Source organism: Gluconacetobacter aggeris, from assembly GCF_014174395.1.
GTDB classification, from domain to species: Bacteria; Pseudomonadota; Alphaproteobacteria; order Acetobacterales; family Acetobacteraceae; genus Gluconacetobacter; species Gluconacetobacter aggeris.
Window position 1 is genome coordinate 227,380 of the sequence record NZ_JABEQD010000002.1, and the last position, 57,671, is coordinate 285,050.

The 57,671-nt window shown below is 68.2% G+C and carries 46 protein-coding genes (2 of these 46 only partly in view); 23 read left to right on the forward strand and 23 right to left on the reverse strand.

The annotated features are described in order from the left end of the window. A protein-coding gene (locus HLH36_RS03755; protein ID WP_338030384.1) for an HlyD family secretion protein crosses the window boundary here: on the reverse strand, positions 1-47 show its beginning. Its footprint begins 961 nt before the window's first position; only the first 47 of its 1,008 coding nucleotides appear in the window; it begins with the start codon at positions 45-47; its stop codon lies off the left edge, out of view. Positions 48-293: 246 nt separating this feature from the next. Between HLH36_RS03755 and HLH36_RS03760 the strand changes: the two genes are divergently transcribed. Continuing rightward, a complete protein-coding gene (locus tag HLH36_RS03760) occupies positions 294-863 on the forward strand; it encodes an HPF/RaiA family ribosome-associated protein (protein WP_182985127.1) in 570 nt (189 codons plus the stop codon). A gap of 81 nt (positions 864-944) precedes the next feature. Here the strand turns inward: HLH36_RS03760 and HLH36_RS03765 are convergent, their stop codons facing one another. Beyond that, positions 945-2,426, reverse strand: coding sequence for a mannitol dehydrogenase family protein (locus HLH36_RS03765; RefSeq protein WP_246376403.1), 1,482 nt, complete (start codon positions 2,424-2,426; stop codon positions 945-947). Positions 2,427-2,673: 247 nt separating this feature from the next. Between HLH36_RS03765 and HLH36_RS03770 the strand changes: the two genes are divergently transcribed. The 4 genes from HLH36_RS03770 (at position 2,674) to HLH36_RS03785 (ending at position 11,798) form a co-directional block, all read left to right on the forward strand. Beyond that, positions 2,674-4,746 (forward strand): glycogen debranching protein, encoded by a 2,073-nt coding sequence (locus tag HLH36_RS03770; RefSeq protein ID WP_182985129.1) that lies wholly within the window; start codon positions 2,674-2,676, stop codon positions 4,744-4,746. A 27-nt stretch (positions 4,747-4,773) separates the two neighbouring features. Beyond that, positions 4,774-7,290 (forward strand): alpha-glucan family phosphorylase, encoded by a 2,517-nt coding sequence (gene glgP / locus HLH36_RS03775; protein ID WP_182985130.1) that lies wholly within the window; start codon positions 4,774-4,776, stop codon positions 7,288-7,290. Positions 7,291-7,677: 387 nt separating this feature from the next. Beyond that, complete coding sequence (locus tag HLH36_RS03780) at positions 7,678-10,164, forward strand: putative bifunctional diguanylate cyclase/phosphodiesterase (protein WP_182985131.1); 2,487 nt, start codon at positions 7,678-7,680, stop codon at positions 10,162-10,164. A 161-nt stretch (positions 10,165-10,325) separates the two neighbouring features. Next, positions 10,326-11,798: an MFS transporter gene (locus HLH36_RS03785; RefSeq protein ID WP_182985132.1), complete on the forward strand. Its 1,473-nt coding sequence runs from the start codon at positions 10,326-10,328 to the stop codon at positions 11,796-11,798. Between the two features lie 250 nt (positions 11,799-12,048). On the opposite strand, the gene HLH36_RS03790 is transcribed toward HLH36_RS03785, so the two are convergent. The 4 genes from HLH36_RS03790 to metX form a co-directional block, all read right to left on the reverse strand. Then, positions 12,049-13,323, reverse strand: coding sequence for a DEAD/DEAH box helicase (locus HLH36_RS03790; RefSeq protein WP_182968515.1), 1,275 nt, complete (start codon positions 13,321-13,323; stop codon positions 12,049-12,051). A gap of 279 nt (positions 13,324-13,602) precedes the next feature. Next, complete coding sequence (locus tag HLH36_RS03795; protein ID WP_182985133.1) at positions 13,603-14,520, reverse strand: BadF/BadG/BcrA/BcrD ATPase family protein; 918 nt, start codon at positions 14,518-14,520, stop codon at positions 13,603-13,605. A 30-nt stretch (positions 14,521-14,550) separates the two neighbouring features. After that, positions 14,551-15,156 (reverse strand): methionine biosynthesis protein MetW, encoded by a 606-nt coding sequence (metW, locus tag HLH36_RS03800; RefSeq protein ID WP_182985134.1) that lies wholly within the window; start codon positions 15,154-15,156, stop codon positions 14,551-14,553. Then, positions 15,146-16,315: a homoserine O-acetyltransferase MetX gene (gene metX / locus HLH36_RS03805; protein WP_182985135.1), complete on the reverse strand. Its 1,170-nt coding sequence runs from the start codon at positions 16,313-16,315 to the stop codon at positions 15,146-15,148. The genes metW and metX overlap by 11 nt, the downstream gene beginning before the upstream one ends. Before the next feature lie 388 nt (positions 16,316-16,703). Between metX and HLH36_RS03810 the strand changes: the two genes are divergently transcribed. Further along, positions 16,704-17,135 (forward strand): OsmC family protein, encoded by a 432-nt coding sequence (locus HLH36_RS03810; protein WP_182985136.1) that lies wholly within the window; start codon positions 16,704-16,706, stop codon positions 17,133-17,135. Between the two features lie 5 nt (positions 17,136-17,140). Here HLH36_RS03810 and aroC read toward each other — a convergent pair whose 3' ends face one another. Together aroC and fabI are read right to left on the reverse strand one after the other, a co-directional pair. Then, complete coding sequence (gene aroC, locus HLH36_RS03815) at positions 17,141-18,229, reverse strand: chorismate synthase (RefSeq protein WP_182985137.1); 1,089 nt, start codon at positions 18,227-18,229, stop codon at positions 17,141-17,143. Positions 18,230-18,431: 202 nt separating this feature from the next. Beyond that, positions 18,432-19,271 (reverse strand): enoyl-ACP reductase FabI, encoded by an 840-nt coding sequence (fabI, locus tag HLH36_RS03820; RefSeq protein WP_182985138.1) that lies wholly within the window; start codon positions 19,269-19,271, stop codon positions 18,432-18,434. 170 nt (positions 19,272-19,441) lie between these two features. Between fabI and pdxH the strand changes: the two genes are divergently transcribed. The 12 genes from pdxH (at position 19,442) to HLH36_RS03880 (ending at position 32,140) form a co-directional block, all read left to right on the forward strand. Beyond that, on the forward strand, positions 19,442-20,050 hold the full coding sequence (pdxH, locus tag HLH36_RS03825; RefSeq protein ID WP_182985139.1) for a pyridoxamine 5'-phosphate oxidase: 609 nt from the start codon (positions 19,442-19,444) through the stop codon (positions 20,048-20,050). A 42-nt stretch (positions 20,051-20,092) separates the two neighbouring features. After that, on the forward strand, positions 20,093-20,977 hold the full coding sequence (locus HLH36_RS03830) for a universal stress protein (RefSeq protein ID WP_182985140.1): 885 nt from the start codon (positions 20,093-20,095) through the stop codon (positions 20,975-20,977). Between the two features lie 150 nt (positions 20,978-21,127). Beyond that, complete coding sequence (locus HLH36_RS03835; protein ID WP_182985141.1) at positions 21,128-21,832, forward strand: phosphoadenylyl-sulfate reductase; 705 nt, start codon at positions 21,128-21,130, stop codon at positions 21,830-21,832. 57 nt (positions 21,833-21,889) lie between these two features. After that, the gene (gene cysD / locus HLH36_RS03840) at positions 21,890-22,684 is read left to right on the forward strand and encodes a sulfate adenylyltransferase subunit CysD (RefSeq protein WP_182985142.1); all 795 of its coding nucleotides are present in this window, start codon (positions 21,890-21,892) and stop codon (positions 22,682-22,684) included. Positions 22,685-22,710: 26 nt separating this feature from the next. Further along, the gene (cysC, locus tag HLH36_RS03845; RefSeq protein WP_182985143.1) at positions 22,711-24,588 is read left to right on the forward strand and encodes an adenylyl-sulfate kinase; all 1,878 of its coding nucleotides are present in this window, start codon (positions 22,711-22,713) and stop codon (positions 24,586-24,588) included. A 148-nt stretch (positions 24,589-24,736) separates the two neighbouring features. Beyond that, positions 24,737-25,075 carry a DUF2849 domain-containing protein gene (locus HLH36_RS03850; RefSeq protein WP_182985144.1) on the forward strand — a complete coding sequence of 113 codons (339 nt, stop codon included), beginning with the start codon at positions 24,737-24,739 and terminating at the stop codon, positions 25,073-25,075. Continuing rightward, positions 25,068-26,762 (forward strand): nitrite/sulfite reductase, encoded by a 1,695-nt coding sequence (locus tag HLH36_RS03855; RefSeq protein WP_182985145.1) that lies wholly within the window; start codon positions 25,068-25,070, stop codon positions 26,760-26,762. The genes HLH36_RS03850 and HLH36_RS03855 overlap by 8 nt, the downstream gene beginning before the upstream one ends. Then, positions 26,749-27,237, forward strand: a complete 489-nt coding sequence (locus HLH36_RS03860) for a DUF934 domain-containing protein (RefSeq protein ID WP_182985146.1) — start codon at positions 26,749-26,751, stop codon at positions 27,235-27,237. The genes HLH36_RS03855 and HLH36_RS03860 overlap by 14 nt, the downstream gene beginning before the upstream one ends. 175 nt (positions 27,238-27,412) lie before the next feature. Then, on the forward strand, positions 27,413-29,374 hold the full coding sequence (locus HLH36_RS03865) for a glycosyltransferase N-terminal domain-containing protein (protein ID WP_182985147.1): 1,962 nt from the start codon (positions 27,413-27,415) through the stop codon (positions 29,372-29,374). Then, entirely contained in the window at positions 29,374-30,357 is a 984-nt protein-coding gene (lpxK, locus tag HLH36_RS03870) for a tetraacyldisaccharide 4'-kinase (protein ID WP_182985148.1), read from the forward strand. Before HLH36_RS03865 ends, lpxK begins: the two co-directional genes overlap by 1 nt. Continuing rightward, entirely contained in the window at positions 30,354-31,292 is a 939-nt protein-coding gene (locus HLH36_RS03875) for a lysophospholipid acyltransferase family protein (protein WP_182985149.1), read from the forward strand. The genes lpxK and HLH36_RS03875 overlap by 4 nt, the downstream gene beginning before the upstream one ends. A 488-nt stretch (positions 31,293-31,780) precedes the next feature. Further along, on the forward strand, positions 31,781-32,140 hold the full coding sequence (locus tag HLH36_RS03880; protein WP_246376405.1) for a hypothetical protein: 360 nt from the start codon (positions 31,781-31,783) through the stop codon (positions 32,138-32,140). A 39-nt stretch (positions 32,141-32,179) separates the two neighbouring features. Here HLH36_RS03880 and HLH36_RS03885 read toward each other — a convergent pair whose 3' ends face one another. Next, positions 32,180-33,595 (reverse strand): penicillin-binding protein activator, encoded by a 1,416-nt coding sequence (locus HLH36_RS03885; protein ID WP_246376406.1) that lies wholly within the window; start codon positions 33,593-33,595, stop codon positions 32,180-32,182. On the opposite strand from HLH36_RS03885, the gene rsmI reads away from it, so the two are divergent. Then, a complete protein-coding gene (rsmI, locus tag HLH36_RS03890; RefSeq protein ID WP_246376408.1) occupies positions 33,583-34,629 on the forward strand; it encodes a 16S rRNA (cytidine(1402)-2'-O)-methyltransferase in 1,047 nt (348 codons plus the stop codon). The genes HLH36_RS03885 and rsmI overlap by 13 nt on opposite strands. Positions 34,630-34,669: 40 nt before the next feature. On the opposite strand, the gene HLH36_RS03895 is transcribed toward rsmI, so the two are convergent. Continuing rightward, the gene (locus tag HLH36_RS03895; protein ID WP_182985150.1) at positions 34,670-35,329 is read right to left on the reverse strand and encodes a LolA family protein; all 660 of its coding nucleotides are present in this window, start codon (positions 35,327-35,329) and stop codon (positions 34,670-34,672) included. A 133-nt stretch (positions 35,330-35,462) separates the two neighbouring features. Beyond that, positions 35,463-36,125: a pyridoxamine 5'-phosphate oxidase family protein gene (locus HLH36_RS03900; protein WP_182985151.1), complete on the reverse strand. Its 663-nt coding sequence runs from the start codon at positions 36,123-36,125 to the stop codon at positions 35,463-35,465. A 106-nt stretch (positions 36,126-36,231) separates the two neighbouring features. On the opposite strand from HLH36_RS03900, the gene pdxR reads away from it, so the two are divergent. Further along, a complete protein-coding gene (gene pdxR / locus HLH36_RS03905) occupies positions 36,232-37,647 on the forward strand; it encodes a MocR-like pyridoxine biosynthesis transcription factor PdxR (RefSeq protein WP_220792691.1) in 1,416 nt (471 codons plus the stop codon). Between the two features lie 126 nt (positions 37,648-37,773). Here pdxR and mbfA read toward each other — a convergent pair whose 3' ends face one another. The 3 genes from mbfA to HLH36_RS03920 form a co-directional block, all read right to left on the reverse strand. Beyond that, the gene (mbfA, locus tag HLH36_RS03910) at positions 37,774-38,733 is read right to left on the reverse strand and encodes an iron exporter MbfA (protein ID WP_182985152.1); all 960 of its coding nucleotides are present in this window, start codon (positions 38,731-38,733) and stop codon (positions 37,774-37,776) included. A 275-nt stretch (positions 38,734-39,008) separates the two neighbouring features. Beyond that, on the reverse strand, positions 39,009-40,421 hold the full coding sequence (locus tag HLH36_RS03915) for a glutamate--cysteine ligase (RefSeq protein ID WP_182985153.1): 1,413 nt from the start codon (positions 40,419-40,421) through the stop codon (positions 39,009-39,011). A gap of 75 nt (positions 40,422-40,496) precedes the next feature. Beyond that, positions 40,497-41,249 (reverse strand): 16S rRNA (uracil(1498)-N(3))-methyltransferase, encoded by a 753-nt coding sequence (locus tag HLH36_RS03920; RefSeq protein ID WP_182985154.1) that lies wholly within the window; start codon positions 41,247-41,249, stop codon positions 40,497-40,499. Positions 41,250-41,415: 166 nt separating this feature from the next. Between HLH36_RS03920 and ubiA the strand changes: the two genes are divergently transcribed. Further along, positions 41,416-42,330: a 4-hydroxybenzoate octaprenyltransferase gene (gene ubiA / locus HLH36_RS03925; RefSeq protein WP_182985155.1), complete on the forward strand. Its 915-nt coding sequence runs from the start codon at positions 41,416-41,418 to the stop codon at positions 42,328-42,330. Further along, positions 42,327-42,977, forward strand: a complete 651-nt coding sequence (locus HLH36_RS03930) for a class I SAM-dependent methyltransferase (RefSeq protein WP_182985156.1) — start codon at positions 42,327-42,329, stop codon at positions 42,975-42,977. The genes ubiA and HLH36_RS03930 overlap by 4 nt, the downstream gene beginning before the upstream one ends. A gap of 429 nt (positions 42,978-43,406) precedes the next feature. Here the strand turns inward: HLH36_RS03930 and HLH36_RS20015 are convergent, their stop codons facing one another. From HLH36_RS20015 to HLH36_RS03950, 4 genes are all read right to left on the reverse strand, one after another. Beyond that, a complete protein-coding gene (locus HLH36_RS20015; RefSeq protein ID WP_182985157.1) occupies positions 43,407-47,477 on the reverse strand; it encodes a GAF domain-containing protein in 4,071 nt (1,356 codons plus the stop codon). Between the two features lie 242 nt (positions 47,478-47,719). After that, positions 47,720-49,033 (reverse strand): MFS transporter, encoded by a 1,314-nt coding sequence (locus HLH36_RS03940; RefSeq protein ID WP_182985370.1) that lies wholly within the window; start codon positions 49,031-49,033, stop codon positions 47,720-47,722. A gap of 66 nt (positions 49,034-49,099) precedes the next feature. Further along, positions 49,100-49,846 carry a dienelactone hydrolase family protein gene (locus tag HLH36_RS03945; RefSeq protein WP_182985158.1) on the reverse strand — a complete coding sequence of 249 codons (747 nt, stop codon included), beginning with the start codon at positions 49,844-49,846 and terminating at the stop codon, positions 49,100-49,102. Positions 49,847-49,855: 9 nt separating this feature from the next. Beyond that, positions 49,856-51,283, reverse strand: a complete 1,428-nt coding sequence (locus tag HLH36_RS03950) for a sugar porter family MFS transporter (RefSeq protein WP_182985159.1) — start codon at positions 51,281-51,283, stop codon at positions 49,856-49,858. A gap of 307 nt (positions 51,284-51,590) precedes the next feature. On the opposite strand from HLH36_RS03950, the gene HLH36_RS03955 reads away from it, so the two are divergent. Then, positions 51,591-52,934 (forward strand): GntT/GntP/DsdX family permease, encoded by a 1,344-nt coding sequence (locus HLH36_RS03955; RefSeq protein ID WP_182985160.1) that lies wholly within the window; start codon positions 51,591-51,593, stop codon positions 52,932-52,934. Here the strand turns inward: HLH36_RS03955 and der are convergent. The 5 genes from der to HLH36_RS03980 all read right to left on the reverse strand — a co-directional run. Further along, positions 52,924-54,369: a ribosome biogenesis GTPase Der gene (gene der, locus HLH36_RS03960; protein WP_182985161.1), complete on the reverse strand. Its 1,446-nt coding sequence runs from the start codon at positions 54,367-54,369 to the stop codon at positions 52,924-52,926. The two genes, HLH36_RS03955 and der, sit on opposite strands and share 11 nt — an antisense overlap. A 117-nt stretch (positions 54,370-54,486) precedes the next feature. Then, entirely contained in the window at positions 54,487-55,857 is a 1,371-nt protein-coding gene (locus HLH36_RS03965) for an outer membrane protein assembly factor BamB family protein (RefSeq protein WP_182985162.1), read from the reverse strand. An 87-nt stretch (positions 55,858-55,944) separates the two neighbouring features. Then, positions 55,945-56,634 (reverse strand): tetratricopeptide repeat protein, encoded by a 690-nt coding sequence (locus HLH36_RS03970; RefSeq protein WP_182985163.1) that lies wholly within the window; start codon positions 56,632-56,634, stop codon positions 55,945-55,947. Between the two features lie 137 nt (positions 56,635-56,771). Then, positions 56,772-57,152 carry a hypothetical protein gene (locus HLH36_RS03975; RefSeq protein ID WP_182985371.1) on the reverse strand — a complete coding sequence of 127 codons (381 nt, stop codon included), beginning with the start codon at positions 57,150-57,152 and terminating at the stop codon, positions 56,772-56,774. A 92-nt stretch (positions 57,153-57,244) separates the two neighbouring features. After that, on the reverse strand, positions 57,245-57,671 hold the 3' portion of the coding sequence (locus HLH36_RS03980; RefSeq protein ID WP_182985164.1) for a dihydroorotase. It continues 893 nt past the right edge of the window; the window shows 427 of its 1,320 coding nt (coding positions 894-1,320); its start codon lies beyond the right edge, outside the window; its stop codon occupies positions 57,245-57,247.

Genomic DNA, 57,671 nt, shown 5'->3' on the forward strand with positions numbered 1-57,671 from the left:
AGCACCAGCCCGGCCAGGCCGGCCCGGCGGAGGCCCACCCGCGTCACCGTGCTTCCAGCGCCTCGACCATCGCCCGACCCTTCGCGTATGCCGCACGCCGCGATAACGGCACACCAGGCGCTGCGTCGCGCACTTCAGCTGAATTTTATCGGGGACAGGAGGATTATTCCGGACGATCACGCTGAACGCATCGAGTGCGCGCGCCATAACCTTTCCCGGCCGCCGGCCTCCGAAGATCGTGCCCGAAACCGGTCTGTTTGCAGCACGTTCAAGTCTGTCAAAGGAACGATGTCATGACCATTCCCGTGCTGATTACGTTCAGGAATATGACGCCCTCATCGACGTTGGAAGCCAGAATCCGCGAAAAGGCTTCACTTCTGACCCGGTTCGAGCACGATATCCAGCGATGCCACGTGACGGTCGAAATCCCCCACCGGCACCATCGTCAGGGCCAGCTCTATCGTGTGAAACTGGTCATCACCGTGCCAGGAGGCGACATCGTCGTCGGGCGCGAAGGGTCGCAGGATCATGCACATGAAGATGCCCATGTCGCCGTGCGGGATGCGTTCGACGCGGCCATCCGGCAGTTGGAAGACCATGTCCGCATCCGCGGAACCCAGGTCAAGCATCACGAGCCCCTCTGGCTGGAAGGCCACGTTGCCCGGTTCGTCGCCGAAGCGGATCATGGCTTTATTACGACGCATGACGGGCGAGAGGTCTATTTCCATCGCCATAGCGTGGCCGACGATGGGTTTGATCGCCTGCAGGTCGGCAGTCCGGTACACCTGGTCGTGAGCGAAGGCGTAAACGGCTCCCAGGCCAGCATCGTGCGTGTGGGCGGAAAATCCGATCCATCGTCCTGAATACGGGAGGCCGCCCAAAGCCGCCGGCACACGCACGCTTGCCATCCCGGCCATCATCAACCGGGATGGATTCAGGCACCTTTACGAACAGGCTTTCGCGACCTCACGCAGCACAGCCCGCACATCACCATGCGTCAGGCGCCGCAGCATGTCCGCAATGGCCGCCACCTGCCCGTCATGATCCGGCAGAGGCGGCCCGAACACTTCCTCCATCGCCAGAAACGCTTCGGCCTGCGCACGATGATCGTCCCGCGCATCGGCGCAGATCTGCCGCAGCACATCCGCACGCGGGTCCGTCAGGCCGATTTCCAGGGCTTCCTGCTCATGCAGCGCAAACCAGCGGATCCAGCACGCAATCAGCAGCACGGCCCCCGTCACCGGGCGACCGGCCTCCAGATTCTCGCGCATCGGCGCAATCACCCGGGCGGCCATCTTCGCCGACCCGTTGCGCCCGATCCGCTCCACATCATGCGCAATGCCCGGGTTGCGGAACCGCGTCATCAGCCCGGCGGCATAGGCATCCAGATCCTCGTCCGACAGATCGACCCCGGCCGACTGCTCATGGCGCATGAAATGCGTGGCGATCGCCCCCAGCGCCGGATCGGTCGCGGCCTCGGCCACCGTCGGCAGGTCCGCCAGCCCCCCGGCATAGGCCAGGATCATGTGCGTGCCATTGAGCATCTGCAATTTCGCCCGTTCGAACACGCTGACATCGCGCACGAAACGGGTGCCCGGATGCGCCTCCCAGAGCGGCCGCTCACCATCGAAATTCTGGATGATCCACTGAAACCACGGCTCGGCCGAAACCGGGATCGCATCATCCACGCCCCCCAGCAACCGCCGCGCATCGTCCAGATCCGCCTCCTGGAACGGCGGCGTGATCCGGTCGACCATCGTGTTGGGAAAGACCACATGTGCGCCGATCCACGCCGACAGCACATCGTCGCCGCGCAGCGATGCGTAATCCATCACCACCTGCCGCAGCGTATCGCCATTCTCGGCCACATTGTCGCAGCTCAGCACCACGGGCGGCACGCCCCCCCGCTGCCGTACCAGATCCAGCCCCGCCACGAGGATGCCGGGCGCGGTCCGGGGAAACGGCCGCTCCAGATCCTCGCGAATGGCGACGGATTCCGGGTCCAGCCGTCCTTCGGCGGTGATATGATAACCGCTGGCCGTCACCGTCAGCGTCACCACCCTGATCAGCGGATCGGCAATCCGGCCGATCAACGCCGCCGGATCGGCCCCGGCAAAAACAGCTTCCGAGATCGCCGCCATCACGGAGGCCACCGTGCCGTCCGGCTCGCGGGTCAGCAGCGTGTAGCAATTCTCCTGCTCCCGCAACTGCTCGGCCAGCAGCGGCCGACGCATCGTGGCCGACACAATGCCCCAGCGCAGCCCGCCTTCCCCTGCGTGATGGATGGCCGCCTGCGTCGCCGCGACCTGATGCGCGCGATGGAAACTTCCGCATCCCAGATGCAAAAGCCCGGATTTCAACAGGGCCGGATCGAATTGCGGCCTGTAGACGGTGGCGGGCAGACTGGATAATGCGGAACGGCTCAATCGCAAAACATCAACCTCCATAAGCTTTATGAGTAAAACCAATCAAACAGGAATTATAAGGAAAATTCAAGATTTTTCACACATTCAAAACAAACAGCAATATTTCCCTTTATTTTAAAGGATCTTTCATCACGATATAACAACAGACAAAACCCGGAAGACATTCTCATCCGCCGCCGGATTTTCTCGCCTTCCCGCCCTGTTCCCGCTAGGCTGCGCGCGAATCCCATCCGTGGTGAGCAGGGTCATGCCGAACGCGCCGTTGCCGGTCAGCAGGAGCTTCACCTCGGCCGATGGCGCGCCCTTCCCGCCCGGCGCCCTCTGGCTGCCCGAGGAACAGGCGTTCAATTTCAGCCTCTTCTCGCGCAACGCCACCGCCATCACGCTGCTGCTCTATCGCGCGGACGACCTCATCACCCCCTGCCTGCGCCTGCCCTTCCGCCTGCCGCACAACAAGACGGGCGACATGTGGCATGCCCGCGTGCCTGCCGGGCAGGCCGGCGACGCCTGCTATTACGGCTATTCCGTCGCCGGCCCGCACCGGCCGGAAGAAGGGCTGCTGTTCGACGCCGAGAAACTGCTGCTCGACCCCTATGCGCGCGGCGTGTTCTTCCCGCCCGGCTTCGACCGCGCGGCGGCCTGCCGGCCGGGGCCGACGGCAGGCCGCGCACCGCTGGGCGTCCTGCCCGATCGCACCGGCGTCAGCCCACCCGCCATCCGGCGCCCCCGCCGCCACGATCACGACCTCATCATCTACGAGCTTCACGTCCGCGCCTTCACCCGCCACCCCTCCTCCGGCATGGCGGAGGCGCAGCGCGGCAGCTACGCCGCGCTGACGGCGCGCATCCCCTATCTCAAGGCGCTGGGGATAACGGCGGTGGAACTGATGCCGGTCTTACAGCGCGACCCGGTCCACGGCACGTTCTGGGGCTACATGCCGCTCAATTTCTTCTCGCCCCACGCGGGCTACGCCTCGGACGGGGCGGTCGATACGGCATGGCGCGAATTCCGCACGATGGTCGCCGCCCTGCATGAAGCCGAAATCGAGGTCTTTCTCGATGTCGTCTACAACCATACCGCCGAGGACCATCCCGGCGGCCCGGTCTGGTCCTATCGCGGCATCGACAATCCCAGCTATTATTCCAGCACACCCGGCACCCCGTTCCGCCCCACCAATCGCAGCGGCTGCGGCAACGATCTGGACGTGGCGGCACCGGTGGTGCGGCAGCTCATCCTATCCAGCGTCTGGTTCTGGATCGCGGAGATGGGCATCGACGGCCTGCGCTTCGACCTGGCCTCGATGTTCTCGGTCGACGAAAACGGCCGCGTCAATCTCGCGGAACCGCCGATCATCACCGAACTGTCCACCGCATCCCAATGGTGGCAGACACGGCTGATCGCCGAACCCTGGGTCGGCGACGGCTCGCTGATGCAACTGGGCCGGGCCTTTCCGGGCCGGAGCTGGCGGCAATGGAATGCCCATTTCCGCGACGATATCCGCCGCTTCCTGCGCGGTGACGATGGCTGCGTGCCGGTGCTGATGACCCGCCTCTACGGCAGCACCGACCTGTTCCCCGACGACCGCGCCCATGCCGCGCGGCCCTATCAGAGCGTCAATTACATCGCCAGCCATGACGGGCTGACGCTGCGCGACCTGTTCTCGTTCGACGATCCGGGCCAGATCGCCGCCAATTGCGGCCATCAGGGTATCGAGGGCGCGCCCGAGCAGGTCCGGTCCCTGCGCCGCCGCCAGACGCGCAACGCCTTCTGCCTGCTGATGCTGGCCAACGGCACGCCGATGTTCCAGGCCGGCGACGAATTCGGCCACAGCCGGGGCGGCGACCCCAACCCCTATGACCGCGATGACGAAACCAACTGGCTCGACTGGCGCCTGACGGAAAACGAAAGCGCCCTGCTGCGTTTCGTACGCATGCTGATCGCCTTTCGCGCCGCCCACCCCTCGATCGCCCGCAGCGTCGGCTGGCGCGACGATGTCTCGTGGCACGGCGTCGATGGCGGCGACCCGGATCTGCGCCCGGTCTCGCGCAGCCTGGCCTTCTTCCTGCGGGGCACGGCAATGGAGGATGACGATCTCTATGTCTTCATCAACGGCTGGGACGACACGCTGCATTTCGCCCTGCCCGAGGCCGCACGGGGCGGCGCGCCATGGCGCAGCCTCATCGACACCGCCGCCGCCCCGCCCGCCGACATTCTCGCCGCCGAAACGGCACAGCCGGTCGGCGACATGGCGCGCCTGCCCGCGCAGGCCCGCTCGATCCGCGTCCTGCTGCGCGGGCGGCACGACCCGATCACGGAATAGCAGGAACCACAACTACGGAGAGGTGACATGGCGGCCGACAGTCCCACGCTGACCCCACGCGCGGCGGAACGCGCGCTGAACAGCCTCGCGCTGGATCTGCTCTGGAGCTGGAACCACGCCACCGACGCGCTCTGGCAGCAGATCAATCCGGATTGCTGGAACCACACCCGCAATCCGTGGACGACGCTGAACAACGCGTCGCGCGGGCATCTCAAGGCGCTGCTGGGCAAGCCCGCCTTCCGCCGCGCGGTCGGCGACGTCATGGCCGGCCAGGCCGAACGGCTGCGCCGCCCGACCTGGTTCGCCCAGACGCACGACACATCCGCCCTGTCCTGCGTGGCCTATTTCAGCATGGAATACATGCTCAGCGAGGCCCTGCCGATCTATTCGGGCGGGCTGGGCAACGTGGCGGGCGATCAGCTCAAGGCCGCCAGCGATCTCGGCGTGCCCGTGGTGGCGGTCGGCCTGCTGTTCGCCCAGGGCTATTTCCGGCAGGAACTGACACCGGACGGGCGGCAGCAGGCGCTTTACCCCTTCAACGACCCCTCCCTGCTGCCCGTCAGCCCGGTCCTGACGAAAGAGGGCGATGTGCTGCGGATTCCCTTCCGTTTCGGCCAGGGGCATGTCTGGGTCCGGGCCTGGAAGGCCATCGTCGGGCGCACGACGCTCTATCTGCTCGACACCAACGACCCGGCCAATCCGCCGGCCGTGCGCTGCGTGACGACCCAGCTTTATGGCGGCAACGACGACCTGCGGCTGCGCCAGGAACTCACACTGGGCATCGCGGGCTGGCGCCTGCTCGACATGCTCGGCTACCAGCCGGATGTCTGCCACCTCAACGAAGGCCACGCCGCCTTCGCGGCGGTGGAACGCGCGCACGGCCTGATGCAGCGGCTGCAGATCCCCTTCCGCCAGGCCCTGACCATCGCACGGGCGGGCACGCTGTTCACCACTCATACCGCCGTACCGGCCGGTTTCGACCGGTTTCCGCCCGACCTGCTCCGGACCTATCTCTCGAATTACGCCAAGAACCAGCTCGACATTCCGCTGGACACATTGCTGGCGCTCGGCCGCGCCAATCCCGAAGATCAGGGCGAGCCCTTCAACATGGCCTGGCTGGCCATCCGCGCCAGCGGCGCGGTCAACGGCGTGTCACGCCTGCACGGCGCGGTCAGCCGCCGCCTGTTCGCGCCCCTCTTCCCCCGCTGGCCCGAATCCGAGGTCCCGGTCGGCCACGTGACCAACGGCGTGCATACACCAAGCTGGGATTCGATCGAGGCCGACGCGCTCTGGACCGAAGCCGCCGGCACCGAGCGCTGGCGCGGCACGCAGGAAGGCGTGGCCGACCGCATCCGCGCACTGGACGACCGCATCCTGTGGTCTACCCGCTGCCAGGCGCGCACCGCCTTCATCGGCAAGATTTCCGCCCTGTATGCCGATCGGCAGAGCTATGCCGACGCCGCCGGGTTGTCGGGCCGGCCGGTCCCGGCCCTGAGCCCCGACGTGCTGACGCTCGGCTTCGCCCGCCGCTTCGCGACCTACAAGCGGCCGGACCTGCTGCTGCACGATCCGGAGCGCCTGGCGCGGCTGCTGTCCCACCCTGATCGGCCCATGCAACTGGTGCTGGCGGGCAAGGCCCACCCCGCCGACATCGCGGGGCAGGAGCTCATCACCCACTGGATCGCCTTCTCGCAACGGCCCGATATCCGCGGCCGCGTCGTCTTCATGACCGATTACGACCTGGCATTGGCCGAAATCCTGGTCCAGGGGGTCGATCTGTGGATCAACACCCCCCGCCGCCCGTGGGAGGCCAGCGGCACCAGCGGCATGAAGGTGCTGGTCAATGGCGGGCTGAACCTGTCCGAACTGGACGGCTGGTGGGCCGAGGCCTACGCGCCCGAACTCGGCTGGGCCCTGGGCGACGGGCGCGAACATGGCGAGGACCCGGCGGTGGACGCAGCCGAGGCCGATGCGATGTACACCCTGCTCGAATCCGAAATCGCTCCGTCCTTCTACGCCCGCGATGCCCAGGGCATTCCCGCCGCATGGGTCGCGCGGATGCGCGAAAGCATGGCGCGCCTGACACCACTTTTTTCCGCCAACCGCGTGGTGCGCGATTATACCGACCATTTCTACCTGCCGGCCGCCACCCGCTACCACGCCCGCCTGGCCGACGGCGGACAGGCGGCGTACGACATCCTGCAATGGCAGGACATGCTCGACACGTGCTGGCCCCAGATGCGCATCGAATCGGTAACGATCTCCGAACCGGACGGGCAGCGTCACGTGGCGGTCTCGCTCTTCCTCGGGCACATTCCACCCGACGCGGTCCAGGTGCAGCTCTACGCCAACCCCATCGATGGCGGCCCGCCCTTCGTCACGACCATCCCCCCCGACGGCTGCCCCGACGCGAACGGCATGACCCATTATACAGTAACGACCGGGCTGGACCGGCCGGCGACGGATTATACCGTGCGCGTCATCCCGGCCCATTGCGGCGTGGCGATCCCGCTGGAAAGCACGCATATCGCCTGGCAGCGATGAAATGCCATCCCGAACATGAAAAGGCCCTGAACCACCGGACAGGATGCAAAAGAATAAAAATTCCACATCCGATACAATAAAGGCGCACCAGGGTACAGGCCTCCCCCACGGGGCGCATGATCACCGGCCGGCGGCCCGGCAAGCCATCCTCACTCGCCTCTCGACCAGCGCACGCCGAGCGCATATGCTGTTGCGACTCTTTGATTATATTTGCCGCTCACGAACAATAAGCAAAGGCAGGAATCGCCCGTACGGACCTCGCCTGACGTCTCGGGACCGCACACGACGCCGCGCCGCAACACTCAGTATAAGGTCAATCGTGGGAATCAGTCAGCCTCTCCTGCCCCTCGCTGCGGCAGACGCCGCGATACGGGTAAAGACCTTCTGATGCGCGGAGGTGCATTGGCGATCCTGCTGTCAATGCTGATCTCGTCACTGGGCGTGCCGGCCCGTGCCGACCCGCTGGACCTGCACCCGTCCATCTGCCTGGACGGCGCCGCCGGCATGGTGGAGCAACTGGCCCGGTCGGCTTACAGCATCCGGGGCTGCGCAACGCCGCCCAGAACGGACGGATGGGTCTGGCTGCATCTCTCCGACCCGTCCGTGCTGAAGGACCTGCCCGCGGGCTGGGCGCTGCTGCTCGACGAGAATCGTTTCGATCGCATAACCGTCGCCGCAACGAACAGCGACGGCAGCATCCAGAACTATAGTTATGCCGACGGCGGGGTCGGCCATGACTGGGCCCCGGGCGGCCTGCTGCGATTCGCCTTCGATTCCCCCGGTGTCGAAATCTCCAGCCTGTCGATCGGCTTTCATCATCTCGACGGCGCCATCTTCATCCGCAAGATCGAAGCCCGCACCCCTGATGAGGAAGCCGCGCGGAGCATGGCCTGGCTGATCCTGACCGGGGTGCTGATCGGGGCCCTGGTCTCCGCGATGGTCTACAACATGGCCACCTATAACGGGCGCCGCGATCGTTTCCAGATCTGGTATGCCGTGTGGACCGTGCTGACGCTGGGCTACTGCCTTTCCTGGACGAACTTCCTCGGCCTGTTCGACGACCGCCTGACCGGCCCGCTGGCGGTCAGGCTCAGCGACTGTTTCCTGGGCGCCACGGTCGCCGCCGGAACCATGCTTCTTATGACGCTCATCGAGTTCCAGGCGCGCCACAAATACCTGCTGTGGACAGGCTATGTCCTGACCGTTCTCTCGACCCTCTCCGGCTTCGCCGCGGCGGCCGACACGCTGCTCCCGCCCGTATGGACCGATCACGTCCTGAATGCCGTGCTGATGCTGGACGTCCTGTGGATTGCCGCGACGAGCGCCTTCGCCATCCGCAGGCGAAGCCGGATCATCTGGTTCTTCCTGCTGGCCTGGATGCCCGTCATTTCGGTCTTCATGTTGCGGCTGGCCCGCAATATGGGCTTCCTGCCCCAGAGCGACGCGATCGACATGGCGACATTCGCCTGCATCGCCTTCGAAGCGATCGCGCTGTCGGTCACCGTCGCCTATCGGCTGCGCGATATCGGGCGCGCGCGCGACAGGGCGGCCCGCGCAATGGCCGTGATGCAGACCGAAGCCGAAACGCTGCGCCGCGCCGCAATGACCGACCATCTGACCCAATTGGACAATCGCGCCGCGTTCCAGGCGGCGCTCGACCAGGCCGACCCGCTGACCACGCTGCTGCTGATCGACGTGGATCACCTGAAATCGGTCAACGATTCCTACGGTCAGGAGCAGGGCGACAATCTGCTGCGCCACATGGCCATGCGCCTCAGCCAGATCGTTCCCGACGGCACCGCCCTCGCCCGGCTGGGGGGCGACGAATTCGGCATCCTCGTGTCCCGACCGGTAGAACAGGTGCTGCTCGAACGTCTCGATGCCCTTCAGGGAGAACCCTGGTCCCAGTCCGGCCGCGCCCTGTCGCTCTGGTTCAGCGTGGGACAGGCGGAATGCAACGGCTCCCCGGTCTCCGCCATGCATCGGGCGGACCGGGCGCTGTACTGGGCCAAGCAGCGCGGCGGCGGTCGCCGGCAGTCCTACACCGCGGAATTCGACCACGCCGACAATCTGGCCGCGCGGCTGCTGGCCGACGCACCCCACGCCCTGGCGGCGGGGGAATTCACGCTCTACTACCAGCCCCTGGTCGATCTGAAGACCGGCCGCCAACGCGGCAACGAAGCCCTGCTGCGCTGGAACCATCCGGAACTCGGCCTGCTGGCGCCGCCCGATTTCCAGATCCTGCTGATGGACGAGACGATCGGCCCCCGGCTGCAGGACGAAGTCATCTCCATCGCCCTGGGCGCGCTGTCCGATGTCGGCGACGGGCTGGCCTATATCGCGGTCAATTTTACCGGCGTGCATCTGCGCGGGGCGGCGGCGGGGCGGCACATCCTCAATCGCCTGCAGGAAGCGGGGGTCCCGCCCCACCGGCTCTGCGTCGAAGTCACGGAAGGCATCGCCCTCGACCATGCATCCGACGAGATCGCCGAGGCCCTGCACGTCCTGCACACGGCCGGCATCCGCACCGCCTTCGACGATTTCGGCACCGGCTACGCGTCGCTGGTGCATCTGCTGCGCTTCCCCGTCGACATCATCAAGATCGACCGGTCCTTCGTCCGCCAGTTGACGACGCCGGCCCGCAACGCGCACGAGATCGTCCGCTCGGTCATCTCGCTCGGCAAGGCCCTGCACAAGCAGGTCGTCGCCGAGGGAATCGAGACCGAGGCCCAGGCCGCCATCCTGCGGGAATTGGGCTGCGATTATGGGCAGGGCTATCTGTTCGCCCGCCCCGGCCCGCTTCTCCAGCCGCCGATCTACTGGCCCATCCGCGATGAAAGCCACGAAGCCCTGGACGACGCGCCGCGTTCATAACGCCCGGCCGGCCCCTCTCTCAATCCAGCAGAACCCGCCCCGCATGTCCTGCCCGATTCTGCATTGACCTCAACCAAGCTTGAGATTTTATGACCGACACCGGCACGCCCAGGCAAGCCCCGCGCCAGGACACTCCCCGCGGCACCCGGAAGGCACCATTCATGCGTTCTGACACCCCGTCGCGATCATCCCCCGCCCATGCCGCCGAGGCACGGCCGGCCCACACCGCGACCGGCTGGGCGGCCCTTTTTTCCGGCGGCAACGCGGCGCGCTCCATCACCCTCTCGGCCGGCGTCGTGCTGCACGCCATCAATCTCTACATGGCCATGACCGTGCTGCCCTCAGCGGTGCGCGATATCGGCGGCATGCGCTATTACACGTGGAACACCTCGCTGTTCGTCGCCGCCTCGATCGTCGGCTCGTCGCTGTCGGCGCGCGCACTTGGTCGTTTCGGCCCCCGCACCGCCTACGCAATCGCGGTCGCCATCTTCGCTACCGGCGCCGTGCTGTGCGCCACCGCTCCCGCCATGCCGGCGATGCTGGCCGGGCGCGTGATGCAGGGGGTCGGCTCCGGCCTGCTGGTTTCGATGGCCTATGCCGTCATCCGGCTGGTCTTCCCGCCCGGCCTGTGGCCACGGGCGATGAGCATGCTGTCCTCGATGTGGGGCGTCGCGACGCTGATCGGGCCGGCCATCGGCGGCCTGTTCGCGGGGCTGGGCGTCTGGCGCGCCGCCTTCTGGACGCTGGCGGCGCTGTCGATCCCGTTCGCTGTGCTCGCCACCTGCGTGCTGCCGCGCACCACCGGCGCCGAAGCCGGCAGCTTCCCCGGCATCGCCTGGCGGCAGATCGCGCTGATGGTCGGCTCGGTGCTGTGCCTGGCGGTGGCCGGCGCCAGCCCGCATGGATGGGAAAACCTGGCCGGATGCCTGATCGTGCTGGGCCTGTTCGCCTGCCTCGCCCATCTCGAACGGCAGGGCGGCACGCGCCTGCTGCCCGCCCGCGCGCTGGTCTGGGGCTCCAGCCTGGCCCCCTTATACGCCCTGATGGGCTGCCTGGCCCTGACCGTGGAAGTGATCGAGATCTTCGCGCCGCTCTTCCTGCAGGATCTGCACCGCCAGTCCCCGCTCACCGCCGGCTATCTGTCGGTACTGATGGCCGCCGGCTGGTCCACCGGCTCGATCCTCAATGCCGGCGCCCCACCAGCCCGCGTCGCACGCGCCCTGGTCGCCGCCCCCGCGCTGGGGCTGGCCGGCATTCTCTTCCTGGCCTTCTATCTGTCCGTGCCCACCGATGGCACGTGGCAGGCGATGGCGCCCGTCTGCGTCACGTTCCTGATGGTGGGCCTGGGCGTCGGCACGGCGTGGCCGCATCTGCTGACGCGCGTATTGCTCACCGCCCAGCCCGCCGACCGCGACCTGGCTTCGGCCTCCCTGACCACAGTGCAGCTCTACACCACGGCACTGGCCGGCGCCTGGGCCGGCATGATCGCCAACATTGCCGGCCTGGCAGACCCTGGCGGCATGGTGGGGGCCGAAAGGGCAGCATTCTGGGTGTTCGCGCTGTTCGCGATCATGCCGGCCATGGGTATTCTGACAGGATGTTCTTTTTTGAAAAAAAGAACCAAAAAACTCTGATTCGTTCAGGAGTTTTTTTGCTGGGGACACACAATGTCCCAAAACAGGGAAAGGCGCTCCATCTCACGATGGAGCGCCCCTTTTCAGAGCCTGACCGGAAATGTGGGCTGGTGAGCGAGAGCGGCCCGGAACGGGCCGCGCCCGTCGTGTGTTTCCGAACACCGGAGCGGAGCGGCCTTATCGGCCGTGAGCACCGGAGCACAGGAAACGCGCGCCGGATCGCCACCAGCGCGCATTTACGGTCGGGCTCTCAGGCAACGCGACGCGGAGCGCCACGATGCTGCCCGCCGCCCGAGCGGGACTGGTTGCGGCCACCGCCGCCACCCCCACGGCCCCGGCCACCGCCGCCGCCCAATACCGGCGGGCGCATGGTCGATTTCTCGGCCGCCTCGGAATGGTACGGATGCTCCATCACCACCGGGATCGGCTTGCCGATCGCCTTTTCGATGTCGCGCAGCCACGCCCGCTGCTCGGCATCGCACAGCGACACCGCCCAGCCCTCACGCCCGGCGCGGGCCGTACGGCCGATCCGGTGGACATAGCTCTCCGGCACGTTGGGCAGGTCGTAGTTGAAGACGTGCGTGACGTCATCGACATCGATGCCGCGCGCCGCAATGTCGGTCGCCACCAGCACCTTGACGGCACCGGAGCGGAAGCCCGACATCGCCCGCTCGCGCGCGCCCTGCGACTTGTTGCCATGGATCGCCTCGGCCACAATGCCGTGGTCGTTCAGGAAGGCGGCGACCTTGTTGGCCTCATGCTTCATCAGCGTGAACACCACGGCGCGCTCGACCTTGGGCGAGTCCACCAGCATCTGCAGCGCGTCACGCTTCTTGTCGGTATCGACGAACATCACCGCCTGACGGATACGGTCGACGGTGCTGGACGGCGGCGTGACCTGCACGGTCGCGGGGTCGCGCAGCAGGCCGTGCGCCAGCTCGGCAATGCTGCGCGGCATGGTGGCCGAGAACAGCAGCGTCTGCCGGTCGCGCGGCAGTTCGGCCACGATCCGGCGGATGTCGCGGACAAAGCCCATGTCCAGCATCCGGTCGGCCTCGTCCAGAACCAGCACTTCCAGCCCGGACAGGTCGATATGGCCCTGGCCCATCAGGTCCAGCAGGCGGCCGGGGGCGGCAACCAGCACGTCAACGCCACGGCGCATCGCCTCGACCTGCCGGCCCTGGCCGACACCGCCGAAGATCACGGCATGGCTCAGGCGCATATGGCGGGCATAGGCCTTGAAGCTCTCATCGATCTGCGACGCCAGCTCGCGCGTTGGCGCCAGAACCAGCACGCGCGCGCCCTTGGGGGCGGCACGGCGGTGATGGGTCAGCAGCCGATGCAGGATCGGCAGCGCGAAGGCCGCCGTCTTGCCGGTGCCCGTCTGCGCCAGGCCCAGCAGGTCCCGCCCGGCCAGCAGGTGCGGGATGGCCCCGGCCTGGATGGGGGTCGGGGTGGTATATCCTTCCTCGTTCAGCGCGCGCAGCAACGGCTCGGCAAGCTGAAGGTCGGCAAAAGTCGTCATGAAATGAAGCGCCTCCGGGCACTCGGCAATGGCCGGATTCCTCACGACAGGATGAGCATCCGGAAAGACTTGAAAGGAAAACACGACGCACGGTTCGCGCCCCTGCCTGGCAGGGCACGCTGTCATTCACCGTAATCCGTGGGTCAGAAAGGGTCTCTTGTCCGTCCAGTCCGTGCCCCCCGCATCAATAAGGCACGCGCGTACAAGTCCAGATACGGGACAGGCGGGGACCGTCCACGGGCGAGGCTTCTACCCGCATGCGCTCCCCACCGCAAGTCCTTATTCCGGCTGGCTGTCTCCGGGCGCCTCCGGGGCGGCCTCATGCAGCCGCCGCGCCAGCAGCATCGCGCCGTCGATCGCATGGCCCCTCGGCACCGACAGGCCGGCCTGCGCACCGGCGGAAAGATAAGGCAGCAGCACCGGCGCCAGCCCGCCCAGCAGGCAGCAGGGCAACGCCCCGAAACCGTCCGCCGCGCGCAGGGCGGCCAGCAGCGCCTCGACCTCCGCCCCGGCACGGGCCAGCAGCCCCCGCGCCTGCGCGTCGCCCTGCTCCGCCAGCGCGCAGACCAGCGGCGTCACCCGGGCGAAATCGGCAGCCCGCGCGCCAACCGCCCACAGCATCGGCTCCGCCCCCTCATCCGCCAGCCGCGCGCGCACCGCCTCGCTCAACAGCGTGGGCCGCGCCCGGCCGTCGCCCGCGCGCAGCATCAGCCGGACGGCCTCCAGCCCGATCCAGGCCCCGCCGCCCTCATCCCCCTGCGGAAAGCCCCAGCCCCCGACCCGCCGGGTGGTTCCGCCGGCAATGGCCAGTCCCACCATCCCGGTTCCGGCCGCGATCATGGCCCCGTCATCGCCCGCATGGGCCCCGACGCAGGACGTATAGGCATCCGAGACGATATCGAGGCGCGCAAACAGCGCCGGCCTGGCCAGGAACCGCGCCACGGCCCCGCTCACCTCGGCCCCCGCCAGCCCAGCCACGGCAACCAGCCGGCATGCCGCACCCGACAGCCCCGCCCGCGACAGCGCCAGTTCCAGCGCCTGACGGATCGACTCCCATGCCTGCCCGGCATCGGTGGCGATATTGGCGGGCCCGCCCTCCCCTTCGGCCAGCAGAACACCCTCCGGCGTCACCAGCCGCAGGCGCGTCCGCGTCCCACCCCCGTCGATCCCGACCAGAACGGCAGGGCCGCCCGTCACGACAGGTCCGTCAGCGTCTGTAGCAACAGCTCAATGTCCCCGGCGGCGTAATAGGAACAGCGCCTGCTCGCCGAACAGATTGGCCAGCCGGATGGAGCGGCGCCAGGGCGCGCGCTCGCCATCCTCATCCACCGCCATCCACTGCTCGACCACATACCCTTCCTCGCGGCACAGCATCAGGAAGTCGAGGATCGTGCATGGATGGATGTTCGGCGTCTGGTACCACGGCGTATGCCACACCGCCGTCATCGGCATGCGCCCGCTCGTCAGCAGCTTCAGCCGCAATTGCCAGTGGCCGAAATTGGGAAACGAGACGATGGCATGCCGCCCGATCCGCAGCATCTGCCGCAGCACCTCGCGCGGCCGCTCGACCGCCTGCAAGGTACGCTGCAACACCACATAATCGAACGCCTCGTCGGGATAATGCGCCAGGTCATGGTCGGCATCGCCATGCATCACCGGCAGGCCGTGGGCGACCGAGCGCGTGACCTCGCGCATGTCGATCTCGATCCCCCGCGCATCGCAGCCACGGGTGCGGAACAGGTAATCCAGCAACGTCCCGTCACCGCTGCCGATGTCGAGCACCCGCGTGCCGGGACGGATCATGTCGGCAATCAGCCGCTGGTCAAGGCGCATGGGTCATGCCGATCCGTGCATGTTCGGCGGCACCGGACAGGAAGCCGCGCACCGTCCGGTCGAAATCCGGCTCGTCGAGCAGGAAGGCATCATGCCCCTTGTCGCTGTCGATCTCGACGAACGACACGTTGGCCGCCGCACGGTTCAGCGCCCGGGCCAGCAGCCGCGCCTGCGAGGTCGGGAACAGCCAGTCGGAGGTAAACGAGACGATGCAGAAGCGCGTGCGCGTGCCATGGAAGGGCCGCGACGGGTCCCCGTCATGCTCCGCGCCCAGGTCGAAATAATCCATGGCCCGGGTGATGGTCAGATAGGAATTGGCATCGAACCGCCGCACGAACGACGATCCCTGGTGCCGCAGATAACTTTCCACCTCGAAGATCTCGCCGAACAGCGACAGCGAGCCCGCCTTGTCATACGGGTCGCGCCGCACCCGGCGGCCGAATTTCCGCGTCAGCGCCTCTTCCGACAGATAGGTGATGTGCGCCATCATCCGCGCCACCGCCAGCCCGCGCGCCGGCACCGCGCCCTGCTCCCAGTAGCGCCCGCCATGCCAGTCGGGATCGGCGAAGATCGCCTGCCGGCTCACCTCGTTGAAGGCGATGTTCTGCGCCGAATGAAAGGGCGAGGTCGCGATCGGCATGGCGGCGAAGACCATGTCGGGGAAGGTGGCGGCCCATTCCAGCACCTGCATCCCGCCCATCGAACCGCCGACCACGGCAAACAGCCGGGCAATGCCCAGCGCATCGACCACCAGCTTCTGCGCCCGCACCATGTCGCGGATGGTGATGGGCGGAAAATCGGTGCCCCACGGCTCGCCCGCCACGTCGGGACGCGGATCGCGCGGCCCGGTCGAGCCCATGCAGCCGCCCAGCACGTTCATGCAGATGACGAAGAACCGGTCGGTATCGATCGGCAGGCCCGGTCCCACCATGCGGCTCCACCAGCCCGGCTTGCCGGTCAGCGGGTGTGTTTCGGCCAGATACTGGTCGCCCGTCAGGGCATGACAGACCACGATCGCATTGTCCCGCGCCGCCGACAGGGTGCCATAGGTCCGATACGCAACCCGCACCGGCGCCAGCCGGAAACCGCATTCAAGCTGCATCCCCTCGGGAAACAGCATGTGCGCATGCTCGATCTGGGTGGGCGTTGTCTGGTCCATTGCGCGGGCAGGCATTCCGTCATGAACGATTGCAGGGCGCGGGCAACATCCCCGTCACGGTCGATCGTCCTATGGCACCGGCGCCGAACACACGCAACAGGAGGCTGCGCCCAAACCTATTATCCCATGCGCAGAGGCTGTTGCAAAAGCTCCGATGGTGAGCGGAAGCGTGGCGCCAGCCACGCGTCTGGCGGTGGTTTTTGAGCATCGGAGCGGAGCGGCCTTGATGGCCGTGAGCACCGAAGCGCAGGAAACCGCCGTCAGGCCGCCGCCAGCGGGGCTTTTGCAGCAGCCTCTTTCACCGGATCGTGTGCGCCCTGCCGGGTCCCTCCCACGCGGCACCGCGTTATGGTCGGGCACTCCGCCAACCATCGAAGGAACCGACGCCATGACCATCAAGAAATTCGGCACTGCCCACTGGGAAGGCGGCCTGAAGGACGGCAAGGGCACCGTTTCAACAGAAAGCGGTGCATTGTCCGGCCTGCCCTACGGCTTCAACACCCGCTTCGAAGGCGTGGCCGGCACCAACCCCGAGGAACTGATCGGCGCATCCCATGCCGCCTGCTTCGCCATGGCCCTGTCGGGCATCCTCGGCGGCGCCGGCCTCACCGCCACCGCGCTGGACGCCAAATCGGTCATCTCGCTGGAGAAGCAGCCCGACGGCTTCGCGGTCACCGCCGCCCACCTGACCCTCACGGCCACCATCCCCGGCGCAACCGAGGAACAGTTCCAAGATCTCGCCGCCAAGGCCAAGGCCGGCTGCCCGATCTCCAAACTGCTCAAGGCCGACATCACGCTGGAAGCAACCCTGAACGCCTGATCCTCTCAGACCGGGCGCGGATCGTGCCCGGTCTGTCCTCTGTGACGCAGCAGATGATCGGCCAGCACACACGCCATCATCGCCTCGCCAACCGGCACCGCGCGGATGCCCACGCACGGATCATGCCGCCCGCGCGTCGAAACATCGACATTCTCCCCACTCCGAGTCACCGAGGGAACGGGCGTGAGAATCGAACTGGTCGGCTTCACCGCAAACCGCGCCACCAGCGGCTGGCCGGTGGAAATCCCGCCCAGCACACCGCCGGCATGATTGGCGCCGAAGACCAGCCGCCCGTCTTCCATCCGCATCGGGTCGGCATTTTCCTCGCCGGTCAGGGCAGCGGCGGCAAACCCGTCGCCGATCTCGACCCCCTTCACGGCATTGATGCTCATCAGCGCCATCGCCAGGTCGGAATCGAGCTTGCCGTAAATCGGCGCCCCCAGCCCCGGCGGCACGCCCTCAGCCACGATCTCGACCACCGCACCGACAGAAGACCCGGCCTTGCGCACGGCGCCCAGATACTCTTCCCACACCGGCACCATCTCCGGATCGGGGCAGAAGAACGGATTGTCCCCAACCGTATCCCAGTCCCAGCGCGCCCGGTCGACCTCATGCGTGCCGATCTTCACCAGCGCCCCGCGAATACGCACCCCCGCGCCAAGCACCTGCCGCGCCACGGCACCCGCCGCCACCCGCATCGCGGTCTCGCGGGCCGAAGACCGTCCCCCGCCGCGATAGTCGCGAATGCCATATTTCAGGTCGTAGGCCACATCGGCATGGCCGGGCCGATAGCGCTCGGCGATATCGCCATAATCGCGCGACCGCTGGTCCACATTGCGAATCAGCAGCGCGATCGGGGTGCCGGTCGTCTGTCCCTCGAACACGCCGGACAGGATCTCGACGGAATCGGGCTCCTGCCGCTGGGTGGTGAATTTCGACTGGCCGGGCCGCCGCTGGTCCAGCCAGGGCTGGATATCGGCCTCGGACAGCGCAATGCGCGGCGGGCAGCCATCGACCACACAGCCAATCGCCGGCCCATGACTCTCCCCCCAGGTCGTCACCCGGAACAGATGCCCGAAACTGTTATCCGACATATCCAGATAATCCCTTCACTTGGGGGGCCAGCCTATCCGTAAAACCTGATCGGAAATGTGGGCTGGTGAGCGAGAGTGCCGCGAAGCGGCACGGCCGTCGTGTGTTTCCGAGCACCGAAGCGGAGCGACCTCCAGGTCGTGAGCATCGGAGCACAGGAAACGCGCGCCGGATCGCCACCAGCGCGCATTTACGGTCAGGTTTTCAGTCGCCGGAGACGCTGATGTCGGGTGCCGTGGGGTTCTTCATGCCCACGATATTATAGCCGCAATCCACATGGTGGATCTCGCCGGTCACACCGCCCGACAGGTCGGAGAGCATATACAGCCCCGCGCCGCCGACTTCCTCCAGCGCCACATTGCGCTCCAGCGGCGCATTGTACTGGTTCCACTTCAGGATATAGCGGAAATCGCCGATCCCATTGGCCGCCAGCGTCATAACCGGCCCGGCCGAAATGCCGTTGACGCGAATGCCGTCACGGCCCAGATCGGCGGCCATGTAGCGCACCGAGGCCTCCAGCGCCGCCTTGGCCACGCCCATGACGTTGTAATGCGGCATCACCTTCTCGGCGCCGAGATAGGACAGGGTCAGCATCGACCCGCCATTCGTCATCAGCCGCGCCGCCCGGCGGGCAACGGCGGTGAACGAGTAGCAGGAAATATCCATCGCGGTCAGGAAGGCATCGCGCGGCGTGTCCACATAGCGCCCGCGCAGGAACTGCTTGTCCGCCCAGCCGATGGCATGGACCAGGAAGTCGAGCGTCCCCCACTCTTCCTCGATGCGGGCGAAGGTCTCGTCCATCGCGGCGTCGTCCGACACATCGCACGGCAGCACCAGCGACGAGCCCACACGCTCGGCCAGCGGACGGACGCGCTTGCCCAGCGCCTCGCCCTGATAGGTAAAGGCCAGCTCGCCGCCCTGCGCCGCCACGGCGTTGGCGATGCCCCAGGCGATCGAGCGGTCATTGGCCACACCCATCACAAGTCCGCGCTTGCCCTTCATCAGGGTGCCGGTGGCCGGGGCTTTGGACGCGCCGTCTGACATGATAGAATCCTCGGAATGGATGGAATATGGCATGATCGGAATGGCGCCGTGGTTGCACAAGCGCGCGCGTCGGACAAGATCCGAGCGGCGAAGCAGCCCCGGTTTCACCGAATGCGTGGCATGCCGGCCATGTTTCCACCCTCCGCCCGGCCAGAATGGGACCGACCGCTATGACCACGCCACTGATCGACCTGGGGTCCGATCCCTTCGCCCTGTTCGCCCACTGGATGCGCGCGGCCGAAGCCGCCGAACCCAACGATGCCAACGCCATGGCGCTGGCCACCGCCACGCCCGACGGCAAGCCCTCGGTGCGGATGATCCTGCTCAAGGGCGCCGACCGGCGCGGCTTCGTCTTCTATACCAATCTTGAAAGCCGCAAGGCCGGCGAATTGCTGAAAAACCCGCAGGCCGCGCTGCTGTTCCACTGGAAGAGCCTGATGCGGCAGATCCGGATCGAAGGACCGGTCGAACCCGTCACCAACGAGGAAGCCGACGCCTATTTCGCCAGCCGCTCGCGCCTCTCGCGCTTGGGCGCCATCGCCTCCGACCAGTCCCGCCCCCTGGCCGACCGGGCAGTGTTCGAACAGAGGCTGGCCGAGGAAGAGGCCCGCTACCCGGAAGGCACGCCGATTCCGCGACCGGCCGACTGGTCCGGCTTCCGCCTGATTCCGGAGCGGATCGAATTCTGGCAGAACCGCGCGCACCGGCTGCACGACCGGGCGGTATGGCGCCGCATGGGCAAGGACGCGGAATGGGAGACGACGCGCCTCTACCCCTGACCCCTCCCGCTGGCGACGTTCCTGGGATTCTGGAGAATAACATTGAAGAATATACAGAAAATCCTTCTACCCCTGAACGGGACGTCCAATGCCGAGGCCGCCCTGGCCACCAGCCTGCTCTTCGCGCGGCAGTTCGGCGGCCATATCGCCGCCCTGCATGTGCGCGCCGACAGCCGTGACGTCGCCCCCCTGGCCGGCGAGGGCCTGTCCGGCGCGATGGTCGAGGACATGATATCCGCCGCCGAGCGCGAGGGCGCACGCCGGGCGCTGGCCGTGCGTGAGGTGTTCGCGCACTTCACCACCGAAAACGGCGTGACGGTCACCGACGCCATCCCGCCCTTCCACGGCAACCCGATCGGCAGCGCCTCGGCCAGCCTCGTCACCATGATGGGCCGCGAGCACGAGGTCGTGACCTACCGCGCCCGCCTGTCCGACGTCACCGTGGTCCCGCATCCGGATTCGGGCGAGGAAATCTCGTCGTCCGAGACCCTGCACGCCATCCTGTTCGACAGCGGCCGCCCGGTCGTCATCGCCCCCCGCCGCGTCCCCACCGCCGCCGGGCGGCGCATCTGCATCGCGTGGAACGGCACGTCGGAAGCCACGGCGGCCCTGCATCACATCCTGCCCTGGGCGGCCGAGGCCGAGGCGGTGCGCATCCTCTATTCCGGCGACTATCAGCGCCGGGGCCCCGAAGCCCGCGATGCCGCCGACTACCTGACCATCCACGGCATCCACGCCGACCTGGTGGAATTCGGCGACCCGGACGAGACGGTGGGCGCCAGCCTGCTGGCGGCCTGCCGCGATTTCGGCGCCGACATGCTGGCCATGGGTGCCTATTCCCACTCCCGCCTGCGTCAATTGATCCTGGGCGGTGTCACACGCCACGTTCTGGAGAATGCCGAAATCCCGGTGCTGATGAGCCGCTGATCCCCCTCGCCATGGATGTCATGCCAAAAATAGATGTCATGCCAAAAATACCACGCCAATAAGGCGTATATTTCACTTGAATATCGATCGAGGAAAGACTAAATCCTCCCTCAAAGCACGATACTATCTCGTGCATTGAGGATCTGCACCGTGCATATCGAGCCGACGATCATCCATGCCATCCAAGCCGCCGGCGAAGACGCACCGGCGATCCTGCGCGCGGCCCTGACCGGCATCCCGCACGGGCGGACCGGCATCCCGCACGGGCGGATCGGCCTCGTTTCCTCCTTCGGCACCGAATCCGCCGTGCTGCTGGCCATGGCGGCCGAAATCGACCCGTCGGTCCCCGTACTGTTCCTGGAAACCGGCCAGCATTTCCCCGAGACGCTGGCCTATCGCGACCAGCTCATCGCCCGGCTGGGCCTGACCGGCGTGCGCGACATCCGCCCCGACCCGGCGCAGATCGCAGCCCGCGACCCGCAGGGTCAGCTCTGGGCCTTCGACCCCGATGCCTGCTGCGCCCTGCGCAAGGTCGAGCCGCTGGACGAGGCGATCATCCCCTTCGATGCCTGGATCACCGGCCGCAAGCGCAGCCAGGCCGCCACCCGCGCCCACCTGCCGGTGCTCGAGCCCCAGGCCGACGGCCGCGTCAAGATCAACCCCCTGGCACGCTGGACGGCGGCGGAACTGGACGCGGAAATGACACGCCGCGACCTGCCCCGCCACCCGCTCAGCCACCTGGGCTATCGCTCGATCGGCTGCGCGCCCTGCACGCGCCCGGTCGGCGAGGGCGAGGACCCTCGCGCCGGCCGCTGGGCCGGCATGGCCAAGACCGAATGCGGCATCCACGTCTGAGCCCCGCCGCGACGACCCCGAACCCTTTTCCGCCGAACCTGTAAGGTAGCGCCCACCATGGACGATCTCGACCAACTCGAAGCCCAGAGCATCTACATCCTGCGCGAGGCGTACCGGAAGCTGAAGCCGCTGGCCATGCTGTGGTCCCTGGGCAAGGATTCCAACGTCATGCTGTGGCTGGCCCGCAAGGCGTTCCTGGGGCGGGTGCCGTTCCCGGTGATGCATGTCGATACCGGCAAGAAATTCCCCGAGATGTACCGCTTCCGCGACGAATATACCCGCAAGTGGGAGCTTGAGCTGCTGCTGGGCGACTGCCCGCCGGTCGAGGAGATCGACCCGACCCTGCCCCCGGCCGCCCGCTCCGCCGCGCGCAAGACCGCCGGCCTGGCGGCGATGATCGAGAAATACAAGCTGGAAGGCGTCATCGCCGGCATCCGCCGCGACGAGCAGGCCACCCGCGCCAAGGAGCGCGTCTTCAGCCCGCGCGGGTCGAGCCATAAATGGGACGTCCGCAACCAGCCCCCCGAATTCTGGGACCAGTACGCCACCCCGCATGAAGAGGGCGTGCATATCCGCGTCCACCCGCTGCTGTCGTGGCGCGAAATCGACATCTGGCGCTATATCGAGCGCGAGGGCATCCCGCTGGTCGACCTGTATTTCTCCAGGAACGGCAAGCGCTACCGCTCGCTGGGCGACCAGGACATCACCAGCCCGATCGAGAGCGACGCCGCGACAGTGGCCGAAGTCATCGCCGAACTCCAGACCACCCGCACGTCCGAGCGCGCCGGCCGCGCCATGGACCATGAATCGGAAGATGCGTTCGAGCGGCTGCGCGTCGCCGGCTATCTGTGAACCCCGCGGACGGATCGAGACACACAATGAGCAACGATATCCTCCGCCAGGACGCGGCCACTCCCATCGTCATCGTCGGCCATGTCGATCACGGCAAATCCACCCTGATCGGCCGCCTGCTGCATGACACCGACAACCTGCCCGAAGGCCGGGTGGCGCAGATCATCGAATCCAGCCGCAAGCGCGGGCTGAAGGTGGAATGGAGCTTCCTGCTCGACAGCCTCCAGATCGAGCGCGACCAGGGCGTCACCGTCGATTCCACCCGCATCCCGTTCCTGCTGGGCAACCGGCAGTTCGTGATCGTCGATGCGCCCGGCCACCGCCAGTTCCTGCGCAACATGATCACCGGCGCCGCCGATGCCGAAGCCGCCGTGCTGGTGATCGACGCCGCCGAGGGCGCGCAGGAACAGACGCGCCGTCACGCGATGCTGCTGCGCCTGATCGGCATCCGCCATGTCATCGTGCTGATGAACAAGGTGGACCTGCTGGACTATGACGAGCAGAAGATCGCGGCCTCCGAGTTGGCGGTCGCCGCCCTGCTCAAGCAGCTCGACATCGAACCCAGCCTGTTCATCCCGGCCTCGGCGCGCGAGGGCGACAATATCGCCTCCCGCTCGCCGCAGATGGCATGGTACAAGGGCCCGACCCTGACCGAGGCCCTGGCCCTGGTCCCGTCCCCCGCCGGCCGCGCCGACCTGCCGCTGCGCCTGCCCGTGCAGGATGTCTATCGCTTCGACAGCAAGCGCGTGGTCGCCGGCCGCATCGAGCGCGGCCGTGTTTCGGTCGGCGACACGCTGGTCATCGGCACCCACGGCACCACCGCCCGCGTCGCCTCGATCGAAAGCTGGCACACCGCGCCGCAGATCTCCGCCGTCGCCGGCCAGTCGGTCGCCATCACGCTGGAACCGGACGTGATCCCCGATCGCGGCGACCTGCTGCACCGGCCGGAAGAAGCGCCGATCCGCACTGCGCGCATCCGCTCGCGCCTGTTCTGGCTGCGCCAGGAGCCGCTGCGCGTGGGCGAGAGCTTCCGCCTGCGCCTGGCCACCGCCGAGCATCAGGTCACAATCGCCTCGATCGATTCCGTGGTGCGGCTGGATGACCTGACGGAACACGCATCCGATCACGTCCCGCCCGAAGGTTTCGCCGAGATCACCCTGGCCGCCTCGGAAAGCATCCTGTTCGACGCCTTCACCCCCGGCACCACCGACGGGCGCGGCGTCCTGGTCGACCGTCACCAGCGCATCGTCGGCGGCGCGCCGCTGATCGGCCCGGCCGACATCGCCAGCGGCACCAGGGCCATCCACCCCACCGACAGCACCGTCTCGCTGTGGGACCGCGCACAGGCACGCGGCCATCGCGGCGGCGTATTCTGGATGACCGGCCTGCCCGGTGCCGGCAAGAGCACCATCGCCCGCGCGGCGGAATCCCGCCTGTTCGGGCAGAAGATCGACGTCTCCGTGCTGGACGGCGACACGCTGCGCGCCGGCCTGTGCGCCGATCTGGGCTTCTCCGAGGCCGACCGCACCGAGAATGTGCGCCGCGCCGCCGCCGTCGCCCGCATCCTGGCCGAAACCGGCCAGGTAGTCCTGGTGGCGCTGATCTCGCCGCGCGCCGCCGACCGCGAGCTGGCGCGCCAGGTGGTGGGCGAAGGCTTCCACGAGATCTTCGTCGATGCCGACCAGGCGACCTGCGAGGCCCGCGACCCCAAGGGCCTGTACCAGGCCGCCCGCGCCGGCCGCATCACCGGCTTCACCGGGATCGACGCCCCGTACGACACCCCCGCCAGCCCCGACCTGCACCTGCCCACCGGCACGGGCAGCGTGGGCGAGGTCGCGGATCGTCTGGCCGCCTATGTGGCCGACAGCGTCGTGCTGGTCGAGGGCACCCGCCGCCGCTCCTGACCGGAGGGCGGCCCCATACGAAGAGTGTAATGCACGATTAATAATCGTGCATTCCTCTTGTATTGGCCCCACGAAGCCCCTAATGACCCTGTAGAACAGGGCGACATCCTGTCGGCACCGGCCGGATCGGGTAAAAGAGGACTGACCAGTGAGCGATGTCAGGAACAACCGCCGCGAGGCGGGCGGTTCAAGCGTGATCACCGCCAACCGGCTGCTGGACGGGCGCATCGTCTGGCAGGTGGAAGAGGGCACATGGTCGACGCTGATCGACGACGCCCGGATCATCCCCAATGATGAGATCGAGGCCGCGATCGCCCACGCCGCCGGCCGCCAGCAGGCCGACGGGCTGGTCGGCGTCTATGGCGTGCAGGTGGATGCCGAGGCCGCAACGCCGACTCCCGTGACGGTGCGCGAGCGCATCCGCGCCTTCGGCCCCACCGTCCATCCCGATTTCACGCCCGCAGCCGAGTTCGAAGCCCATGCCTGACACCATCCCAGCACCCGCGCTGCCTGTCGGGCATTACGGCTACGACCAGGTGGACCGCGCCTTCCTGGCCGACCGGGTCGAGCAGTTCCGCGACCAGGTGGCCCGCCGCATCGCCGGCACCCTGTCCGAGGACGAGTTCAAGCCCCTGCGCCTGATGAACGGCCTGTATCTGCAGCTCCACGCCTACATGCTGCGCATCGCCATCCCCTATGGCGTACTGGATTCCCGCCAGATGCGCGAACTGGCCCATATCGCCCGCACCTATGACCGCGATTACGGCCATTTCACCACCCGCCAGAATCTCCAGTTCAACTGGATCAAGCTGGAAGACACGCCCGACATCCTGGCCCGCCTGGCCGATGTCGACATGCACGCCATCCAGACCAGCGGCAACTGCATCCGCAACGTGACCTGCGACCAGTTCGCGGGCGCGGCAAAGGACGAGCTGGTCGATCCCCGCGTCCATGCCGAAATCCTGCGCCAATGGTCGACGCTGCACCCGGAATTCACCTTCCTGCCGCGCAAGTTTAAGATCGCGATCAGCGGCAGCCCGAACGACCGCGTGGCCGCCCGCTTCCACGATATCGGCCTGGTCGCCAAGCCGGCGCCGGACGGCGGCACGCAGTTCGACGTCTTCGTGGGCGGCGGCATGGGCCGCACCCCCATCGTCGGCGTGCATCTGCGCGACGACCTGCCGGAAGAAGACCTGCTGGCCTATCTGGAGGCCATGGTCCGCGTCTATAACGAGTACGGCCGCCGCGATAACATCTACAAGGCGCGGATCAAGATCCTGGTCCAGGCGCTGGGCACCGAAGGCTATCGCCAGAAAGTTGATGCCGAATTCGCAGCGATGAACCGCGCCCGCTACCGCCTGCCGCCCGAAACCGTCGCCGCCATCCGCGCCCGCTTCGGCACGCCAGACCTGCACGCGCCCGATGACGCACCCGCCCAGCTCGACCGCGCCCGCCGCGCCGAGCCGGCATTCGACCGCTGGGTCCGCACCAACACCCACCCGCACCGCGCGCCCGGCTACATCTCGGCCGTCATCTCGCTCAAGCCCGCCGGCGGCATCCCCGGCGACGCCACGTCGGCGCAGATGGACCTCATCGCCGACCTTGCGGACCGCTACGCATTCGGCGAAATCCGCGTCACCCACATGCAGAATCTCGTGCTGGGCCATGTCCGGCAGGACGAACTTCATGCCGTGTGGCAGGCCCTGCGCGGGGCCGACCTCGCCTCGGCCAATATCGGCCTGATCGGCGACATCATCGCCTGCCCGGGGCTCGATTACTGCTCGCTGGCCAATGCGCGCTCGATCCCGATCGCCCAGAAGCTCAGCGCCCGTTTCGCCAGCCCCGAACTGCAGGAGACGATCGGCCCGATCGAGATCAAGATCTCGGGCTGCATCAATGCCTGCGGCCACCACCATGCCGGCCATATCGGCATCCTGGGCGTGGACAAGAAGGGCGAGGAATATTTCCAGCTCACGCTGGGCGGCTCGCCGGGCAGCGACGCCTCGGTCGGCCAGATCCTCGGCCCGGCCCTGCCCGAGGACGCGACAGTGGACGCCATCGCCCGCCTGGTCGACGCCTATCTGGTCCACCGCACCGGGGACGAGCGCTTCCTGGATACCTACCGGCGCCTGGGCGCCACCCTGTTCAAGGATGCCGTCTATGCCACTGCTTGAAAACGGACGGCTCGTCGCCGACGCCTGGACCACCCTCGACGCCGAATCCCCCCTCCCCGCCACCGGCGCCGTCATCGTGCCGCTCTCCCGGCTGGAAGAGGGGCTGGCCCGCGCGCCCGGCGAAAAACTGGGCGTCGTGATCCCGCAGGACGCCGAAATCGACACGCTGCGCACCGTCCTGCCCCGCCTGTCGCTGGTGGCGGTCACCTTCCCGATCTTCCGCGACGGCCGCGCCTTCAGCCAGGCCCGCGCCCTGCGCGAACACCTGCACTTCACCGGTGAAATCCGCGCCACCGGCAAGCCCCTGCCCGACCAGTACGAGTTCCTGCTCCGCTGCGGCGTCTCGACGGTCGACCTGCCCCCCGGCAGCGACCCGGAAGTCTGGGCCCACGCTCACACGCGCTTCCGCACCGCCTACCAGCCCTCGGTGCTGGGCGAGCGCGCCGAAGGCGCGACATTACGCCGGGTGCTCTGAACCAAAAAACGTCTATTCGTTCAGGAACATCGTGTGCCCCCGGCACAAGGCTCCTGAACGAATCAAAGTCTTTTTGCTTCTTTTTCTTCAGAAAAAGAAGAAACCCTCCTTCCGCGCGCACCCCTTCCGCCCGACAGTCGCCCATGCTACCGCCGAACCCATGACACGACGCGGCATGCTGAAACGCCTGACGGCGACGGGCGCGGCCCGCGCGACGGCGATCGGCCTGCTGCGCTCCTATCTGCGGCTCGCCATCGGCACTACGCGCTGGACGTTCGACATCCACCCCGACGCCTATCCGCTGCTGACCGGCCAAGGCGAACACTCCGTGCTGGTCGCCTTCTGGCATGAAGCGCTGGCCCTGACCCCGGCACTGCTCTGGTGGTCCACCGCCCGCAATCCCACGCTCCGGCCCCATGTCCTGATCAGCCGCAACCGCGACGGCCGGCTGATCGCCGACATCATCGCCCCCTGGGGCGCCGGCACCATCGCCGGCTCGACCGACCGCAAGGGCAAGGACAAGGGCGGGGCGGCGGCGCTACGCCAGTTGCTGGCCCTGATCCGGGGCGGCGACCCGGTCGTCATCACCCCCGACGGCCCGCGCGGCCCACGCCGGCAGGTCGAACAGGGGGTCATCGGCCTGGCCCGCCTGTCCGGCGCCCCCATCGTCCCCGTGGGCGGCTGGTGCGCCAGTTGGCGGCTGGGCGGCTGGGACCGCATGATGATCCCCCTGCCCTTCGGACGCGGCCGGATCGTCTGCGGCGCACCGATCGCCGTCACCCGCGCGGATCAGGACACAGCCCCCGCCCACCTCGCCACCGTGCTCGACGCCGCCATGCACGCCGCCACCCCCGCCCCCGCGCGCGCGACCCAAAATGTCTGGGCCGGACTGGCCACCCTGCTCGCCCCGGCCCTGACCCTGCTGCTGCATCGCCGCCTGGCACGCGGCAAGGAAGTGCGCGGGCGCCAGCGCGAGCGCATGGGCCTGACCGCCCGGCCCCGCCCAGCCGGCAGGCTGGTCTGGCTGCACGCCGCCAGCGTGGGCGAAACCCTGTCGATCCTGCCCGTGATCACGGAAATGCTGGCCCGCGCGCCCGGCCTGCATGTGCTGGTCACCACCGCCACCGTCACCGCCGCCAACCTGCTGGAGCAGCGACTGGCCGGCACGGCGGAGGGCGCGCGGGTCATCCATCAGTTCGTGCCGCTGGACGTCCCCCGCTGGATCGGCCGCTTCCTCCGCCACTGGCGCCCCGGCGCCGCCGCGCTGACCGAAAGCGAACTCTGGCCCAACCTGATCGAGGCCTGCCACCGCAAGGGCATCCCGCTGGCCCTGCTGAATGCCCGCCTGTCCGACCGCGCCCGCGCCGGATGGGGCCGCCTCCCCGGCCTGGCGGACCGCATGCTGGGCCGTTTCACATGGATCGCCGCCCGCTCGGACCTCGACGCCACCCGCCTCCGGGCACTGGGTGCCACGCGGATCGACATACCGGGCGACCTGAAGAACGCCGCCCCACCCCTGCCGGCCGATCCGGACACGATCGCTCACCTGCGTACCCTGCTGGCCGACCGTCCGGTCTGGCTGGCCGCCGCAACCCATGAGGGCGAGGAAGAACAGGTGGCCGACGCCGCCCGACAGCTCCGCGCGCGCCATCCCGACCTGCTGACCATCATCGTACCCCGCCACCCCGAACGCGGCCCGGCCATTGCCGAAACTCTGGGCAACGCCCCCCGCCGCGCGACGGGGCAGGAACCTGGCCCGAACGACGCATTCTGGATCTGCGACACGCTGGGCGAACTCGGCCTGTTCTATCGCGTCGTGCCGATCACCTTCATCGGCAACAGCCTGCCCGGCCCCGGCCGGCGCGGCGGCCACAACCCGCTGGAACCCGCCCGCTTCGGCACCGCCCTGGCCACCGGCCCCCTGACGGAAAATTTCCTCGACGCCTTCGCCCGGCTGGGAGACGCGGTGCGCGTGGTGCCCGATGCCGGCGCACTGGCCGAATGGGTCCACGTCATGCTGGCCGACCCCGCCCGCCGCGCCGAGGCCGGACATCACGCCGAGGCCGCCACCCACGCCGATTCCACCCTCCCCACCCATCTGGCCACGCGCCTGCTGGCCCTGATGGACGCACGCTGATGCGCGCCCCCCGTTTCTGGTCCGATAGCGATGGCGGCTGGCCGGCAAGACTATTGGCCCCCGCCGCCGCCCTCTACGCCCGCGCCACCGCCCGGCGGGTGCGCCAGCCGGGCTGGCATGCCCCAATCCCGGTCCTGTGCTGCGGCAACCTGACCGCCGGCGGCGCGGGCAAGACGACACTGGCGCTCGATCTGGTGGCACGGCTGGTCGCACGCGGCCGACGCGTGCATGTGCTCACACGCGGCTATGGCCGCCGCCGCGCCGGCCTGCTGCGGGTCGATTCCATCCGCCACACCGCCGCCGATGTCGGGGACGAGGCCCTGCTGCTGGCGTCCCTCGCTCCCACCCATGTCTCGGCCGATCGCGCCGCCGGCGCCCGGGCCGCCATCGCCGAGGGCGCGGATTGCCTGGTGATGGATGACGGGTTCCAGAATCCCGGTCTCCATCAGGACATGAAGCTGCTGGTCATCGACGGCGCCAGCGGCTTCGGCAACGGGCACGTCATCCCCGCCGGCCCGCTGCGCGAACCGGTCGCGGCCGGCACCGCCCGCGCCCACGCCGCCATCCTGATCGGCGACGACCGCACCGGCGCCCTCGCCCGCCTGCCGGGCCACCTGCCGGTCCTGCGCGCCGACCTGGCCATGCAGGACGCCACCCCGCTGCTGGCCGGCCAGCCGGCCATCGCCTTCGCCGGCATCGGGCGGCCGGAAAAATTCTTCGACGGACTGCGCGCCCAGGGTATCACGCCGGCAGCCTGCGTGCCCTTCGCCGACCACCACCCCTACACACCCCGCGACCTGAAACACCTGCTGGCACTGGCCGCGGCCCACGGCGCGATAGTGCTGACCACCCCAAAGGATGCAGCCCGCCTGCCCCAGGCATTCCGGGCCCGGCTCCGCACCGTCGGCGTCGGCCTCTCATGGACCGACCCGGCCGCGCCGGAACGCCTGCTGGACCAATGGCTGGAAAGCGCCCCCCGATGACCCGGCCCCGCGACGAAACCCGCCCCATCACCCGCCTGATGCGGATCGAAGCCCTGGCCGCGCGCGCTGCCCTGGAGCTGCTGCGCCGGCTGGGTCCGGTGCGGGCCTCGAATGCCGGCGGCGCGCTCTGCCGCGCCATCGGCCCGCGCCTGCCGGTCTCGCGCGTGGCCGATGCCAACCTGCGCCTGGCCATGCCGGAACTCGACGCCCCGGCCCGCCGGGCGGTCATCCGCGCGGTCTGGGACAATCTCGGCCGCACGGTGGGCGAATTTCCGCATCTCGCCGCCCTGCCGGAAAATCCGGCCTCCGGCCCCGGCTGGGATGTCGTCGGTGCCGAGCATCTGGCCGAACAGGCGGCACGCGGCGGCCCGGTCATCTTCATGTCCGGCCATATCGGCAACTGGGAAATGCTCCCCCCGGGCGTGGCCCATCACGGGCTGCCCTTCGCCTCCTTCTACCGCGCCGCCGGCAATCCGCTGGTCGACGACATGATCCGCACCCTGCGTGAAGCGGCCATGAACAAGGCAACCGGGGGCGAGCCAGTGCCCATGTTCGCCAAGGGCGCACGCGGCGCACGCGGCGCGCTGGCTCATATCGCCCGGGGCGGCCGCCTGGGCATGCTGGTGGACCAGAAGATGAATGACGGGATCGAGGCCACGCTGTTCGGCCACCCGGCCATGACCGCCCCCGCCCTGGCCGCCATGGCCCTGCGCTATCGCTGCCCCGTCATCCCCGGCTATGTCGAACGGCTGGGCCCGGCCCGCCTGCGCATCCATGTCGAACCCAAGCTGGAGCTGCCCGACAGCGGCGACCGGCAGGCCGACATCCTGGCCCTGACGCAGGCAGTCAACGACCGGCTGGAACACTGGGTCCGCGCCCGCCCCGGCACCTGGCTGTGGCTGCACCGTCGCTGGCCGAAATCGCTCAGGCCCTAGGGCCTGAGCGAAAATGCGCGCTGGCGGCGATCCGACGCGCGTTTCCTGCGCTTCGGTGCTCACGGCCATCAAGGCCGCTCCGCTCCGATGCTCGGAAAGCACACGCCGGGCGCGACCCTGCGGGCCGCTCTCGCTCGCCAGCCCACATTTTCGCTCAGGCCCTGACAGGCTGCTTCATCGCACACCCACGCACGGCCCCGTTCATGGTCAATCGGTGGCAAATTCGTCTCAGAATCGCATCAATCATAGGCAATTCACGCTGCCGATGTGACAAAGCAATGACACACATGACCAATCGCTGATTACGTTTCGATCATATGCATCATTTCGTGCCTAAAATTAGGTCTTTTTTGCAACAAATCATTGCTTTTTTGCCACATACCCGAATTTCTGCCTTTTTGGGCGGCGGGACGGATCAGATTCAATTTGGCAATGCCCGTCACCGCGCTCTAGCGTTTCCCTCGCCCCATACTCCGAGGACATGACAGATGCCCGCGACGATGATGACCCTGAAGGCGACCACTCCCTCCACCGACAATGTCGTTCCGCTGCGTGCGAATTTCCTGCCCCGCCACCGGGAATATCTGATGCGCTGGCTGGACGCCGGAACCTGCATGGGACTGTGTGACGTCGACGTCTCCCCCCGCTCCGGCAACGGCCCGATCGAGCACGTGCTGGTCTGGGTACGTGAGAACGCAGATCCCGCCTATCTGTTGCGTCCCGAAGGCATGAACTGGGTCCTGGTCGACAATCTGCGCGACCATCGGCTGGGCACCTTCAAGACGTTCGAAGCGGCGCTGTACGCAATCCGCCCCGTCCTGGCCTGCGGCGCGACCGCGGCGGCCTGAACGCCGCCGCCCCTGCCGCCCTACGTTATCGCCAACCCGTCAGCTCTGTTCCCGCGCCAGGCGCCCAGCCGCGGGACTGACAATCCGCCCACCGCCCATGGGCTGGATCTGGAAAATCGCCAGATCGCGTCGTGTCTGACCATCGGGCGTCAGCCCGAACACGCCATCCACTCCTGAAAACCCGTCCGGCCGCGTCAGGGCCTCGACCGTATAGCCATTCGGCCGGTCCGCCGGCCGCGCCCGGTCCAGCGCCCCGACCAGCGCCGAGGCATCATAGGCCAGATCGCTCAGCGGCGTCGGCATGGTGTGATAACGCGCCATATAGAGCTGGACGAAACGCTGCCGCGCCGCCGGGTCGGGCGCCGCGTACCACGCGCCCTGCAACGGCCCCAGCTTGCCGGCAAACGACGCCCACAGCGCCGTCCCCAGAATCCGCACCGGCGGCAGGCCGCCATTCGCCGGCACCGACGAAGCGCTCGAGGCATCAGCCCTCGCGGCAGCACCTGCTGGCGGCGGCGGCACGCCGATCACCTGGAACGACTGCAACGCGTCGATCACCGCCGCCAGTTGCAGTCCGGTATCGGCCAGCAGCAGCGCATCGAAGGGCGGCGGCCCCGGCCGCGACGGTGCGGGCACCGGCTGCGCCTGCTGCACCGCCCCACCCACCGGATCGACCGCCGCCGCCGCATCGGGCGGCAGCGCGGCCTGGGCGGCAGGCTGTGCCGCGCTCATGCGCGCATCGTAATTGGACAGGGTCTTCAACCCCTGCGTGATGCTGGCGGGGCTGTCGGTATGATAGACGATCTGGGGCACGGCCAGGCCCCGCGCCGCGCAATCCTGCACCAGCGCACGCCCCATCGCCCGGCCCAGCGCCGTCCCGGGCAGGAAGGCGGCAAAATGCTGCCGCCCCTCGGCCTGCGCCGCCGCCACCATCCGCGCGACCTGCTGCTCCGGCGCGATCCCCAGCGCCCACACGCCGGGCCGGCCGACCGACACGTCGCTGGTAAAGGCCAGCATCGGCACCGGGCCCGTCGTGGAAACAGAAGCCGCCTGCATGGTCTCGGCGGCGGTCAGCGGCCCCAGGATCACGCCATCGCCGGCCGCCAGGGCCGCCTGCGCCGCCGCCCCCGCACCACCGGGCGCACCTGTATCCCGAATATCCAGCGGCGGGGCCGTCGGGCTGCCCAGCGCCATCCGCGTCGCCGACAGCATCGCCTGGCCCAGCCGCGCATTGCCGCCACTCAGCGGCAGCAGCACGCCGACCGTGCGGCCCGGTACCACCGCCGCCGGCGCCGCCGGGGTCACCGTCGCCGCCGGACCGCCCCCCTCGGGGCCGGCACAGGCGGCCAGTCCGGCCAATGATGCCGCCAGCAGCAGTCCGGCCTTGCCAGAGGGGCCATGACGGGCTGAATCTGCAGGCCGTTTCTGCATCCGGGTTGCGAATGACCGATTCATCTTCCTCGTCCCTGCCTTTCCACGCACCCCATGAAGCGGTGTCCTCCAAACCTGCGCCATCTTCCCATAGCGGAGCCGACCCCGCCCGTCATGCCCCCGGCCCGGACGACACCGTCCCACCGGCCGAAGACCCCACCGAAGACGAGGACGCTCTCGCCCCCGCCGGCCATCCCGGCGGGGGCGTCCTGACCCTCGTCTCCACGCCCATCGGCAATCTCGGCGATTTCAGCGACCGCGCGGCCGCAACCCTGGCGGAAGCCGACCTGATCCTGTGCGAGGACACCCGCACCAGCGCGCGCCTGCTGACCGCGCGCGGCATTACCACCCGCACCGAGCCCCTGCACGACCATAACGAACAGCACCGCATTCCCGCCCTGATCGCTCAACTGGAACGCGGCCGCCGCATCGCCATCATTTCCGACGCCGGCACGCCGCTGCTCTCCGACCCCGGCTTCCGCCTGGCACGGGCGGCCATCGCGGCCGACATCACGCTGACGGCGGTGCCCGGCCCCAACGCCGCCATCACGGCGCTGACCCTGTCGGGCCTGCCGCCGCACCCGTTCATGTTCTCGGGCTTCCTGCCGCCCCGCTCGGCGGCGCGGCGCGAGGTCATGGGCAGGCTGCGCGCCGCCGAGCAGGCCGGCCTGTCCGCCACCCTGATCTGGCACGAGGCCCCGCACCGGCTGGCCGAAATGCTGGCCGACCTGGCCGACATCTTCGGCACCGACCGCCCCGCCGCCGTGGCGCGCGAACTGACAAAACGGTTCGAGGAAGTACGGCGCGGCCCGGTGGGCACGCTCGCCGCCTGGTACGCCGACAATCGGGCGCGGGGCGAAATCACCGTCCTGCTGGGCCCGCCGGCCGAGGATGACGGCGGCGCCGGCGATCTGGACGACCGTCTGCGCGCGGCACTGGCCACCCTGTCGGTCAAGGATGCGGCTTCCCTGGTCGCGGGCGCGATCAACCTGCCCCGCCGCACGGTCTATGCCCGCGCGCTGGAACTGGCCCGGCAGGCCGACGACCCGCACTGCTAGCGCCTGCCCGCCGGCGGAAGGGCCACCCGGCACGCCCCGCCTATCGGTCACCGATATTCGTATCGAACAGCCCGTCCGGCATCGGGCCGCCCCCCAGGCGGACATTGAACAGATCGACCTGCGTCGCCTGCCCCTGCGCGTCCACCACGCTCCATGAGCGCAGCGACAATGGATTGTCATGGAACACCAGTGTCAGGCTCCCGTCTCCCGGCGAGGCCGTCCGCACCAGCGTGACCTGCACCAACCCGTTGGCATGCGCAAAGGCCGTAACGGTCACATCGCCCGACAGTTGCAGGCCGGGGCGCAGCAGCAACCCCAGGGGCGTCTTGTCCAGCGGCAGGGTCGTGGTCTGGCCCAACTGGCTGTCGTTGAAGACCACCTGCCCATGATTGGCCACCAGCAGCAGCGGGCTGGGCTTGTCATATTCAAAGCGCATCCGCCCCGGCCGGTCCAGCCACGCGGTGCCCGTGGCCCGCTTGCCGTCCGGCGCCAGTTGCTGGAACTGCGCCTCCAGCGTCGTGATCCCGTCCAGATAGGTCTGGATACGCTGCACCCAGCCCCGATCGGCAGGCGAAAGCGCCGCCGCCACGGTCTGGGCGTGCGACGCCGCGACAGGCAGGCAGCCCATGGCCACCAGCCCGCCCAGCAGGCAGGTCGCGATACGGGTCGATAAAGGGGGCAGGCGGTTCGGTCGCGTCATGGTATCCGGTCGGTGGCAGCACATTGGCCGCCCGAACGCCCCGTCAGGGCGCCGGTTCGGTCCGACTTCGTTGCCCGATCATTCCGGCAAGATCAAGGCGCTGCCCCCGATGCACCCGCCCTGTCCACCCGCCCTATCGCAGACGCCCCGACGCCACCAGCGCCGCCAGCCCCTCCGGCACGGGCATGTCCGCCGGCAGTTCCGGCGCCGGGCACGGCGCATCCAGCACGGTGCGCATTGGAATCACGCCGGCCCAGACCGGATAATCGCCCTCCGCCCCATCGCCCGGCGGCGCGTCGCGTACCTTCACGCTGGCCTCCTCGATATCCATCCACAATATAGCGGTCGCCTTGCGTTCCTGATCGGTCATCGGCCGCAGCGTCTCCCACCGGCCGGGAAAGAAATCCTCGATCATGTCGCGCAGCGCGGCGGCAATCGCCTCCTCCCCCTCCAGCAGATTGGCGGTGCCGAATACCATGGCCGAGCGATAATTGACCGAATGGCTGAAGGCCGAGCGCGCCATCACATACCCGTCCATCCGGCTGCATGTCAGGCACACGGGCATCCCCCGCGCCGCGCGCAGAAACCGGCTGGCCGCCGAGCCATGCCAATAGACCCGGTCTCCCACCCGCCAGTGCAGCGTCGGCGTCACATAGGGCGCGCCATCGACCACATAACCCACATGACACAAGGGCGAGGCATCCAGCACGGCATACACATCCGCCCGCGCGTGGCTGCCGCGCTCATGGGCACGCCGCACCCGGCTGCGCTGGGTCACGGGGTAGGACTCGGTCATCACAGGCTCCTGTTGTCGCCCACCGACGCTGGACGGAAAACGGTCTGGCGTTAACATCCAGTTCTTCCATTTCCATCAGACCAGTTGAGCCCCCGTTGAGCCCACCGTGACCGACGCACCCCGTCCTCCGCAGCCCGCCTGGCTGGTCCTCACCCCCGAATCCGGCCCGCTGGAAAGCCAGATCCACCGCGCAATCCGCGAGCGGGTCCTGGCCGGGCAGCTCGCCGCCGGCGACCGCCTGCCCTCCAGCCGCGCCCTGGCCCGCGCGCTCGGCGTGGCGCGTTCCACCATCGTGCTGGCCTATGACCGGCTGCGCGCCGAAGGCTTCCTCGACGCCCGCGCCGGCTCCGCCACCCGCGTCGCATCCCTGCCCGCCCCGCCGCTCCACGGGCACACGGCCCCGCCGCCATCTCCCGTCCCCGGCACGCCGGATATCGTGCCCGACGCCCTGCGCCCCGGCCTGCCCGATCTCGCATCCTTCCCGCATGCCGCCTGGGCCCGGTGCCTCGGCGCCCGCGCCCGCGCCGGCCGGCTGATCGACCTGGGCTACGGGGGCCGCGCCGCCGGCGCCCCGGAACTGCGCGCCGCCATCCTCTCCCACGTCCGGGCCACACGCGGCGTCGTCGCCACACCCGATCAGGTCGTCATCGTCCCGTCGATCCGCGTCGCCGTCGAAGCCATCGCCCGCATCGCCCTCTCCGCCGCCGCCGACCCCGTCGCCTGGGTCGAGGAACCGGGCTACATCCCCATCCACGCCATCCTGAAAGCCGCCGGCGCCCGGCTGGTGCCCCTCCCCTGCGACAGCGAAGGCATGGACGTCACCCACGCGCCCGGCCCGCCCCCGCGCCTGATCTGCGTCACCCCCTCGCACCAGTACCCGACCGGCGCGGATATGAGCCTGCGCCGCCGCCTGGCCGTACTCGCCCACGCCCACGCCAGCGGCACCGTGGTGCTGGAAGACGATTACGACAGCGAATTCCAGTACGACACCCGCCCGGTCGCCGCCCTGCAAGGCATCGACCGCACCGGATCGGTCGCCTATCTGGGCACGTTCTCCAAGATCCTCGCCCCCGGCCTGCGCGTCGCCTACGCCGTGCTGCCGCCCCGGCTGGTCGCCCCCGTCACCGATTTCCTCTCCGGACGCGGCATCGCGGTGCCGATCCATCTCCAGCTCGCCCTCGCCGATTTCATCACCGACGGCCACCTGCGCGCCCATATCCGCCGCATGAACACCCTCTACGCCGACCGCATGGCCGGCGCCCTCGCCGCCCTGCACCGCCATTGCGACACTGTGCTGATCCCCGGCCCCGGCACGGGCGGCCTGCAACTGGCCGCGCGCTTCACCGATCCCACGCGCGACGACCGCTCCATCGCCCGCCGCCTATGGTCGCAAGGGCTCGGGGTCCGCCCACTCTCGGACTATCATCTGGGCCCCACCCAACCCGGCCTGCTGCTGGGCATCGCCTCCGCCACGCCGGAGGCCATGGATCGCGCGGCACGGGTGATTCGCGCGTGTCTGTAGATGTTCTTTTTTAAAAAAAAGAACCAAAAAACTTTTGATTCGTTCAGGAGTTTTTTGCTGGGGCACACGATGTCCCAAACGAATAAAAGTCTTTTTGCTTCTTTTTCTTCAGAAAAAGAAGAACCCTTAACCCGCAGACCCGATCAAGATCCCGGCCGCAAACACCAACGCCCCACCGAAGACAATCTGCACCACCGCCGAGCCGAACGGCGTATCCTGATACCGCCACCGCACCCAGGAAATCAGCAGCAACTCGACCACCACCACGGCCACGGCCACACTCATGGCCAGCGGAAACCGGTCGATCAGGAACGGCACGGTATGGCCGATCCCCCCGGCCGTGGTCATCAGCCCGCAGATCAACCCGCGCAGCAGCGGCGCCCCGCGCCCCGACAATTTGCCGTCATCCGACAGCGCCTCGGCAAATCCCATGGAAATCCCGGCCCCGACCGACGCCGCGATCCCGACCAGAAAAGCCTCCCATGGCCGGTGCGAGGCAAAAGCCGCCGCAAACACCGGCGCCAACGTGGAGACCGACCCATCCATCAGCCCCACCAGACCGGGCTGGATCACCTGCAATACGAAGCGCCGCCGCGCGTCCTCGTCCTCATCCTCGCGCTTGCTGGCCGGCAGGCGGTTCAGTTCGATCTCACCCGCCGTCTGCTCGTGCCGGTCCTCGGCCACCGCCAGATCGCCCAGAAGCTTGCGCGTGGCGGCATCGGTCGTGCGCAACGCCGCCTGCCGATAGAAACGCGCCGCATCCATCTCCATCTGCCGCGCATAGCCGCGCACGGCTTCGATCCCCAGCCCCTGCACCTGCCAGGCCGGCCGGCGGACCATGACCCCAGCGATATCCTGCCTGCGAATCAGCGGAATATGCTGGCCGAACCGCCCCACATACAGGTCGATCAGGTCGCGCCGATGCTCGTTCTCCTCATGCACCATGTCCGTAAAAATCATGGCCGTATCAGGATATTTTTCACGAATGGCATAGGCGAAATCGGCATAGATCCGCGCGTCTTCCTCCTCGTTCGAAATCGCGAGGGCAAGGATTTCCTGATCGTTCAGCGTCGTGAATTTGCGCATGGCCACTATATGCCGGAACCCTCCGGTCCTGCACAAGATGTTTCGATATCGTGAGAATTAGTCGCGTTATCGACTACAAGGAAACAAACACCGCCAGCACGTCTCTCCACGAAGAGCCTGGCCGAAAATGTGGGCTGGCGAGCGAGAGCGGCCCAAGGGGCCGCGCCCGGCGTGTGTTTCCGAGCATCGGAGCGGAGTGGCCTTGATGGCCATGAGCACCGAAGCGCAGGCAACACGCGCCGGATCGCCGCCAGCGCGCATTTTCGGTCGGGCTCTCAGACGGCGGCTTCGGCGAAGATCCTGCTCACATCGCCCTGCCAGACGCCATGATACCGCTCCAGCCAATACTCGGCCTGGGTCGGCGCGCCAGTCACGATCGCCTGCAACGGGGCCAGCAGATGGCTCTCATCCCGCCCGTTATTATCCGTCACCGCGCGCGCGCGCAGCCCGTCGGTCGCAATCGCGACCATGCGGGCAGCCAGATCGCGCGCCGTCCCACCGGCCCACGGCGCATCCAGCCCCCGGCGCGGCACGGCGGCACGCAGCGCCACATAGTCCGTCCAGCCCTGCTCGCGCACCAGCGCGTCGGCGGCCGTCAGCGCCGCATCGTCATACAGCAGCCCGACCCACAAGGCGGACTGCGCCAGCATCATCTCCGGCGACCCGGCATCCGCGCCGCGCATTTCCAGGAAGCGCTTCAGCCGCACGTCGGTAAAGGCGGTGGTCAGATGGTCCTCGAAATCGCCGACGGTCGGCACCAGCCCCTCCAGCCCGTCCTGCCGCTCGCCCTTCATCCAGGCCCGGAACGACCGCCCGGCCACATCCAGGATCTGCCCGTCACGCACGATGAAATACATCGGCACGTCCAGCAGCCATTCCACATAGGCCGCGAACCCGAAGGACGGATCGAAGAAGGCCAGCGGCATGCCCGAGCGCACATTGTCGGTATCGGTCCACACATGGGCACGGTTGGAGAGCAGCCCGTTCGGCTTCCCCTCATAGAAAGGCGAATTGGCGAACAGCGCGGTCGCCACCGGCTGCAACGCCAGAGACACGCGCAGCTTGCGCAGCATGTCGGTCTCGGAGGCGAAATCCAGATTGACCTGCACGGTGCAGGTCCGTGTCATCATATCCAGCCCCAGCGTGCCGACCTTGGGCATGTAGTTGCGCATGATCGCATAGCGGCTCTTGGGCATCCACGGCATGTCCGCGCGGCGCGCCAGCGGGTGAAAGCCCAGCGGCGCGAAACCGATGCCCAGCGAGCGCGAAATGGGGCGGATCGCCTCGAAATGCCGGGCCATCTCATGGCCCGTATCGTGCAGGCTGGCCAGCGGCGCGCCCGACAGTTCGAACTGCCCCGCCGGCTCCAGCGACACCGAGCCGCCGCGCTCGGAGCCGATGCCCTTCAGCCCGATCAGCTTGCCCTTGTCCTCGATCGCTTCCCACCTGCCGCCGCCATCCTGGCGGTTCAGGTCGGTCAGGATCTCGCCAATCCCGTCGGGTGCATAGGGCGGAGGCATCCAGGGCGCCCGCCCCGGCCCGGCGGCAGCCGGCAGGACAAAGCCGAATTTCTCATGCTCGGTGCCGATGCGCCACCGTTCGCGTGGCTTGCCCCCATCCGCCAGCAACCCGGCCAGTTGGCCGATCGATTCAATAGGGGTGATATCTTGCTCGCCGGGGTTCGACATCGTTTCTGAATAAGCCTTCAAAGACAGAACGGATCGACGGATGGGTCCGTCGCAGCCATGCGACCGACCGGTCGGTTAGCGCGAATCTGCACCAGACGCGCGCCGGAAGCCAGCCCCCATCAGGGACAGGCCGCATGCCGCCGCCGTGTCCGCCCGCAGGATCAGTTTTCCCAGCGTGATCATCCTGACAAACGGCCGCGCACGCAACATCCGCCGCTCGGCATCGGAAAAGCCGCCCTCGGGGCCGACCAGCAGCCCGTCCCCATCGGCCACGCGGTCGATCTCCCCTACCCCGTCATCCGGCCCGCTGCGCTCGGCCGCCACGAACAGGGTACGCCCGGCCGGCCACGCCGCCAGATGCTCGGGCAGGCGCGCCGGTTCGCCGATCGCCGGCACATCCAGCCGCTCGCATTGTTCCGCCGCCTCGACGGCAATCGCTTCCAGCCGTCCGACATTCACCCGGTGGGTATTGGTGCGCTCGGTCAGCACGGGCAGAAAGCGCGTCACCCCCAGCTCCGTGCCCATGCGCACCACCATGTCGGTGGCATCGCGCTTCAGCGGCGCGAACAGCAGCACCGGCCCACGGGCCGGCTCCGGCGCGCGGCGGCGATGCAGCAGCCGCACCTGCGCACGGTCGCGCCGCACCGCCACCAGGCTGGCCAGCCACTCCCCGTCCCGGGCATTGAACAGCGCGACTTCCGCCCCCGGCGCCATCCGCATCACGGTGCCGAGATAATGGGCCTGACCCGGCTCCAGATCGCGTACCGCATCCGCCTCCATCGGCGGCCGGCCGGCCGGATCGGCGAACAGGCGGGGACAATCCTTCATGACGACATCACCTCCGACCTGCCGGCAACGCGCCCTCCCGCGTCCGGCCCTTGACCACGTCCCTCCCCCGCCCCATCACACGCGGGCACGAGAGGCTGTTTCAAAAGCCCTCTCAGCTGCACCCGATGCCTTTATTGTGCCCGTGTGTCCAGACGGAGACCCCAGCGTGACCCCGCTTCCCCATACCGACATCCGGACCACAGGCTGGATCAGCCACCTGCCGGCAGCCCTGCGCCCCTACGCGCTGCTGGCCCGGCTGGACCGCCCCATCGGCACCTGGCTGCTGTTCCTGCCCGGCCTGTGGGGCATCCTGCTGCCCGGCGGGGTCGCGGCCGTCGAGCGCCTGCGGCTGACGCTGCTGTTCGCCTTCGGCAGCGTGGTGATGCGGTCGGCCGGCTGCGTGGTCAACGATATGTGGGATCGCGACATCGACCGCATGGTGGCACGCACGGCCGGCCGGCCGCTGGCCTCGGGCGCGCTGCGCATGCGCCAGGCCGCCTGGTTCCTCGCCCTGCTGCTGGCGATCGGGCTGATCATCCTGCTCCAGCTCAATCCGCTGTGCCGCGTGCTGGGCGTGGGGTCGCTGCTGCTGGTGGGGCTGTATCCGCTGGCCAAGCGCTTCACCTGGTGGCCCCAACTGGTCATGGGCTTCACCTTCGGCTTCGGCGCCCCGATGGGCTACGCGGCGGCGGCCGGGCGCATCGACGCCGCCTGGGCGGCGCTCTATGCCGCCACCATCCTGTGGCAGCTCGGCTTCGACACGATCTACGGCTTCCAGGACATGGAGGACGATGCGCGCATCGGCGTCAAATCGACCTCGCGCCTGTGGGCGGGCCAGCCCCGGCTGTTCGTCGGCACGTGCTACGCGCTGGCGGTGCTGGCCCTGCTGCTGGCCGGCTGGCTGGCCGGCTGCACCATCGGCTTCTGGGTGGCGATGGTGCTGCCTTCCGTCGCGCTGGGCTGGCAGGTCGCCCATCTCGACAGCACCGATCCGCGCCGCTGCCTGATGCTGTTCCGCTTCAACCGCGAGACAGGGCTGGCGGTCGCCCTGGCCATCCTGGCCGGACTCACCAGCCGATGAGCACCCGCCCCGATCCCGAATCCTTCATCCTCGCCAACACCAGCCCCGCCCACGCCCCGCTGGTGCCCGAAATCACGCTGCACCTCGCCACCCAGATCACCCCGATATGGCAGGCCAGCGAGGACTGGCTGACCCGACAGGGTATCGAACCACCTTTCTGGGCCTTCGCCTGGCCGGGCGGCCAGTTGCTGGCCCGCCATATCCTGGATAATCCCGCCCTGGTCGCCGGGCGCCGGGTGCTGGATTTCGCGGCCGGATGCGGCATCGCCGCCATCGCCTGCGCGCAGGCCGGCGCCAGCATGGTGGAGGCCGCCGAAATCGACCCGCTGGCCGTCGCCGCCATCACGCTCAACGCCCGCGCCAACGGCGTGGCGATCGCCGCCACCGGGCAGGACCTGGTCGGCACCACCCCGCGCTGGGACCTGATCCTGTGCGGCGATGTCTGCTACGAAAACCCGATGACCGAGCATATCCTGCCCTGGCTGCGCACCGCCGCGCGCACCGCCGAGGTCTGGATCGCCGATCCCGGCCGCGCCTACCTGCCCCGCGCCGGCCTGCACCCCATTATCACCCGCGACGTCCCGACCACCCGCGAACTCGAGGATCGGGAGACCAGACGCACCACCCTCTACCGCATCACCCCCTGAGCCTGCCTGGAAATGCGCGCTGGTGGCGATCCGACGCGCGTTTCCTGCGCGTCGGTGCTCACGGCCATCAAGGCCGCTCCGCTCCGATGCTCGAAAACACACGCCGGGCGCGGCCCGTTCCGGTCCGCTCTCGCTCACCAGCCCACATTTCCAGACAGGCTCCGATCAGAAAGGCGCGCCGATCGCGATCCGACGCGCGTTTCCTGCGCGTCGGTGCTCACGGCCATCAAGGCCGCTCCGCTCCGATGCTCGAAAACACACGCCGGGCGCGGCCCGTTCCGGTCCGCTCTCGCTCACCAGCCCACATTTCCAGACAGGCTCCGATCAGAAAGGCGCGCCGATCGCGATCCGACGCGCGTTTCCTGCGCGTCGGTGCTCACGGCCATCAAGGCCGCTCCGCTCCGACGCGCATTCCCCGCCTGAATGGCGTCAGCCGCGCCCGGCATTGACCACGCGCTCCACCAGCCAGTCCCGCAGATCCCGGGCCACTTCCTCCGACACGGGACCCGCCGCCAGGATGCGGTACCATCCCGCGGCATCGCCATCATTCCGGCCGCGCTCTTCCAGCCATCGCGTCAGCGGCCCATCCTCGAAACGAAACCCGCCCTGCGGCGGGTTGCCGCGCGTGGCCGTCCACAGACAGGCCAGCGCGCCCAGATCGCTATGGATGCCACTTTCCTGCTCCCGCGCCTGACCCGAACAGGTGCGGTACCAGTCCAGGAAGTCATCGGGAGGCATCGGCCGGGCAATGCCGAATCCCTGCCCGTAGCGGCAGCCCAGATGACGCATGGTCTCGATCATGTCGGCATCTTCCAGCCCCTCCACGACCACCTGGCTGTGCATGTCGTTGCCCATTTCCTGCAACGAGCGAATAACGCTGAAAATCTGCAAGGGCACGTCGCGAATGTGATGTAACAGGCCCCGGTCGACCTTGATGCAGTCGAACGCCGTCGCAGACAGCCGCATCAGGTTGCTATGCCCCGACCCGAGATCGTCGATGGCCACCAGCACACCCATCGAACGGAAATTCTGCAGGACCGCCCCCTGCCTGCCCGGATCGAGGTCCTGCGTTTCCAGGACTTCCAGCGTCAACCGGCCGGGGGCAATGTCGTGGCATTTCAGCATGTCGTCGACCACGCGCAGGATATTGGCGTTCGACAGGCAGGATGGCGGCAGATTGATCGACATCCCGGTGGAAAGACCCTTCCCGTCCCACGATTGCAGCCATTCCAGGCTCTGCTCAAGCCCCATCTGGAACAGCCGGTCGAGTTCGTCATGCCCCAGCAGCGTCAGGAAGGTCGCGGGCGAAAGGATCGCGCCGTCGGCATCCTTCAGCCTGGCCAGCGCCTCGACCTTCAGCACCTGGCCCGTGTACAAATCGACGATGGGCTGCATGAACATGCGCAACCCCCCGGAGAACAGCCGCTCGCGCAGGCGGGACGAACGCTCGTCGGACATGCCCTGCCCGTTCTGCCACAGCGTTTCCCATGTCCTCTGCAATCCGCCGGCAAATTCCCGCATGCTGGTGGATTCGAACTGGTTGGGACAGGCCCCAAACAGGGTCAGCACCAGCGCCGTGGTCCCGTCCCGACGCCGGATCGGCACGCTCAGGGACGAATGGATTCGCAAATCCGCCATCAGCGCATGCCAGGGCGCCATGCCCCCATTCAGTTCGATGGAGGGGCAGGTCTGCCGTTTGCCCGTGCGCCAGGCCTGGGCACCGACAAAGCCGCCATGGGGCGATCCGGCGGCAATCACGGGCCGCACCTCGCCGCGCAGCAGCGCCTCGTCCAGCGCCGCGGCGCACGGCCCCGCCACCGATTGCGCGACCAGCTCCCCTTGCTTGTTGGGACGGACCAGAAAAGCGGCCTGGATACCGGGCAATTTCCCCAGGCCGGCCAGCGCCTCGGCACTGACCAGGCCCCACGCGCCGCTGGACATGCCGTCGGATACGGAAGCGGCATAAGCCTTGTGTACGCCCTGCCCGATCAGGCGCCGCATCCTGCGATCGTCCCGATAGCGGGCCTCGATGATCTGCTGCACCCGATAGCGGTCGTCGCTGCCGATGCCGTGGGCCGCCATGTCCGCCAGCAGCAGGCGCAGATAGCCGCTCTGCTCCGCGACGAAGATGGCCTGCTCGACGCCGAACAGCGCATACATGACGCCCAACGTGCGCGCGGTCACAAGCACGTCCTCCCGGGTGGTCGCAGGGGCGGCCAGAAACTCCAGATGCCTCGCCTCGCGCTCATTCAGGCGGTCACGCTGTTCCGGCGTCAGATGGGCCAGCACGACCGCACCGCCGCTTTTCTGCCAGATCGCCGGGATCGCACCCTTGCGAACCCTCTCCCCGATCCGCGCGGTGGCCCCAACCGCGGGCGCCATGAACTCCGCGGCCGCCACCCCATAAGGAGAAATGGGGAACAGATCCGCGCCGTCATCGTCCAGATCCTGCGCTTCCTCGACGGCGGCTGCGAAATGCCAGTTGCCCCCGCGCTTACCGTTGCCCTGCTTGGCCTGGTACATCGCATTGTCGGCCTGACGCAGCAATGACTCCGGCTTGTCGCCATCCTGCGGAAAAAGCGCCACCCCCATGGCAAGGCCCACCCTGGCGGTGTTCCCGTCATCCAGGACGAACGGCTCCGCCACGACCGAGGACAGGCTGTCCAGCGCCGCCTCGACCTGCTCGTTCGCCATGTCCGTATCGAGGTTTTCCAGAACGACCACGAACTCGTCGCCCCCCAGCCGGGCAACATAGCCATTCTCGCGCAGCGCCTCCCACAACCGCCGGCTCAGTTCGGTCAGCACCTTGTCGCCGGCGGCATGGCCGTATGTGTCGTTGACGGATTTGAACCCGTCCAGATCCATCAGCCCGACCGCCATGGACGTGCCGCGCTCGCGGGCCCGTTCCTGCGCCTTGGGCAGATACTCATCCAGCGCCAGCCGGTTGGGCAGCGCGGTCAGCGCGTCGCGCCGGGCACGCCGTGCCTCCTCCTGCCGCAATTTTTCCATAGTGCTGCTGGCATCCAGCCGGTCCAGGTTCTGGCCCAGCAAGTCCGCCACCCGCCGGCACAGCGTAATACTCTTCTCGTCGAAACCGTCGGCCCGCTGCGTCGTGAAGGCCAGCACGGCCCAGATCTGCCCGCCCCGCATCACCGGCACCGACAGCACGCCACGCCACCCCCGCTCCATCAACTGCCAATAGCCGGGGATTCCGGCAAGGTCGGTCGCCGGATCGTTCGTAAAGACCAGTTCCCCCTTCCGCCAGGCCCGCACGGTCATCGGCACGGCGGCGGCATTGGTGTCGACCCGCCAGTTCAACCCGGCGACCTGGTCCGCGCCCTTGCCCGCCTGGGCCCGCACACACATCCGGCCCGACGGATCGGGCTGCATCAGCCAGACGGCGCTGAACACTGTATTGTCGACCAGCGCCTCGCACACCGCACGACATTTTTCCGCCTCGTCCTCGGCGGCGAGCATGGCGGACACGGCATTGATCAGCGCGCGATACAGGCGCTGCGCCTCCTCACGCTCGGTCACGTCCTCGATGGTCCACACCGAATCCTTACCCGGCGAATCATCCAGCATCACGGCCGACAGATCAGCGATCACATCATGCCCGTCCGGCCGGGCCAGATGCACGCCGGACAGCTTGGCCCGCCCGCCGGCGCGCAGTTGCGCCTGCGCCTGCGCCAGTTGCACACCATGGTCCCTGCCGGCCAGGAGCGTATCCGCCGGGACATTGTGCAGATCGCTCGGCGCGCAGCCCGCAAGGGTGGCCGCAAAGGCGTTCGCGCGCTGGATACGCATGTCGCGCACCAGCACGATCCCCACCTGCGACCGGTCGAGCAGCGCCACCTTCGACCGCCGGTCGTCATACATCCTCAACCCGCGCGAAACGCTGGCCGCCGCGTCCAGCAGGATGGTCCTGATCGCGGGGTCGAACGCGTCCTCCCGCCTGTCATACACGCCGAACACAGCCCAGATCCTGCCGGCGCGCCACAGCGGCATCACCGCGCAGGAGCGCACGCCCAGCGCATGCATGCCCGCCTGCCAGGGCAGCAGATCGTCCTCACGCGCGATATCGGCACAAAAGACCGGCTGCCCATCCTGCCAGACGCGCCCGGCAGGGCCGTGCCGCGCCGGCCTGTCCGGCGCGGCCGAAAAGGCGGGATCGTGCAGTTGCGCAACCGGCCCGCTGCACGCCAGCAACTGGAAATCCCCGGCCTCGTCCGGCCGGGCGACAAAGGCGGCGCGCAGGCGCGCGTTTCGGGTCGCGGCCTCGCACACCGCGTCCAGCAGCGCACTTTCGCCCAGGGCGGGATCGAGCGCCATGCCGACGCGCGCCAGAAACACGTTGAATCGATTCAGCCGGTGCAACCGCCGGAACCGCTTGCGCACAAGCTGGCGCTGCCCGCCTTCGCGCCCCCCGCCGTCCATCGCGGCCTCCGCCAGCGAGGTGAGGCGTCGGGAGGCAGGCAACAGAGAGCGCGGCAAACGCATCAGATACCCCCAGCCACCGGATTAGAGAGAAACGTCTACTATAGCATTGGCTAAAAAATAAGCCCTGCACTAGGGTTATATTTGTAATTTTATCGAGTAAAAGAATTATTTCTCATAAATATAAATTATTCTCAATTTTCCATAAAAATAATAAGAACATAATTTATTTTTAAAATAAACTCCCCCATTCCGTCAGGAATAAATTAAATAGAATTCATTTTATCCAGAAAATCCAAAAATCATTACTGATGCCGCGTACGCAGCAGCCTGCTGGAACTGATCAGCGCCGCCGCATAGGCACAGGCGGCCGCCAGTTCCAGGCAGCGCAGGGTCGGGTCATGGCGGACGAAGCCGAAGGTCAGGGCGACGAACATCGCCCCCATCGTCTGGCCCCACAGCCGCGCGACCGAGACCATGCCGCTGGCGCTGCCCGAGCGCCCGTGCGGCGCCGCTACCATCATCGCGCGATTGTTCGGCGGCTGGAAAATGCCGAACCCCATCCCCGCGATGGCGATGCGCCAGGCAATGTCCAGGTTTCCCGCATCGGGCGGCAGCAGGCACAGCAGCACGAATCCCGTCCCCGTCACGCACAGCCCGACCGAGGACAGGATACCCGCCGGCACCCGGTCCGCCAGCCGCCCCACCAGCGGCGAGATCGCGACGATGCCCACCGGCCACGGCGTGATCAGCAGCCCGGTCGCCACCGCCGAGCGATGCAGCACCGTCTCCAGCGTGAAGGGCATGGAGATGATGAAGAAATTCGACGCCACGAACGCCATGAACCCGACGCTGAACGCGATCAGGAAATCCGGCACCGCCAGCAGGTCGATCGGCAGCATCGGGTCCGACCGCCCGGTCTGCCGCCGCGCGAGCTGAAAGAACGCCGCTCCGCCGATCAGCAGCAGCCACACCGCCACCACCGGCCCGCTGCGATGCACCAGACTGTCCAGCCCGACCACCAGGCAGCCGATGGCCACCACGTTCAGGGCCGCGCTGGCCAGGTCGAAGGAGGACGCGCTACGCGGCGTCGCCGGCAGATAGACCAGCGCCGCCACCATCGCCGCCCCGCCCAGCGGCAGGTTGATCAGGAAGATCCACGGCCAGTCCGCCACCGACAGCACGGCCGCGGCGATGGTCGGCCCCAGCGCCACGCCCGTCGCCACCACCACGCCGTTCAGCGCGATGCCCTTGCCGATTTCACCATGCGGGTAGATGAAGCGGACCAGCGCGATGTTCACGCTCATGATGCAGGCGCCGCCAATGCCCTGCAGCGCGCGGGCCAGCGCCAGTTCCAGCAGGGTATGCGACATCGCGCACAGCACCGAGGCCACGACGAAGGTCGCCAGCCCGATCCGGCACAGGCGGGCAAATCCCAGTCGCGACCCCAGCGAGGCCAGCGGCAGCAGCGTCGCCAGACAGGCCATCTGATAGGCGTTGATCACCCAGATCGACGAGGACGGGCTGGCATGGATGTCCTGCGCGATGGTCGGCAGCGCGACATTGGCGATGGCATAATCCAGCACCGACAGCAGGACCGACAGCGCCACGGCAAACATCGCCAGCGCCCTGGGCAGCCCGTAAAGCCCGTCGCCCTCGCGCAGGACCGTCCCGGTCACGGCCGGTCAGCCCGCGCGCAGGGCACGGGCAAACAGCGCCTGGACCCACCCCATGGCCTGCAGGAACAGCGCCGGGTCGAACCGATGCCCCTCATCGCGGAGGAAGGCATGCTGGCCGTTGACCTCATACCATTCATGGCGCACCCCGGCCCCCTCCAGCGCCTCGCGGATCGTCTGGCGCCCGGCAAAGGGCACATGCGGGTCCTGCCGCCCCCAGACCATCATCGCCTCGCCGGAAATCTCGTCCAGCCGGCGCAGCGTATCGTCCGCCCGCCCCGCGCCCAGCGACGCGGAATGGATGTCGGTGGCATAGAAGCACGCCGCCGCCTGCACGGCAGGGTTCATCGCCGCCCGCAACGCCAGATGCCCGCCCAGGCACACGCCCAGGGTGCCGATCCGCCCGGTGCAGGCCGGATGCGCCGCCAGCCACGCCACGGCCGCGCGCGCATCCTCGTCATAGGCCGCCAGGGGCTTGGCATATTTCAGTTCGTTGCCCCGGTCGGTGCCCGGCGCGTCATAGGCCAGCACGCAGCCGGCGGGCTCGTATTCGTGATAGACTTCCGGCACCGCCACCACATGGCCCATCCCCGCGACCATCGCGGCCAGCCGGCGGATCGGCGCCGTCACCTGATAGATCTCCGAGAACAGCACCACACCGGGAAAGCGCCCTTCCGCCGCCGGGCGCAGCACATGCAGCCGCATCGGGCCGGTGGCCGTCGCGATATCCCGGGTTTCGTCGCCGCGCAGTATCATCGTCCCGCCCTACCGTCCCAGTTCCCGCAGCTTCCGGCCCGCCATCAGCCGCGCCTCGATCTCCTCCAGCGACACGCCCCTGGTCTCGGGCACGTAGGCAAGGGTGATCACGATGAACAATCCGTTCATGATGGCAAACAGCCAGAAGGTCCAGCTCTGGCCCAGCGCGGCCATGACGGTCAGGAACACGTTGCTGACCAGCCAGTTCGCCGCCCAGTTGGTGAAGGTCGAGCACGCAATGCCGAAATCGCGGCCCCGCAGCGGCTGGATTTCCGAACACAGCGTCCACACCATCGGCCCCGCGCCGATGGCGAAGCCGGCGACGAACAGCAGCAATGCCGCGACCATGCCGCCCAGGATCGGCGTCGAATCGCCGCCGACCGCCGCCAGCCCGCCCGCCATCACCATCGCACCCGTCATGATCGCGCAGCTCAGGATCAGCAGCGGCCGCCGCCCCCAGCGGTCGATGAAGGCGATGGCAAAACCGGTGGCGGCCATGTTGACCAGCCCGATCAGCGCCGTGGCCCAGGTCGCGGCCGACACGCCGAAATGGGCGGCCTGGAAGATCTTCGGCGCGTAATACATCAGCACGTTGATGCCGGTGACCTGCTGCATCACCTGCAACGCCACCCCCAGCAGCACCGACCGGCGGAAATTCGGACTGCTGCGGAAGAAGGCCAGCCCGCTGCCCCCCTCGCGCTTCAGCTCCTGCGCAATGTCGCGGATCTCGGCATCGGCGTCGGCCGGACTGACGCGCAGCAGGCGCATCACCTGGCTGGCCCGGCCCCGCTCGCCGCGCATCATCAGCCAGCGCGGACTGTCGGGCAGGAACAGGCATGCGGCGCAGAACAGCGCCGCCGGCCCCGCCATCAGCCCGAGCATCCAGCGCCAGTGCCCGCCATAGGAGAGCAGGCTGTCGGTGACATAGGCCAGGAAGATGCCGAGCGTGACCATCAGCTGGTAGAACGACACCATCGCCCCACGCACCGATTCCTGCGACACTTCGGAGATGTAGAGCGGGGCCGCGAACGCCGCGATCCCGACCGCCAGGCCCAGCAGGATCCGCCCGACGATCAGCACGGCCACCGACGGCGCCAGCGCGCACAGCCCCGCCCCGGCGACGAACAGCAGCGACGCCGCCAGCAGCGCCCGCCGCCGCCCCAGCCGGAACGAGATGCGCCCGGCCACCAGCGAGCCCAGGGCCGCAGCGGCCATCATCGACGAGACGATCCATTCCTGCGTCCGGGCGGCGGCATGGAATTCATCGCCGATAAAGCCCAGCGCCCCGGCGATGACGCCGGTATCCAGCCCGAACATCAGCCCGGCCATCGCGGCCAGAATGCCGACCACGACCGCCCGCGCGGCCGCCTGCGACCCGCCATGGGGTCCGGCGGGTCCGGTCGCCTCCTGGCTCGTCTTGGTCTGGTCCGCTGTCATGTCATGGATTCCCCATTCCGGATTCAGCACCCTGCGGCGGGGCGCCCGGGCAGCTTGTCTCCCGCCCCTGTCCTATCCTGCCGCGTTCCATGCAAGTCCGTTCCCGACACCGCGAATCGCGGAAACGGTTCGTTATGGGACCAAATCCCCCTTTCTGGCCAGAGACCTTGGCGATCGGGCGCGCGAAGAAAAAAACGACCCGATAGCGAACCAACCCGCCTCTCCCGGATATGAGGCCCCGAGCCATTGACATTCGCGCGCCCATTCCGCGCTGATACACGCTCCCATTCACTGCAGACGCGGTTCAATGTCCCCAATCCTGGCGATTTCCCTGGCAACCGCGGCGATTGGCGCCGTCGTGCTCCTCATCGGGCGCTACAAGCTCAATCCCTTCATTGTCCTGGTCTGCGTCTCCCTTCTGCTGGCCATCTGCGCCGGCATGCCGCCCGAAAAGGCCGTCGCCTCGTTCGAGGAAGGCGCGGGCCATGTGCTGGGCCATATCGCGACCGTGATCGCGCTGGGCACGATGCTGGGCAAGATGCTGGCCGAATCGGGCGGCGCGGACCAGATCGCCCTCACGATCACCCGCATCGCGGGGAAGAAACGCATCAGTTGGGCCATGATGGTCATCGGCCTGCTGATCGGCCTGCCGGTATTCTTCGAGGTCGGGTTCGTGCTGCTGATCCCGCTGGCCTTCACGCTCGCGCGGCGCACCTCCACGCCCCTGCTGCTGCTGGCGCTGCCGATGGGGGCGGCGCTCTCCGTCACCCATGCGATGATCCCCCCGCATCCGGCCACCCTGCTGGCCCTGTCGGCGTACCATGCCGATACGGGCCGCACGATCTTCTGGGGCGTGATCATCGGCACCCCCATCGCCGCCCTCGCCGGCCCGGTCTATGCCCGCTTCATCACGCCGCATATCCACACGGAAGGAGAGGCCGCGCTGGCCGAACAGTTCGCCGGCAAGGACACGCCGACCGACATGCCGCCCTTCCTCACCACGGTGCTGACCATCCTCGCACCCGTGCTGCTGATGCTGGTGGGCTCGGCCGCCGACCTGCTCACCCGCCCCGGCGGCCTGCCGAACACGATCCTGCATTTCATGGGCAATACCGACATCGCCCTGCTGCTGGCGACCGTGCTGTCCTTCTACGTCCTCGGCCTGGCACGCGGCTTCTCGCGTGAGACGATCCTGCGCTTCACCACCGAATGCCTGGGCCCGACGGCCCTGATCATGCTGCTGGTCGGCGCCGGCGGCGGCTTCGGGCGCGAACTGATCGACAGCGGCGTGTCCAGGACCATCACCGATGTCGCGGTGGGGGCGCATGTGCCGCTGCTGGTGCTGGCCTGGCTGCTGGCGGTGGTGGTCCGCGTCGCCGCCGGCTCGGCCACCGTGGCCATGAGCACCGCCTCGGGCATCGTGGGCCCGATCCTGCTGCACAGCCACGGCACGTCGCCCGAACTGATGGTGCTGGCCACCGGCGCCGGCTCGGTGGCGCTGGGCCCGATGAACGATGCGGGCTTCTGGCAGATCAAGGAATATCTGGGCCTCACCGTCGGCCAGGCGATCAAGACCTGGTCGGTCATCGAAACCCTGATCGCCGTCCTGGGCCTGGCCTTCTGCCTGCTGGCTTCAGTCTTTATCCACTAGCAGACCGCAGGCGGCCCGACGACGAGGCCCCCTCCGCATACGGGTTGCGCGTGCCGCGCAGCAGCAGCCGGATCGGCGTACCCGGCAGGTCGAATTCCTCGCGCAGGCCATTGACCAGATAACGCTGGTAATCCTCGGGCAGCAGCTCGGCGCGGGTGCCGAACAGGATAAAGGTCGGCGGCCGCGCCTTGGCCTGGGTCATGTAGCGCAGCTTCAGCCGCCGCCCGTTGACCAGCGGCGGGCTGTGCCGCTCCAGCATCATCTCGAACCAGCGGTTCAGCGCCCCGGTCGGAATGCGCCTGTTCCACACCTCATGCGCACGCCGCACCACCGGCAGCAGCTTGTGCACGTTCGCCCCGGTCAGCGCCGAGAACGACACGACCGGTATCCCGCGCATCTGCGCCAGCGAGGTCTCGATCCGGTCCGCAATCGCCTGCCTGGTGGCAATCCGGTCCTCGACCGCATCCCACTTGTTCAGCGCCAGCACGCAGCACCGCCCCTCGCGCTCGATCAGGCGCGCGATCTGCAGATCCTGCTCATGCACGCCCAGCGTGGCATCCAGCGCCAGCACCACCACTTCGGCCATCTTCAGCGCCTCGATGGTGGCCGAGGTCGACATCTTCTCCAGCCCGTCCTCGACCCGCGCCCGGCGGCGCAGGCCGGCCGTGTCCACAAGCTGGATCGGCCCCTGCTCGTCATGCAGCAGCACGGTGACGGAATCGCGGGTCAGGCCCGGCTCCGGGCCGGTAATCATCCGCTCCTCGCCCAGCAGGCGGTTCAGCAGGGTCGATTTGCCGGCATTGGGCCGGCCGACGATCGCCAGGCGCAGCGGCCCGGGCGGCCGCTCGTCCAGCTCTTCCCCGTCCTCGCCATATTCGACGGGCTCCACCGGCTCCGGCGGCGCCTCGGGCGGCATGCGGTCCGCAATCTCGCCCATCAGCTCCGACAGGCCCTCGCCATGCTCGGCCGAAATCGCCAGCGGCGTCCCCAGGCCCAGCGCGAACGCCTCCATCGCGGCCGCCGCGCCCTGGCGGCCCTCGGCCTTGTTGGCCACCAGCAGCACCGGCCGCCCCTGGCGGCGGATCCAGGCGGCGAAATGCTCGTCGGCCGGGGTAATACCCGCCCGCGCGTCGATGCAGAACACGACCAGATCCGCCTGCGCCACCGCCGATTCCGACGACGCCCGCATCCGCCCGTACAGCGTATCGGGCGCGGCCTCCTCCAGCCCGGCGGTGTCGATCAGCCGCACCCGCCGCCCGCGCACGACGGCCTCGGCTTCCTTGCGGTCGCGGGTCACGCCCGGCGTGTCGGCCACAAGCGCCTGCCGCCGCCCCACAAGGCGGTTGAACAGCGTCGACTTGCCGACATTCGGACGCCCGGCGATCACGACGATCGGCAGGTCATCCCCGGTCGGAACGGAAGGAAGCTTGGCCAAGGTAGAGATTATCCCTCGAGCACGATGCGCTCGCCCATGCGGGCTCACCCTGCTCTCTTATATCGTTTTGAAGACTGATTCACGCTTCGGGTCGCAGCGGCCCGAAGCGATCAGGCCCTAGCTGTAGGCGTTCAGCCTGCCGTCGTCGGTCACGATCAGCAGCCGGCCATCCACCACGATCGGCGGCACCGTGACAACCCCCGGCAGCTTGCCGACCGTCAGCAGCGCCCCGGTCGCGGGGTCGATCGTGACATAGCCGGTCTCGGGCATGGTGCTGACGCAGACCAGCTTGCTCCCGGCCATGATCGGCCCGGTCCAGGTCACGCCGTTCTTCTGCGCGTCGACCCGGCGATAGCGCCGCAACTGGGTGATCCAGCGCACATGGCCATTCACGCGGTCGAGGCAGGCAAGCTGCTGGTCCAGCGACAGCACATACAACCAGTTATCGATCACCAGCAGCGTATCCTGCCCGGCAACGGTCCGCTCCCACAGCCGGCGCCCCGACCGCAGGTCGATCGCCACCAGGACCGAGCCCGCACTGATGGCATAGACCGTCTGGTCCACGACCACCGGCATCCCGCGCACGCAGGAGAAATCGACCGTCGAATCCTGGCCGTTGGTGCTGCCCAGCGTGTCGCTCCACACCACCTCGCCACTGGCCGCCCGCAGCGCGACCAGATCGCCCGAGCCGAACCCGGCCACCACCACATCCCCCGCCACGGCGGGCGCGGGCTGGCCGAAGATCACGGTCACGGCCTCGGTGGCGGTATAGGTCCACAGGACGCGCCCCGTCGCCGCATCCAGCGCCAGCAGCCGCTCGTCGATGGTGCCGAAGAACATCCGTCCATCCACCACCGTCGGTGCCGAACGGCCCGGCGTCTGGGTGTCGACCCGCCATTTCACGGTTCCGGTCGCGGCTTCCACCGCCAGGGCCTGCCCCACGCCGTCGACGATATACAGCGTGTCGCCGGCGATGCTGAACCCGCCGCCGAGATTGCTGGAGCGCATCTTCTTCGGCTTGGGCGTGAAGTGCCACAGCTCGCGCATGCGCGGCCATTCATAGGCCCGGATCACCCCCTGCGCGTCACTGACGAAGATCCGGCCATTCGCCACGATCGGCGTCGCCTGCAACACCCCGCGCCCGCTATTGCCCAGCGCGGCGAAGGACAGCAGCTCGGGCTCCGACACGCCGGCACCGATCCCGTGCGACCATTCGCGCCGCATCTGGCCGCCCCAGGCCATGTTGACCCCGCCATGGGTCGGCACGCGCCCCGGCTGCAGCCACTCGCCGATCGCGGTCTCGGCAGGAAGGGCGATCGGCGCCTTGTCGTCAGGATCGACCATCAGGCCGGCGCCCGTCGCCAGCACGTCGACACGCTTGCCCGCCAGCAACGGCTTTTCGTCATCATCGAACAGGCTGCATCCGGCCAGGACCGGCACCATCGCGCCACCCAGGAGCGCATGCCGGCGGGTCAGAACTTTGTTCATGGAAATCCTGCGCTACGAAAGGAAAAACGGGGCCATTTCGGTTTCTGTACGCCCGACGGCACGAAAACACGGTCCGCCCGGCACGGCCTAGGACGGCGTGGCATTCAGGGTCTGGAGCATGCCGCCGGCCCGGCTGCGCAGCGCCTCCGGCACGTCGATCTGCGTCGTCAGATGCCCGAGCCGCCGGCGCGCATCGGCCACATGTCCCTGGCGCAGGTCCAGCATCGCCTCGCATTCCTCCGCCAGCCCGTGCCACGGCTTGCCCGCGCCATCCAGCGTGGCCAGGCGCGAACGCAGCACCGCCGGATCGCCATTGTCGATCTGGTGCTGCACCCACAGCAGGCTGGCCAGCCCGCGCAGCAGCGCATCCGCACCCTGGTCGTCCGCCACCTGGCTCCACAGCGCCAGCGCACCCTTGCTATCGCCGCTCGAGGCCAGCAGCGCCGCGCGTTCCAGCCGCGACAGCGTCCGCAATCCGGAGGGCACGCCGTCCAGCGTCGCCAGACGCGCCAGCGCGTCCTTCTGCTGGGGGGTCAGCGCACTGGTCTCGCCGGGGGCGATATGGCTGGTGTCGGCCGCGCGCAACGCCGTGAAATAGGTCGTGCCCCAGGCCTGCGCGGCCTGTCGCCCACGCCAGGCATGATATTGCCAGCCCCCCACGCCGGCCGCGGCCACCACCGCCACCACCACTGCCGCGCCGACATAGCGCCGGGCCATCAGCCGCAGACGCTCCATGCGCATGTCGTCGTCGACTTCCCTGAAGATGTCGTCAGCCACGTCTCAACCGCTCTCCGCATCCAGCCCCGACGGGCCCGGGCCCGTCATTCCAAGGGCGGACCATAGCCGTCCCCGCGCACGCGGGCAACAAACCCGCATGCGCCGTCCCGGAGCGGCCGGGGCGCCCCGGCGCGCGCTCAATGGCGCGAGAAGCGCGCCGCCCCGGCCTTGAGGTCGGCGGTCAGCCGCGTGAAATGGCCGGCAATCCGCTGCTGCACGGCCACACTGGCCTGATGGACCTGATCGATGCGGGCCTTGGCCTGGGCACTGATCGTATTCTCATCGCGCGCGGCGGCGCCGGCGACGCAGGCATTATAGGCCCGCGCGGCCTTTTCATACGCCGTCGCGGCATCGACGCTGGCATTGTAGCGCGCGACGCTGCTGGAATCGACCGTGGGCGCGGCCGGTTCCTTGCCACAGGCGGGCGCGGACCACGTCACTTCCGCCGCGCGGGCGACCGTTACCCCCCCGGTCAGGGACAGGGCGGCGGCACAGGCCAGAAACCGGCCCGAGATCATGGCACCCAAGAGACATCCTTCCTTACAACGGTCCCGCCGTCACGATGACGGAAATCGGGGACGATGCCGCCTATACCGATAAAATGTCGAAATCAGGGCGCAAAGCAAGCCAGCCGGCCGGCCGGTTCGCCCAGGATCGTGTCCTCGCGCATCACCGCCCGCCCGCGCACGATGGTCGCCATCGGCCAGCCCGTCACCGCCATACCGTCGAACGGCGTCCAGCCGGCCGGGGTGGCGATCCAGTCATTGGTGATCCGCCGCTTCGCCGCCATGTCGACCAGCGTGAAATCGGCGTCGTAGCCCATGGCGATCCGCCCCTTGGCCTGCAGGCCGTAGACCCGCGCGGGCCCGGCGGCCATCAGGTCCACCATCCGGCCCAGCGACAGGCGCCCGGCATTCACATGGTCCAGCATCACCGGTACCAGCGTCTGCACGCCCGTCAGCCCGGCGGGGGTCGAAGGCCAGGGCTTGGCCTTGGCCGCCAGCGAATGCGGCGCATGGTCCGAACCGATCGTGTCC

Excerpts from the sequence above, each read along its gene's own strand:
- HLH36_RS03900 (WP_182985151.1), bottom strand. The coding sequence starts at position 36,125 with ATGACCGAGTCCTACCCCGTGACCCAGCGCAGCCGGGTGCGGCGTGCC.
- HLH36_RS03780 (WP_182985131.1), top strand. The coding sequence starts at position 7,678 with ATGCGCGGAGGTGCATTGGCGATCCTGCTGTCAATGCTGATCTCGTCA.
- HLH36_RS03930 (WP_182985156.1), top strand. The coding sequence starts at position 42,327 with ATGAGCACCCGCCCCGATCCCGAATCCTTCATCCTCGCCAACACCAGC.
- HLH36_RS03895 (WP_182985150.1), bottom strand. The coding sequence starts at position 35,329 with ATGACGCGACCGAACCGCCTGCCCCCTTTATCGACCCGTATCGCGACC.
- HLH36_RS03785 (WP_182985132.1), top strand. The coding sequence starts at position 10,326 with ATGCGTTCTGACACCCCGTCGCGATCATCCCCCGCCCATGCCGCCGAG.
- metX (WP_182985135.1), bottom strand. The coding sequence starts at position 16,315 with ATGGACCAGACAACGCCCACCCAGATCGAGCATGCGCACATGCTGTTT.
- HLH36_RS03790 (WP_182968515.1), bottom strand. The coding sequence starts at position 13,323 with ATGACGACTTTTGCCGACCTTCAGCTTGCCGAGCCGTTGCTGCGCGCG.
- HLH36_RS03940 (WP_182985370.1), bottom strand. The coding sequence starts at position 49,033 with ATGTTTGCCGTGGCGCTGTCGGTCCTGCTGTCGGTGCTGGATTATGCC.
- HLH36_RS03770 (WP_182985129.1), top strand. The coding sequence starts at position 2,674 with ATGCCGAACGCGCCGTTGCCGGTCAGCAGGAGCTTCACCTCGGCCGAT.
- HLH36_RS03945 (WP_182985158.1), bottom strand. The coding sequence starts at position 49,846 with ATGATACTGCGCGGCGACGAAACCCGGGATATCGCGACGGCCACCGGC.
- HLH36_RS03915 (WP_182985153.1), bottom strand. The coding sequence starts at position 40,421 with ATGTCGAACCCCGGCGAGCAAGATATCACCCCTATTGAATCGATCGGC.
- HLH36_RS03865 (WP_182985147.1), top strand. The coding sequence starts at position 27,413 with ATGCTGAAACGCCTGACGGCGACGGGCGCGGCCCGCGCGACGGCGATC.
- cysD (WP_182985142.1), top strand. The coding sequence starts at position 21,890 with ATGGACGATCTCGACCAACTCGAAGCCCAGAGCATCTACATCCTGCGC.
- glgP (WP_182985130.1), top strand. The coding sequence starts at position 4,774 with ATGGCGGCCGACAGTCCCACGCTGACCCCACGCGCGGCGGAACGCGCG.
- HLH36_RS03920 (WP_182985154.1), bottom strand. The coding sequence starts at position 41,249 with ATGAAGGATTGTCCCCGCCTGTTCGCCGATCCGGCCGGCCGGCCGCCG.
- HLH36_RS03810 (WP_182985136.1), top strand. The coding sequence starts at position 16,704 with ATGACCATCAAGAAATTCGGCACTGCCCACTGGGAAGGCGGCCTGAAG.
- HLH36_RS20015 (WP_182985157.1), bottom strand. The coding sequence starts at position 47,477 with ATGCGTTTGCCGCGCTCTCTGTTGCCTGCCTCCCGACGCCTCACCTCG.
- rsmI (WP_246376408.1), top strand. The coding sequence starts at position 33,583 with ATGACCGATTCATCTTCCTCGTCCCTGCCTTTCCACGCACCCCATGAA.
- cysC (WP_182985143.1), top strand. The coding sequence starts at position 22,711 with ATGAGCAACGATATCCTCCGCCAGGACGCGGCCACTCCCATCGTCATC.
- HLH36_RS03975 (WP_182985371.1), bottom strand. The coding sequence starts at position 57,152 with ATGATCTCGGGCCGGTTTCTGGCCTGTGCCGCCGCCCTGTCCCTGACC.
- HLH36_RS03885 (WP_246376406.1), bottom strand. The coding sequence starts at position 33,595 with ATGAATCGGTCATTCGCAACCCGGATGCAGAAACGGCCTGCAGATTCA.
- HLH36_RS03965 (WP_182985162.1), bottom strand. The coding sequence starts at position 55,857 with ATGAACAAAGTTCTGACCCGCCGGCATGCGCTCCTGGGTGGCGCGATG.
- mbfA (WP_182985152.1), bottom strand. The coding sequence starts at position 38,733 with ATGCGCAAATTCACGACGCTGAACGATCAGGAAATCCTTGCCCTCGCG.
- metW (WP_182985134.1), bottom strand. The coding sequence starts at position 15,156 with ATGCGCCTTGACCAGCGGCTGATTGCCGACATGATCCGTCCCGGCACG.
- HLH36_RS03760 (WP_182985127.1), top strand. The coding sequence starts at position 294 with ATGACCATTCCCGTGCTGATTACGTTCAGGAATATGACGCCCTCATCG.
- HLH36_RS03955 (WP_182985160.1), top strand. The coding sequence starts at position 51,591 with ATGTCCCCAATCCTGGCGATTTCCCTGGCAACCGCGGCGATTGGCGCC.
- pdxH (WP_182985139.1), top strand. The coding sequence starts at position 19,442 with ATGACCACGCCACTGATCGACCTGGGGTCCGATCCCTTCGCCCTGTTC.
- fabI (WP_182985138.1), bottom strand. The coding sequence starts at position 19,271 with ATGTCAGACGGCGCGTCCAAAGCCCCGGCCACCGGCACCCTGATGAAG.
- aroC (WP_182985137.1), bottom strand. The coding sequence starts at position 18,229 with ATGTCGGATAACAGTTTCGGGCATCTGTTCCGGGTGACGACCTGGGGG.
- HLH36_RS03880 (WP_246376405.1), top strand. The coding sequence starts at position 31,781 with ATGCCCGCGACGATGATGACCCTGAAGGCGACCACTCCCTCCACCGAC.
- lpxK (WP_182985148.1), top strand. The coding sequence starts at position 29,374 with ATGCGCGCCCCCCGTTTCTGGTCCGATAGCGATGGCGGCTGGCCGGCA.
- HLH36_RS03875 (WP_182985149.1), top strand. The coding sequence starts at position 30,354 with ATGACCCGGCCCCGCGACGAAACCCGCCCCATCACCCGCCTGATGCGG.
- HLH36_RS03855 (WP_182985145.1), top strand. The coding sequence starts at position 25,068 with ATGCCTGACACCATCCCAGCACCCGCGCTGCCTGTCGGGCATTACGGC.
- HLH36_RS03860 (WP_182985146.1), top strand. The coding sequence starts at position 26,749 with ATGCCACTGCTTGAAAACGGACGGCTCGTCGCCGACGCCTGGACCACC.
- HLH36_RS03950 (WP_182985159.1), bottom strand. The coding sequence starts at position 51,283 with ATGACAGCGGACCAGACCAAGACGAGCCAGGAGGCGACCGGACCCGCC.